Here is a 45,666-nt window from a genome sequence, read left to right as displayed (position 1 = left end):
GATTAAATCGATTAATTAACGCATTTTGTTTTTTTTTGAATTGTGTTTAATATTGGTTTACATTAAATATTGACTTAAGGGTTTTGTTTGTTTTTGCAGAGAATATGTTTGTGTTCTTATTTTATATAAAAACTTTCGACTTTAATTGCGTAATAAATATGTAACGACCTTATGATTACACGGCCTTTGGGGCTAAATCGAACTTTTGGCTGCAATCAGGATCAGATCACCACATCACTGACCCTGTAGTGGTTGGGCTTCAGACCACTCTATGGCCACTCCCATTTTTGCAACACCGATTGTGATGATAAGTTGGCTTGCTTGAATCTATCCGGCGTCTGAATGGAATTTTATTTCCGCGCCTCGAAGTGGACCTGGATTTATTCCGGAAAAAAGCAATGCTCCACACAATGACGTCGTATCCAGAATCGATTTCCAAGCGGCCCCCTTAATGATGGCGATATAATCATGCTCGGCGGGCTTGAGCAGCATGAACTGCTCTATCTCTTTCCGCGTGAATGTCCGCGTATTGTGATATGGCCTTTTTCAGAAACAACACCAGAAGACTGGCTGAGATGGAGCGGTGACTGTACAAAAAATGCTATCGCATTCATTGAACAATCCTGGGAGGAACGCTTTAATTCTGGTTCTGTTTATCGTTATGAATTACCTGTCAGTTCGTTTGAAGAAGTGGGCGAATTAGGTATGTGGGTTTCAAGAACCAGTGTTACGCCTCTTGGTGTTACTAGGCTTAGTAACTTGCCCGGTGAGCTTCAATCAAGAAATATTGGACTCAGGGTTATGGAGAGACTTGTACCGCTTAAAAATATCTGGATGTCATCTGTTCATGCAAGTGGTGTTCGCCTTCATAACGCTCAGGGGTGGGGGAAGCCTGGCTGGAATCATACTAAGCCAGGACGAAAGTTCTGAGTAGTTTGGATATAAATATCCCCTTTAACACGAGGTTGAATATGTTCCCTAAAGCCGTCTTTTTTGACTTAGATAATACGCTCACTCACAGAGCTTTGAGTATTGCTCGATATTCAGAAAGATTTCATTTCGCCTTTCGTGACCACCTTAAAGAAACAAATGCAGGTAATATTAACGCTATTATTATTCGTGAAGATAATGGCGGCTATCTTCCTAAAAACTCGCCATTTTCCTCAATCCGCGAAGCAGTGAGTCACACTTTAGCATTAGAGCTAAAGTGGATAAAACCCCAACTTGCCGAGACAGTCCTGGAGCATTGGGTGAATCACTTCCACTCAGCAGCTGTTCTTATGCCAGGAGCTAATGAACTGATAGAAGAACTTATGAGGCGTGATATTGCTATTGGCGTGATATCAAATGGCGCTGAATGGTCACGCCATCAAACCTTAGAAGCACTTTCTCTTTCAAAAAAGATACGGGTGATGATCTGTTCTGAAATGTTTGGCGATAGTAAGCCGTCGCCAAACATATTTCTCGCGGGTGCAAACCTGCTCAATTTACATCCTCAGCAATGTTGGTACGTAGGCGACCATCCAGTTAATGACTATCTCGGAGCTAAAAAAGCTGGAATGAAAGCCATTTGGCTTAGAGGATTTCATGAATGGCCTGGAAACTGTGTTAGTCCAGAATGTTCAGTAAGTTCTCTTAATGAGCTTACTACCCTGCTTACGCAACGATGAGTCGACCTGCCCTACATTGAATAACACTACAAGTCATTAAACGTCCTCTCCTGGCACACAGCAGACAAACACGTGACGCTGAAGGTCTGCTGTGTGCCAAGAGCGGAAGTTAACTACGGATAAAATTCAGCGCCTCACCTCCAGAGCCGCTGCATAATGGCAATAAGCTACACTTGTTCATTATTTCCAAAACAGGAAAGCCTTCCGCTGCTTCAACGGTGTGTGTTTGACATCGCGCAGTTGGGACATTTTGATCAACAACGAGCATGGCCAGCTAACGATGAAATTGATACTTGTTCGACACGCAGAAACAGAGTGGAATTTGGAAGGAATTATTCAGGGGCACAGCGATAGCCCCTTGACCTGTCGGGGTTTGCGTGAAACATCCGTCCTACTAGCAGCGTTTAGTGCAAGTGAGTATCAAATAGAGCGTGTTTACGCTTCTCCGCTTGGGCGTGCCTGGCAAATGGGGCAAAGCCTGGCTGAACACTTTCATTGTTCACTGACGGCTGAACCGGCCCTTAAAGAGCAGGCCTTTGGTCAGTTTGAAGGTATGCCGTTAGAACTACTCAGACAAAAACATCCAAACTATGCAAATGAGTTATTCAGGCTTGATGCAGAGTATTGTCCACCTGGGGGGGAGTCACTGGCGCATGCTTCTCAGCGAGTTATGCGTTTTTTACAAAACCTGGAAGATACCTCATCACATCAACAAACAATATGTATTGTGTCTCACGGGCATGTCAGTCAGGGCACTCTGGCAATTCTTAAAGAAGGGACTGTCAATAGTTTCCCTCGCTATGCTCACCCCAATGCAAGTTATTCTGTTATCGACCTGATTAATGGAAAATGTATCGGCCTAAAGTGGGGGATTGCTACACATTTACGTCACCTGAATTAGTGGCTACCTTTCAAGCATTGAAAACCCATCCTGCCAGAGTCATCATTATTTAAGCACAATGTCCGCTTCACGCCCTGAGACATTCGACAAGCTTTTTATGGCTTCAGTAAGGGCGAGTGTCGCTCATAACAGACCTAATCCGTTTCCGTGGATAGTTCTATATGAGAAGCGGTCTTCACACTTTCGATTCACGCTGGACAGTCTGGCTGACGATGCTATAAACGGCTTAACAATTTATCCGAACTGAAACTAGAAAAATGCCGTAACAGTACAGACTGATACGGCTATTTTTGTGGTTTATTTTGTCAGAGGGGTTATCCCATTGTGCAACTGATTTCCTTCCCACAAATATAAGGTGGGGCATACGCTTTCCGGCACATATCCAGATAATCCGACCACCATTGCATCATCGCTTTACGGGCATCGAGATATTCTGCTTTATGGATGTAAGCCGCTCGAACGCTGTTACGCTCCTGGTGACTCATCTGCCGTTCAACCGCATCCTGCGCCCATAGGCCAGACTCCATCAGGGCACTACATGCCATTGCCCGAAATCCGTGGCCGCAGATTTCATCTTTTGTGTCATAGCCCATCAGGCGTAGCGCCTTGTTGACCGTATTTTCACACATCGGTTTATACGGATTGTGATCGCCGGGGAATACCAATACCTGATGCCCGGATATTTCCCGTATCTGTTTCAGAATAGCGATGGACTGACGGGAGAGTGGAACGATATGTGGAGTGCGCATTTTTGCACCACGCCCGGAGTAGCGGACACCGGGGATGGCCTCGCGAGTGGCAGGAATGGTCCAGATTCTATTTTTGAAATCGATCTCAGACCAACGGGCGAAACGCAGTTCGCTGGAACGGATGAAAAGGTGCAGGGTGAGTGATACTGCCAAGCGGGTTAACTCCCGTCCTTGCTGGTAGTCCTCAATACGAATCAACAGCTCCGGCAGTCGCTCCAGCGGAAGGGCGGGGTAATGACGTTTAACTGGCGGGGCGATGATACCCTCCAAATTTGCCGCGGGATTGTGCTCTATCAACTCCTGATGCACAGCATGACGCATTATGTTGCACATATGCTGCCGGGTACGTGCTGCGACTTCCAGCAGACCTTTTTTCTCAATGCTTTTCAGCAGGTCGATAAAGTGACGAGGTTTCAGTTCAGCTACCGGCAAGTGTCCAATCACAGGGAATATATGATTGTTCATGCTGGCAAGCAGGCGGGATGCGTGGTTCTCAGACCATGTTCGGTTGCTGTTATGCCACTCCAGTGCCACATGTTTGAAGTTTTTTTCTGGTGTGGAAGTGGTTCTTTCAGCAGAGCGCTGTTGTGCTGGATTGATATTTTGCGCGAGGAGTTTACGGATACCATCACGCTGTTGACGAGCATCAGCCAAAGACACGTCAGGGTAGGCGCCTAAGCCAAGTCGAGATTCTTTTCTATTGATACGATATTTGAGATACCAGAGACGTGAACCGCCTGGATTAACCAACAGGTACAGACCATGGGAATCGGAAATTTTGAAGGGTTTAGCGGATGGTTTTAAGCTGCGGATTTTTGTGTCGTTAAGAGACATTTGGGGGTCACTCCGTCATCGAACCAACATGACCCCAAATCTGACCACCAAATTCTCCCGATGCGGAGGGAAAACTAAAAATGCACCGGGAAGATTTTTCGCGCTAACTTATTGAATCTAAATCACATAAGGATTCGCAAAGAGGCATGAAAACAAGAATTTGGCTCCTCTGACTGGACTCGAACCAGTGACATACGGATTAACAGTCCGCCGTTCTACCGACTGAACTACAGAGGAATCGTTGGAACGGGGCGAATAATAACGACTGCCCCGTGGCATGTCAAAGGGGAAACTGTATAAATGCGTGCGTTTGCTGGTACTTTAGCCAACTTGTTGAGAATAGAGTCAAAAAGGCCCGCTTTCATATTGAGTCAGGTCTTTTTCGGTCTTAACGCAATGCGCGACAAGCGCGGGTGATCCGCTCGCAGGCTTCCTGCAACCGGTTGTCATCAATGGCATAAGCAATACGCAGATAACCCGGCGCACCAAAAGCAGAACCCTGAAGCGTGGCAACGTGGCCTGATTGCAGCAAATAAGCGGCAAAATCTTCATCTGTCTTGAGAATATCACCTGAAGGTGTCGTTTTACCTGACATCCCCTGACAATTAGCGAAAACGTAAAATGCGCCCGGCGGCGCTTCGGCACTGAGGCCGTCAATGGCATTCACGCAGTTCATGATCAAGGCGCGGCGGTGCGTCAGGATGTCGATCCATTCTGCGATGAATTCATTGCCCTGTTCCAGAGCGGCAACAGTCGCGGCCTGAGAAATGGAGCTGGGGTTGGAAGTGCTTTGCGACTGCAAAATTTGCATGGCAGAAATCAGCCACGCGGGGCCGCCTGCATAACCCAAACGCCAGCCGGTCATTGAATAACCTTTAGAAACACCGTTTACGGTCAGGATACGTTCTTTCAGACGAGGCTCGACTTCGGCGAGTGTGGCGAAAATACCGGGCACAAAACAAATTTGTTCGTAGATGTCGTCTGCCATCACCAGCACCTGCGGGTGCTCCAGCAGAACGGCGGCCAGTGCGTGGAGTTCGGCAACTGAATAGACTGCACCGGTCGGATTGTTCGGGGAGTTGAGGATTACCCAACGTGTTTTCGGGGTGATTGCGGCGGCTAAAACCTCCGGCTGCAATTTCCAGCCATCACTTTCCAGACAATGAACAATCCGCGGTTCACCTTCCGACAGTGCCACCATATCCGGATAAGACACCCAGTAAGGGGCAGGAATAATCACCTGATCGCCAGACGAAACGGTGGCCAAAAGTGCGTTAAAAATGAGTTGCTTGGCGCCACTGCCCGCGATGACTTCGTCCGGGCGGTAACTGATCCTATTTTCACGCTTAAACTTAGCCATGATGGCTTGTTTAAGCGCGGCGGTACCGGCAACGGCAGTGTATTTTGTGTCACCTTGTACAATCGCGTCGATGCCGGCTTGCTTAATATGTGCGGGAGTATCGAAATCCAGCTCACCTTCGCCCAGGTTGATGACATCAGTACCCGCCGCGCTGAGCGCACGAACCTGGTCGGAAATCACCGCTGTCGGCGAAGGGCGAACACGACGCAAACGAGGTGCAAGAAATTCAGCAGACATTGTTTCCCCTGTATGAACAATAACAAAATTGTATTATATGAATCATTAAAGCCAATTTAAACTTACCATTCTTCTTTTTGCTTTGCTCATGATTTCTGCGTACTGAGCTGTATTTTACTGACGAAAACGGCAGGGCAGCGGGGTATTGCTGGCGATGAGCCTGCGGGCTGTCTGAACTTTTCATTTATATTTCAAGGTTGTCTTATGGCTTTTATTTTTGTTGCACATGACACACCTGAACCATCGCTGTACGGTGCGATGGCGGCAATACTGGCGGCACAAAAAGATTTACCGCTGGCACATCTGCCGGTGAGCTGGGATACCGCACACTATCCTGATGCCTGTCAGCACGTCGTGGGTGAAGGGCAACTGGTCACCAGCGGGTTGCTTTGGGCAGAACGGCTGATTTTGCAAAGTGCCGGTAAGGTGGTGAAGCTGGAGGAATTGCTGAAGACGTATGGCACCGGGGATATGGTGATCCCCCTCGGGCCAACGCAGATCATTCAGTTCACTCAAATGGCACGGCAGGTTCGCGAAAACGCGTTTGACTATGAATTGATTACGGTTGAACGCGAAAATCAGGGGTATGTGTTCAGACGGCACGGACTGACGGATGAAGCCGCCGGATACTGGTGGCGTGATCGTTATGGGCGCTGGATAAACCACGATACGCCGTCACAAACCCCCACTTCGCTGCGTATCGCGCTGGTCGGCGCGCAGTCCGAGCAGTGCACGACTTATCCGGCCACGCTCGCTGCGCTGGGTGATGCCGCGGATGCTTTATCCGTGTCGCTTGATATTGTATATGCCGCGCCCCAGGTGCTGGAAGATCATCTGCATGAGGTGATGGAAAACGTCGATGGCATTTTACTGCCAGGCGGCTCCGCGATGTGTAATGTGGCCGGACAGATTTGTGCCGCGCATTATGCCCTCAATCGCAATATTCCTGTTCTCGGGCTGTGCCTGGGCATGCAAACCATGACGACGGCCATCGTGCAGAACATGATGGGTTCTGCGAAAGCCAGTCTGGCGGAAGCGGATCCTGATGCTGATATTAAAACTTTTGTGCCGCTGACGGATATGCCAGCATTTCCGGTGCACCGCCTCGGGGATCATCGGATGCATTCCCGCCCCGGCAGCCGGTTGCATGATATTCTTGGCGATGAATTTATCGTGCGCTACAACCACCGTTTTCACCTTGCACCTGAACTGAAACCGGATCTGGAAAATCACGGATTACTGATCAGCGGGACCGATGCCACCGGCAAGATTGCTGACGGAATCGAATTCACACGCCATCCGTTTTACCTCGGCGTACAGGGCCACCCGGAGTTGTCATCACTGCCCGTGAAACCTCACCCGTTGCTGATAGCTTTTCTGCAAGCGGCGTCAGCACAGCACGGATAAATTAACGGCACCATGAGTAATCCCCGCCTTCAAAGACGGGGATTTTTGCTTAAAGTGGACTACTTCAGTGTGACGCCGGAACGCGGATCGGCGGCCAGACGGCGCAGTTCCTGCTCCACCAGCCCGATCACATCAGCTTGCAGATCACTCAGCGGGGCGCGGACATGGTGGCCATCAAAACCGCGCAGATTCATGGCCGCTTTCACCAGTTGAGGCTGACCGAAACGGCGGGCCAGCGCCCGGTACGGATACCACAGACGGTGCAGTTCGCGGGCTGTGCTGGCATCGCCGCTTTCCAGCGCACGATAGGTTGCCAGAATAATTTCCGGCAGTGCGCCGCTGTTTGTGGTACTGATGCCGTCAAAACCACACATCATCGGCCCTAAAAATGCCAGATCGGAGGCGCAGAACAGACGCAGACGCCCGCCAAGACGGCTGGCAATCTGATCGATGGCCGTCGGGTTCAGGTCACCTTGTTTGATACCCACCACGCCATTGATGTCTGCCAGTTGCTCCAGCACTACCGGCGGCAACGTAATGCCGATGCCCGGCGCGTTATACACCAGAATTCCGGTGCGTGATAACGGTGCTATCTGTTTAAAGAAGCTGATAATTTGCGCGTCAGTCACTTCAGAAACAAACGGCGGCGTGACCATCGGCAGGCCACCCAGATTGCCTGCCAGTTGTGTTAAATCGCGCACGACGCGGGCATCTGAACCTGCGCTGCACAACATCACCGGCACGCGGTCGCCCACCACTTCCATCACATGGCGGAATAGCGTGGCGCGTTCGTCTGCGGTCATCGCCGGGAATTCCCCGTACGTGCCGCCAATCAAAATGCCGTCATAACCGAGGCCGATTACCCGCTCAATGTTGCGGGATAACCCGGCGAAATCAAACTCACCGCCTGCCGTAAAAGGCGTCACGGTAATATTAAAAATACCTTTCAGGCGCGCCTGACTTTCACTGATGTCTTTCATTTATTCAATTCCCATCATCTGGTTAAAAGCAAAATCAAAGTAAGGTCAGCGGACGATCCACTGTGCCGAGGGCGCGATAGCCGGTTTCAGTCACAACAATGGTTTCGCTAACGCCAACGGTGAATTCGCCGTAAATGCGCAATGCGGGCGGAATGTGGAAGGTCATGCCTGGCTGTAATTCGGTGGTGATGCCGCTGTAAAGGCTGAGGATCGCGCCTTCGCCCCAGTCCGGTGCGAACGAAATACCAATCGAATAACCGGTGCGTTTTTTGAAGTTATCTGTGTAGCCAGCGCGGTCGATAACGGCCTGACAGGCCAGATGCGGCGCTTCGCATGTCGCGCCCGGGCGGATGGCATCGAGTGCAGCCTGCAACGCTTCCTGACACACTTTTTCCATTTCCAGCGCCACGGCTGGCGGTTTGCCGAGCCAGGCGGAGCGCATCAGGGCCGCGTGATAACGGTCGTGAGCGGCAGCCATTTCAAGGAAAATCGGGTCACCCTCGACGATTTTACGACGACGCCATGTACCGTGCGGCACACCGGTGCGCGGGCCACTGGAGACCAGCGGTTCCATGCCCATATATTCGGAACCGGCGGCAATCGCCGCGCCCATCATCGCAGAAACCAGATCGTTTTCTGTCGCACCGGCGGCAATCGCCGCGCGGCCTGCCAGCATGCCGGCGTCAACGTAACGGGCGGCGTGCGCCATTTTTTCCAGTTCTGCGGCTGATTTCACGGCACGCAGTTGTTCGATAACACCAGCCGCATCGTGGATCGTGCCGATTGCAGCCTGTAAGGCTTCGTATATTGCGATCGGCAGGAACCAGCCGCGTTTATCGATACCGATCCGGCTCTTCATCCAGCCACGCGCTTTCAGCACATCGAGCAGGAAATTCACCGGATTATCGCCATCGGTGTAAATCGCCGCATCGCGGATAAAGGTGTTGGAGATGAAGTTGAAATACTCCAGCTGGCGGATAACGAAAACCGGATCGCCTTCCACCGGCAGTACCAGCGTCTGGAAAGTGTAATAGCCCGGTGTTTGCTGGCCTGTCAGGTAAAAGATGTTTTCCGGCCCGGTGATCACCATCACGTCCAGACCGGCTTTCACCAGTAACTGACGCGCCTTCGCCATGCGCTGCCGATATTCTTCTTCGTGAAACGCAGATTCTGCGCCTGGTACGATGCGGCCCGTATCGGGTAATGATGTTGCTGTCATTGTTCAAACTCCTGAATGAATTCTGTACGGGAAGGGGTGAAGTGGATACCCAGCCCCGCGCCCGGCGGGCTGCTGAGTAATCCCTGATGATAGGAAAGGCCGTGAACCGGGTCGTTGCCCAGTCCGTCGGCACCGTAAAGTTCGGCGTAAGCAGGCTGGCAGGCTCGGGCGACGTGCAGTGCGGCGGCGGTAGCGGCACCGCCTTCGTTCATCTGACCAATCATGAATGGCACGCCCGCTGCCGTAAGACGTCGTGCGGCAGCCATTGTCGGCGCAATGCCACCCATTTTGACCAGTTTGAGATGTGCCATAATCTTACCGTTCAGCCGCAAAATGCGTTCTAAATCTGCCTCGCTGCTCATGCTTTCATCGAGCATCAGTGGCACCGGGCTGGCTTCGGCCAGCGCCGGATAATAGTGCGCATTCGCGTCAGAAACCGGCTGTTCGAGATAACTCATTTCAAACTTCGCCAGCGAGATTAAATGGCTGCGGGCCGCTTCCGGCTGCCATTGGCCGTTGGCATCTGCGGACAAACTGATTTCGTGCCCGAAACGTCGGCGCAGCGCACTGAGCCGTGCTTCATCTTCTTCGAACGAAGCCACGCCGACGCGCAGTTTAAGCTGTGTAAAACCGCGATCCACATACGCCGTCGCCTGTTGCAGCATCTGCGCCATCGGCGTCCAGAACAGCGTCTGGTTGGTGTGATAACTCACTGTTTCGCTATTATCTGCGCCGGCCAGTTGCGCCACGCTGATGCCTTCCTGACGCGCGATCAGATCATGCAGCGCGATATCCAGCAACATGCGTGTCGGTGCCAGAAAATCCGTCAGCCGTTGCGGCAGATTGAGCAAAATTGTGCTGGCAGGCTGACTGAGATCCAGTTGCTGCAACGCACGGATCGCATCACTCAACACCAGTTCGGCGCTGTAACCATTGAGATAAGCCATGTTGATGCGCACTTCGCCCAACCCGTTGAAGTTTTTGTCTTCAAGCAGCAGATACAAGGTGTCCAGCCCCGGCACACGGCCCGACGAGGCGGTATAAAGTTGCAGATGCGGATACCGCAGGTCGGCGCGATATAAGGTCGCTTTCACTGTTTTCCCCTCAGCGTTTGAGCATTTTTAAGGCGACATCGCAGTAAATTTTGCTGCCTGCCACGAATTCATCGATGGGGATAAATTCATCAGGTTTATGCGCGACGGCCAGCGAACCGGGGCCGATGATGATGCCTTTAGTGCCCAGACTGCGAAAATGCACCAGATCGCATCCCCCCTGAAAACCGAACGGTCCGGGTTCAGGATTGCCCTGCGCGGCGCAGGCTTCAACGCCCGCCCGCACAATCGGATCGTCAGAATCGGTTTCGGTCGCACCGCCGGTGGTCGGTTTGTAGGTGAGTATTTCGCTGCGCACACCGAATTTTTCCTGCGCCAGTTGCAGTAAATCCTGAATTTCCTGTTTCACGGCGTTCTCGTCTTCGCCCGGCACCATCCGTCGGTCGAGCAATAATTCGCAGGCGCCCGGCAGCACGTTATCGGCATGTCCGCCGCTAATGCGCGTGACCGTCAGGCTGGCGTTACCGACCAGCGGATGGCAGCGACAACGCACGGTATGTTCATGCGTTTCTTCCATCAGACCGAGCAGTTGCGCGGTACGGAAAATAGCGTTCTCCCCCAGCTCCGGTGTGCCGGAATGCGCGGTGACGCCATGAACGCGAACCAGCGGACGTAAACTGCCTTTGTGTGCCGAGTATGTGGTGTTGGAGGTCGGTTCGCCGATCACCACGTAATCGATATGCGCCGGAGCTTCACGCACATAAAACTTCGCGCCTTCGCTGGCGACTTCTTCGTCGGCGACAAAAATCGCCATCAATGTGCCGCTCCAGTCATTGCGGTTGGCCGCGAGCCATCGCATGGCTTCGATCATGGCGATCAGCGGGCCTTTAGCGTCGCAGGCTCCGCGGCCATACAACCGCCCGTCGCGTTCGGTGAGGGTAAACGGATCCTGCTGCCAGCCTTCACCGGCCGGTACGACGTCGAGGTGGGTGTTAAAGGCAAAGCACGGGCCGTTGCCGTTTGCCAGCCTGCCGATCACGTTGGTGCGTCCCGGTGCGTACTCGCTGAGCGTCATGTCGAAGCCGATGTCGCTCAGCATGGCGCTGATAAGCTCTGCTGCCTCGCGTTCACGTCCCGGCGGGTTTTCGGTATTGATCGCCACCAGTGCGGCAAGATCGCGTTTCATTCTGCTGATATCGGGCGATGAAAGACTCATCGGTGTCTCCTGAAAAACAGTTTTGTGGCAAAAGTCAGATCCCTGGTGAGGGCGCAATAAATGTTTTGGGGGTGCTGAAAAGGATCAATGCAAGATTTGATCTAAGAAACGTTGTGCCCGCAGGCTGACATCGCCGCCGAAGAATTTTTTGCCGGTCGCGTTTTCGATGATTTCGCCGTTTTCCATAAAGACGATGTGATTGGCTGCACGTTTCGCGAAGCCCATTTCATGCGTGACCACAATGCTGGTCATGCCTTCGGCGCTGAGATCGGCCATCACGTCGAGCACTTCGCGGATCATTTCCGGGTCAAGCGCAGAGGTGGGTTCATCAAACAGCATCAGTTTGGGTTTCATTGCCAGAGCACGGGCAATGGCAACACGTTGCTGCTGGCCGCCGGAAAGTTCATCAGGGAACGAATCGGCTTTATCAGGAATTCGTACTTTGCCGAGCAGTTCCAGGGCCTGTGCCCCGGCTTCACTGCGGCTGACGCCCAGCACGGTCATCGGCGCGAGCATGATGTTTTCGGCCGCCGTCAGATGGGAAAACAGTTCGTAGTTCTGGAACACCATGCCGATGTCACGGCGTAATTTATGCGGCTCGATACTGGCGTGGGTGATGTCCTGATTGCGAAAGAAAATCGAACCCCCCTGGATCGGCTCCAGCAAATTGATGCAGCGCAGCAGGGTAGATTTGCCTGAACCTGACGGACCAATCAGCACCACGGTTTCGCCCTGAACCACATTCAGGGAACAGTTTTTAAGAACGTGTTGTGCGCCAAAATGTTTATCGACGCCGATGATTTCCAGAACCGGTTTGGATTGACTCACGGACTTCTCCTCAGTTTGGCGTGCTGCTGCGCAGCAGGCGTTCAGTCAGTGACAGCGCGGGTTTTTTGCGTTTTTTCGGATCAAGCGAACGTTCCAGCCAGGCCTGTCCCACCATGAAAACGGAAGTCAGCACCAGGTAGTAAATACCTGCGGCGCAGAGTGCTTCGAAATATCGGAAGCTGGCGCTGGCGGTCTGATTGGCGATGAGCAGCAGTTCCTGTACGGCAATCACCGACACCAGTGCGCTCGACTTCAGCATGCTGATCATCTGATTGCCCATCGGCGGCAGCACGATGCGCGCGGCCTGTGGCAACACAATCTTGCGCATGATCTGGCCCTGAGTCATGCCGAGCGCCATCCCCGCCGTTCGCTGCCCGCTGCGCACGGCCTGTAAGCCGGAGCGTAAAATCTCCGCCATATACGCCCCTTCATTTAAGGACAGCGCCATCACCGCACAGGTGAAAGCGGAGAAGCGCAGGCCGAAGGTTGGCAGAACGTTGTAAACGAAAATAATCTGGAACAGCACCGGTGTGCCGCGAAACAACCAGAGATAGAAGAAGGCCAGAACGGATCCCGCCCTGAAGCGGGATTCCTGCAGCAGGGCCAGCACCAGCCCCGCAATAATGCCAAAGAACAGCGAGCACACCGTTAATAACAAGGTCATTAATGCGCCCTGAAAGAACGCCGGTGAGAACAGGTATTGCCAAACAAGATCAAGTGACATGAACTTTCCTCAATGTCAGGGCAACGCTTTACTTAACATCACGGTTTCAGAAAATGGACACCGAAGCCGGGAACTGCCATTTGCTGATGATTTTTTGATAAGTTCCGTCTTTCACCACGTCCTGAAGGCCTTTTTCCAGCAGCGATTTCATTTCGGTATCGCCTTTACGCACGGCAAAACCGATGTGCGTGTCTGCTTCAAACTCAGCACCGACGGCTTCGAAGGTATCGCCTTTTTCGCTCAGCAGTGCCACAGCACCCGGCGTTGACAGGAATTCTGCATCAGCACGTTTTTGTGCCACTGCGACGGCAGAATCCGTGGCTGCCGGGAAGGTCAGCACGGTCAGCGCCGGTTTTTTAGCATCCAGGCATTTCTGGTTGTCTGCACGCGCCTGACTTTCTTCAATGCCGCCCAGCGTCACGGCGATGTTTTTGCCGCACAGGGACAAATCACGACCGGTGATTTTTTCCGGATTGCCTTTCGCCACAATGACGCGGCTGCCGATTTTCAGGTACGGCACAAAATCCACCTGCTCAGAACGGGTCGGGTTGATGTACATCGCTGAGTTGATGATATCGAGACGTTTACCCTGCAACGCGGGGATCAGTCCTTTGAACTCCATCGACATCGGTTCCGGTGTCAGCGCCAGTTTTTCCGACAGGGCGGTGATGAGATCGATATCAAAACCGGTCAGCTTGCCGTCTTTCGTAAATTCAAACGGCATGAACGTGGCGGCGGTGCCATACGTCAGATGACCTTTACTGACCAGCGCCGGCGCAGCAGCCTGGCTGAACAACGGGGCACTCAGGCAAATAGCGGCCAGAGAGACGGCGGCATATCGACGCAAAAAAGCTTTTTTTGACATGACAGACTCCAGTTTCCCATGAGCAGGATTGCTCTTTGTGTCTCATTAAATACAATTAAATTTGTGAGTCAAGGCTCTTTTTTGGTGCATTAATTGCACGATTTGGGGGATTTATAACCAGACTTCACCATCCTCAAGGCTTGTGATATTGTACAAACCTAAACAACAAATACTTTCAGGTGTTGCTATTCCATGACCCAATCTACGACAGCCAGCGGAAGGCGTCTGGCAAACCAAATCCTTGACCTGATACGTGAAGCAAAATTTGAGCCAGGTCATCATCTCAGGGAGCAACAACTGGCTGATATGCTCGGTGTTTCACGTACGCCGGTGCGTACTGCCCTGAAATTACTGTGTGAGTTAGGAATTATCGAAGCGCGACGCAATCAGGGTTTTTTCCTGCTGAAAGCCTTCGACGAACTTCAGCGCATCAGCATTGATATCCCTGCCAGTAATGATCAGGATTTATACGAGCAACTGGTCAAAGACCGTATCGCCGGAAAGTTGCCGGATTCCCTGACGCAGACGGAAATCGCCCAGCGCTATGAGGTTGATCGTGGTGTGCTGGCGCGCACGTTGCTGCGTCTGGCGGAAGACGGGTTGATCGCCCGCAACAAGGGGCATGGCTGGTCATTCTTACCGACCCTGAATACCGATGTAGCGCTGAGTAACGGCTACGGATTCCGTCTGATGATTGAGCCAGGCGCGCTAATGGCGGCAGGTTATCACGCCGATAAAAGCGCGCTGCGCCGCTTGCGGATGCAGCATATTTATCTGATTACTCATCCGGATATTCTGGCCGTTGATGGCCGTCAGATTTTCGAAACGGACGCCACCTTCCATGAAATGCTGGCGGAGTTCAGCGGCAATATTTTTGTTTTACAGGCTATTCAGCAGCAAAACCGGCTGCGCCGCCTGCTGGAGTTCGGCAGTTACACCAATAAACAGCGTGTGCGCGAATGGTGCGAGGAGCATGTCGCGATCATCGACGCCGTGCTGGAAGGGCGGATGGAAGCGGCGGCGGACATGATGCGCAGCCACCTGCAATCGGCTTATCAGATGGTGCTTAACAAAGTCGGTAAAGTGGGGTGAGCCGCTGTTTTTGTCTTACATAAACAAGAGGAAAAAGTGATGGATTTGGGTATCCAGGGCCGCATGGCGCTGTGGCGGCGTTTCTTGCCAGTCAGCAGACGTCATATATGACCGGTTCGGTGATCCGCGTCGATGGCGGCATGATCCCGTCAATATAAACGCTACGTCAGGAAGTGATGCTGCGAATCTGTTTCGTGGCATCGCTGTTATTAAACCTGCTAATTTTTAAAGATAACCTATAAGTCTGCATGATATTGGTGCAGGTCTCTTTTGCAGCCGTATGTCATGATCCTCCGTTTTATCCCCGCCCTCTGTCGCCTATTTTTCCCGTGTAATAGTTTTCTCTTATATTTTCGTGGATTAGCACCAGTAATGGGGATTTTTAATTCACGTGCCGGAGATTGGCGTAAATCTTGCTTTTATTAGTCACACTTATTATTCACATCAACAACGACCGCCCAGGGTTATCCCTTTCGCGTAAGATGGAGACAGAGATGAATCTCAGACGTCTGAAGTACTTTGTGAAAATCGTCGATATTGGCAGCCTGACGCAGGCTGCTGATGTTCTGCACATCGCCCAACCGGCATTAAGCCAGCAACTGGCGACGCTGGAAGGGGAATTGCAGCAACAATTGCTGATTCGCACTAAGCGCGGCGTCACTCCCACCGAAGCCGGTAATATTCTTTATTCGCATGCGCAGGCCATTTTGCGTCAGTGTGATCAAATCCACAGTGCCGTAAACAACGCCGGACAATCGCTTAGCGGACAGGTTTCCGTCGGTCTTGCGCCGGGCACTGCTGCCTCCGGGCTGGCGCTGCCGCTGTTGCAGGCAGTTCGCAAACAACATCCGGGGATTCTGTTGTATCTCAACGAGAATTTCGGCACTGCCCTGGGGGATCTGGTGATTAACGGGCGTATGGATATGGCGGTTTTTTACGGTTCCGGCATCGCTTCCGGGCTGAGCAGTCAGCCACTGATGAAAGAAGATTTGTATCTCGTCGGGGCACACTCCGTGCCGAATCCGGGGAAATATGTCGAACTGAGTGATGTGGCAAAGCTAAACCTGTTTATGCCGCGCTCACATAATATTACCCGCCGTCTGGTGGATGATGCGATGGCGGTACGCCGTTTAAGTGCCAATATCATTGGTGAAATTGAATCTTCAGCCACACTGACCGCCGCCGTCGCCAGCGGACTGGGTGCCACTATTTTGCCTGAATCTGCGGCCCGTGCCATGACCGGCCCGGCCAAAGCCTGGATGTCATGTATCAGCGGCCCGGCAATTCAGGTTCCGCTGTCGCTCTGCGTTTGTGAAACGCTGGCATTATCGCAGGAAGCCATGGCGGTGAAAAAAATCCTGTTGTCTCTGGTCTTTGAGCAGACCGCGCCGGTGATGGAACCGATGTTAGTGGCGAGCTGATAGTTTACGACGACCTCCCCTGAAAAGGGGAGGCGTAAAGCCAGAAAACCACATCCGGACGTCTGCTCCTGAGAAAGAAAATCGCCATTTAAGCTGAGGCGTTCAACTCACTATCAGCACGGGCATTTACCCATCTTCCCCCCTTCGCTCGGGAACCGCGCCTCCAGACATCGCCGGTGGAATTCACGTTCAGTCATCGGTGTCATTTCCGGATGTCTGACGGCCATGTGGCGGACATAATTCTGATAATCCTGCACGCCGACCATCAGGCGAAAACTCTGTGCGGTACGTTTTATCGCCAGCCTCAGCCAGCCGGCCACATTGTGTGGTTTTGGCTGCACCGTGAATAACGGCTGACAGCGGATAACCTGTAACACCGCAGGCCGCGGTGTTTTGAATAATGCTCTTGAATCAGACATGGCGGGCCTCACGACGTTGTACAACAGCGGTTTCATGCACTGTCGGCGTGTCTGATTGCAGCGCACGGCGGATCACGAAGCAGGCTGAAATCAACATGGTGACCGCTACCAGCATGAAGAATCCACACAGAAGGGCATTGATCTGATTGTTCAGTACGATGGTGTGCATGTCCGCCAGCGTTTTGGCGGGTTTAATGATTTCGCCGCTGTCGATACCGGCACCGAATTTCTTCGCCTGCGCCAGGAAACCAATCGATGGTTTTTCGTGGAAAATCTTCTGCCAGCCTGCGGTCATCGAGGTGATAAACAGCCAGATAGTGGGCAAAATGGTGACCCATGCATAGCGCTGCTTCTTCATTTTAAACAACACCACCGTGCCCAGAATCAACGCCATCGAAGCCAGCATCTGGTTGCCGATACCAAACAATGGCCACAAGGTATTAATGCCGCCTAGCGGGTCGACGACGCCCTGATAAACGAAGAAGCCCCAGCCTGCAACCGCGACGGTAGTTCCGGCGAAGGTACCAATCCACGAGCGGTTATTGGCTAAAGAAGGCACCGCGACACCCACCAGATCCTGCACCATAAAGCGGCAGGCGCGGGTACCGGCATCCACGGCGGTAAGAATAAATAAGGCTTCGAACAGGATAGCGAAGTGATACCAGAAGGCCATCATCGCACGACTGTTGAACACATCGGTGATGATGTGAGCCATCCCGACGGCGAAGGTAGGCGCGCCACCTGCGCGGGAAAGGATTGACTGCTCGCCGACATCTCTGGCGATTTGCGTCAAAATTTCCGGCGTGATCACAAAGCCCCAGCCGTTAATCACCTGCGAGGCGCTTTCTACCGTGGTCCCGATCAGGGCCGCCGGAGAGTTCATGGCAAAATACACACCCGGGTCGATAACGGATGCACAAATCAGCGCCATGATCGCCACGAAGGATTCCATCAGCATCGCACCGTAGCCGATAAAGCGGATATGACTTTCGCGCTCAATCAGTTTCGGTGTGGTGCCGCTGGAGACCAGCGCATGGAAACCTGAAATCGAACCGCAGGCGATAGTGATAAACAGGAACGGGAACAGGCTGCCGGAAAACACCGGACCGCTGCCGTCGATAAAGCGCGATACTGCAGGCATTTTCATCTCCGGCATGGCAAAAACAATGCCTACGGCCAGCCCGGCAATAACCCCGATTTTCAGGAATGTGGAGAGGTAATCGCGCGGTGCCAGCAGCAGCCAGACCGGCAATACCGAGGCGATAAATCCATAGATCACCAGCACCCAGGTCAGGGTGGTGCCGTGCAGGGTAAAGAACGGTCCCCAGAACGGATCTGCGGCAACATTGCCGCCGTAAATGATGGCGAGCATCATCAGCACAAAACCAATCACCGACACTTCAGCGATTTTCCCCGGACGCAGAAAACGCATGTAGATGCCCATGAACAGGGCAATCGGAATGGTTGCGGCGATGGTAAACAGTCCCCACGGACTGTCGGCCAGTGCTTTGACCACCACTAACGCCAGTGCGGAAAGGATGATGATCATCACGCCCAGCGCGCCGAGCATAGTGATAACGCCCGCGAAGTTCCCCAGTTCCTGTTTGGCCATTTCCCCCAGAGAGCGGCCATCGCGGCGGGTAGAAATGAACAGTATCAGGAAGTCTTGTACCGCACCGGCCAGCATCACGCCGACCAGGATCCAGATCGTGCCCGGCAGAAAACCCATTTGTGCGGCGAGGATCGGGCCGACCAGCGGACCGGCTCCGGCGATGGCCGCGAAATGGTGGCCGAACAAGACCCATTTATTGGTCGGTACGTAATCCAGCCCGTCATTGTGACGCTCGGCCGGAGTCATGCGTTTGTCGTTGAGTTCAAAAACTTTTTCAGCAATAAACAGGCTGTAGAAGCGGTAAGCAATGCTGTAACAGGCAATAGCGGCGACCACCAGCCAGAGAGCATTAACATGTTCGCCACGGCTGAGGGCCAGCATCCCAAAGGCAAAAGCCCCGATTAACGCCACCACCAGCCAGGTTATCCCGGACTTGACGCTTTTCATGATGTACAACTCCTTATGAGGGGTCCGGTGAGAGCCCGCCACTTTTTATGTCGAGAGTGTGATGTGCAGAGGTAGGGGTCGCCTGGTTATATTTGGTTGCGACCTTGTTAAATTATTGTTCAAAAATAATGTTTTTAAACAGAAAAGTATGAAGTTAAAGATGAAAATGTGATGCGGCTGACGCTTTGCGCAAACCAGACGGGGCGGATAACAGCAAAGTTGTGGCGGGGAAGTAAAAAAGCAAAAAAAAACCGGCCACGATGGGCCGGTTATTCTGTCAGGTTAAGGATTATTCAGCGGTTGCTGACTTTTCCTGGCCTGGTTTGTGGTCACGCATGTGCTCCATTTTGGCGGCGCGTTGCTGATAGTTTTCATTGAACTGTTTTTTCTGCTCTGGTGTCAGCAGGTTATACATTTTGTTCTCAGCACGGGCACGGTCAAGCATGCGGTCAGACTGCGCTTTAGTGATGGTATCAATTTGCGCTTTTACCTTAGCTTCATCGAAGCTGTCGGTCGCCACCAGGTTGTGCATCTGATCCATCTGGGCTTTCATGGCTGCACGGTCAGGGCGCGCTCCGCTGTCTTTCATGATTTCTTTCATCTGTGTTTTCTGCTGTTCAGTCAGGTTCAGGCCCGCAAACGGATTCATATGCTGCGGTCCTTTATGATGCAGCATTTTGCCTTGCGTGGCGGTCGTGGCGTCAGTGGCCGGTGTCGCGGTGGTTTCAGCAGCAAATGCGAAAGAAGCGGAGCTCAGAGCCAGAGTTGAAGCCACAATCATTGCGGTAAGTTTACGCATAATTAAATTCCTCATTGGAGATTCAGGCAATTCGCCCGTTTTGTTTCGACGAAAACAAGTCTACTCAATCCAATGAATAGTAATGCGGTGTGGATGTAAAAGAGTGAAAGGCGGAGTGTTACTTTTCCAGCGATCGTGGAGAAAGTGTTTAGAAAGCGTAAGGTTGCGCGAACAGGTGTGAAAGGAAGCTCAGATAAATCTGAGTAATGCGGTGAATTCACACATTATCATGGTGAATGTTTCGCCGCCATAACTCTCTGTTAAATGTTCGTCGCTGTTGATGAGCAGTTTACGTCAGAGGGAAAGCGCAAAATCAGGTATAATAGTTATCTTTTGATTAACACTTTCTATAACAGTGCTGATGGATAATGACTCAATCCCGTTATGAAACGCTGGCGCGTACCTTGCGCAGACAAATTGATACGCAGGTCTGGTTACCGGGCGAACGGCTGCCTTCATTGCGTGATACCTGTAAACAGTCTGGCCTGAGTCTGATGACTGTGTTGCAGGCCTATCAGCTGCTGGAAAGTCAGGGTGTGATTGTCGCACGTCCGCAGTCCGGCTATTTCGTGGCGGCGGGGGGGCAGCGACCGGTGCGTCCTTCTCCCGACGGGCGTTTACATGCCGCAGAGCAGGTGGACGTCAATGACGCTATTTTCGATATTCTTAAAGCCGGGCAAGATCCCGCCGTGGTGCCGCTTGGTTCCGCGTTTCCTGATCCGACACTTTTCCCGCAACCACGTCTGGCTCGCTCCCTGGCGAGCGCCGTCCGCCGGATGTCGCCACACAGCGCCACTGCAAATCTGCCGCCGGGTAATGAAGAACTGCGTCGCAGCATTGCGCAGCGGTATGCGCAAAACGGCATTGAAGTGGCACCCGATGAAATTGTCATTACGTCAGGTGCGATGGAGTCGCTCGGGTTAAGTTTGCAGGTTGTGACCGAGCCGGGGGATTGGGTGGCTATCGAATCGCCGGCTTTTTACGGGGTATTGCAGGCGATTGAGCGGCGTAAATTAAAAGCCGTCGCCATTCCGACTGACGTACGTAGCGGCATGGATCCCGAGGCACTGGAACAGGCGCTGGAAATTTATCCCATCAAAGCCTGCTGGCTGATGTCCAGCTTTCAGAACCCGCTCGGATGCAGTTTGCCGCCGGAGAGAAAAACACGGCTGGTGAGTATTCTTCAGGCGCATAAAGTGGCGCTGATAGAGGACGATGTCTACAGCGAACTGTACTTTGACAGTGAACGGACGGTGCCGCTGAAAGCCTCGTCATACCGCAGCGAAATTCTGCATTGTTCGTCTTTTTCGAAATCTCTCGCGCCGGGCTTTCGCGTAGGCTGGGTGGCGGCGGGGGCTTATGCCGAACGTATTCAACGCCTGCAACTGATGAGTACATTATCGGCCAGTGTGCCGGTTCAGCTGGCATTAGCCGATTATATGCAAAAAGGTGCGCAGCAGGGCGGCTACGATACCCATCTGCGGCGGTTGCGCCGTGTGCTTGAACAACGCCAGATGGCGATGCGTCACGCTATCCTGGCTGAGTTTCCGGCGCAGGTGACAGTGACGCAACCCGCCGGCGGGTATTTTTTATGGCTGGATTTGGGCGATAACGTGGACGCGGCACGGGTCTATCAGCGCGCTCTGGCAAAAGGCGTCAGCGTCGCGCCCGGCACCATGTTCTCCGCCGACGCGCGTTTCAGCCATTGTATGCGCATTAATACCTCTTTCGAATGGGGACCGCACACCGCGCGTGCCGTCTCCATTCTGGCAGCGCTGGTGGCGGATGAAATTAAAAGGTGAGAATGGTTTCACACATCCTGTTCGCGCAGGATTTTACCGACATTTCCGCCCGGATGGACTTTCAGCAGCCGCTGCTGATCAAAGCCGTTGCGCAGCATGATATTGCCACACAACGCATCGAACACCGCCAGCACCAGTATGATGGACGTGGTAGCCAGCATATTGAGCGGGTCGATTTCCTGCTCAATATGTGTTTTCACCACCAGCGTGGCGGCACGGGCGATCGCCGAATCCGTATTCTCCGTCACACTGATGATCGCCACGCCCCTGGCTTTCAGCGCCGGTAACAAACGCGTCAGTTCTTCAGAGTTTCCGCCCCGGGAAATTAAAATCATCAGGTCATCGCTGCGCATAAAGCCTAAATCACCATGGGCGGCATCAGTGGCGCTAAGATATACCGCCGGTTGTTCGACGCATGCCAGCATATGGGCGATTTTCCGCGCCGCAATGCCCGACGTCCCGACGCCGCTGACGGCAATTTTGCCCTTACAGCCGGTGATCAGGGTCAGTAACTGCTGCCAGATATCGGCATCGAGATTGTGCCGTAATGCCAGCAATTCCTGGCTGTAGGTTTGCCAGCCCTGGCACGCCAGGGCAAATTCATCCTCTGCATTCATTGGGTTTCCCCCTGCATCAGGCGGCGGTATTTCATGCTGTCGTGGTACATCTCATGAAACACACGGTATTTGCGATCGTAATACTCTTTGATTTTATTGGTTTGCGGTGTGACCGTTTTGCCGATGCGGCTCATGGCCGCCATCGCTTCCGGCAACGAGTCGTATGCGCCGGCCGCAACGGTGCCCATCATGGCACTGCCGAGTAACATCGCTTCGCTTTCTTCCGGTAACAACATTGCACAGCCTGTGGCGTTGGAGTGCTCCTGTACAAACACCGGATTTTTGGTGCCACCACCGCTTGCCATCATGGTATCAATGCGATATCCACTCTGGTTCATGGTCTCGATGATATGGCGGGTGCCCAGCGCCAGCGCCTGAATGGTGGCCAGATAATGCAGTGCCATGTCTTCCGGCGTACGCGAGAGTTTCAGACCGGTCAGCGTACCGGTCAGCGTCGGGTTGGCGCGCGGTGAACGGTTGCCGTGGAAGTAGGGCAGCATATGAATATCTTTGGTCAGGAAGGCGATATTCTCCGGTTCACCGGCCATTTTTCGCAAAATGTTGTTGAGTACTTCGTAAATAGTTTTGCCGCTGTCTTTACCCTGTTTCAGTAAATCGTGATAACACGGATGCGACTGAATCATATGGTCAATCAGTGCGCCGGTGGTGGATTGCCCCCCTTCGTTCAGCCAGTAATCTGGCAAAATAGCCGAGTAGTAAGGCCCCCAGATGCCGCCGATATAACGTGCGCTGCGGGACATCGCCATGTGCGCCGTGGAAGTACCGCCAATCAGCGCGATGCGGTTATCGAAGTCGGCCGATTCACCGGATGCGCCGCTGGCACCGAGAATACCGAGGCTGCCTGCATGGGCATCAATGATAGAAACGCTGACGGCGGTGCCTGCCATCAGCCCCATCTCTGCGGCGGCGCGCTGTGTCAGACCATGCCCGAGCGGCTCGCCCATGGTTTTTACTTCACTGCCGATTTTCGCCGCGTTGTTTTCCAGCAAATCTTCCAGCCCGATCTGGCGGAAATAGCTTGGATCCCAGCGGTCTTCATGGCCGATATACGTCCATTTACAGACAGTGGAACACAGCGAGCGCGTGGTGTCCTGTGTGGCGCGCCAGGTCAGAAAATCCGGCAGGTCGAACAGGTGACCGACGTTGTTCCAGGTGGTCGGCATATGCTGTTTCAGCCAGAGCAATTTCGGCGTTTGCATTTCCGGTGAAATAATCCCGCCAACGAATTCCAGCACGCGGTGACCGGTGGCATTGATGCGCTCGGCCTGGGTAATGGCACGGTGATCCATCCAGACAATAATGTTTTGCTCGCTGCGCCCGGACGGGCTGACGGTCAGCGGCTTACCTTCTTTATCCAGCACCACCAGCGAACAGGTGGCGTCGAAGCCGATACCTTTCACCTGGATCGGGTTGATGTCAGCCTGATTAACCGCATCTTTCACGGCGTTACAGACAGATTGCCAGATCTCATCGGACGATTGCTCGACGAAATCGGCTTTCGGGCGGTATAACGTAATCTCACGGCTGGCCTGGCCAACCATGCGGCCGGTCATGTCGAAGACACCCGCGCGGGCGCTGCCGGTACCTACGTCGACTCCAATAAAATAACTCGCCATGTTCTTTCCCTTCGGTAAAAAGCTTTCGCTTAAGATTTTCTGTTTTGCAGAGCGATAAACAGGATCAGAACGCCGCCCCACAGAGCCATTGTCAGATAACTGCTTACCCCCATCAGGTTCAGGCCACTTTCCAGCATTTGCAGGACGATCAGTGCCAGTACCAGCCCGATGACCCGGCCGAAACCGCCGTCGGGATTAATCCCGCCGAGTACGGAGGCCAGAATGGTCACCAGCAAATAGGAGTCGCCGTAACCTGCTTTTGCCGAGTTAAATTTGGACATCATCAGCAATGCCGCACCCCAGCCGAGCAGGGCGGAAAGCACATACACCGCGATAGTAACTTTATGGGTATTGACGCCGCTGAACCGCGTGGCCTGTTCGTTGGAACCCATCAGATATAAGCTGCGGCCAAGTGTGGTGTGTTCGAGTAATACCCATAACAACAGCGCCACCAGCAGGAATAACAGCAGTGCGACCGGAATGCCCAAAAGACTGCCGTTGCTGAGATACTGGATTGCCGCCGGGAAGCCGGAAATCACCGCGCCGTTGGTCAGCAGAATATTCAGCCCGGCAATCAGCGTCATGGTGCCGAGCGTTGCCAGAATCGGTGAAACTCCGATATACGCAATCAGCGCGCCATTGAGTACGCCAGTCACCACCGCAACGGCCAGACCGGCGAGCATCGCCAGCGCGAAATATTCCGGCTGACCCGGATGCGCCACCAGAATGGCTGCCATTGCCAGAGAACAGGCATTTGCCCCGGCAATCACCGAGAGGTTGATACCACCGGTGAGCATGGTGATGCCCATCCCCAGAGCCAGCATGCCCAGAATCGGCAATTGCGAGGAGATCGACTGGAAATTGCCGATGCTGTAAAAACTGCCGCCCAGCGTAAATGAGAACAATACGGCAACAACAACGATAATCAGCAACTGCAAGCGGATGATGCGGTCGCCGGGGAAGAATCGGGTTAAAGTCGTCATGTCACATCCCCTTTGCCAGTTTGCGTTTTTCATTCCACGCGGTGCTGCTGATGCTGACCAGAATGATCACGCCGCTAAATACCTGATGCCAGTAAGATGAAATGCTCAGCAGCGTCAGGCCGTTTTGCAAAAAGGCCAGCAACATGACACCGAGGACGGTGCCGGTCAGCGAGCCGCGACCGCCGGTCATACTGGTACCGCCTAAGACCACCGCCGCCAGTACGGTCAGTTCATAACCGAGTAACGAGTTGGGTGCCACGGACTGAGTGATCTGTGCCTGTACCACGGCGGCGATACCTGCCAGCAATCCCATAAAGCCATACACATAAAAATGCAGACGCAGGATGTTCAGGCCCAGGCGCGACGCGGCATCACGGTTGCTGCCCATGGCGTAAATCTGCCGGCCCACACGGGTGCGGTTCATCAGCACGCCGGTGGCAATAATGACGCCCAGCAGGCTGAGCAGCGGCAGCGTCAGGCCATAGTCGTAACCGTCGGCGGCAGTAAAGGAGAACCAGTTGATGCCGTTCATGAACCAGTCGGGGAAGCCGTAAAGCCAGGTGCCATTGGTCAGATACACCAGCAAACCGTAGAAAAGGTTTAATGTGGCAATCGTGATAATAATGGCCGGCACGCGCAGCCAGTAGACCAGGAAGCCGTTGACCAGCCCGAGCAGTAAACCGATGCCCATCGACATGGCAAACGCCAGAGGAAAGCTGCCGCCATGATGAATGATGTAACTCGCCATCACGTACTGACCGATAGAGGTCACTGCCGGGAAAGAAATATCGATACCACCGGCAATCAGTACCACAAACAGGCCGCAGGCCAGAATACCGAGAATGGCGTAGCTGGTGGCAACGTCGGTCAGGTTGCCGATCGTCATAAATTCACGGGTGCTGACACTCAGGCCAATCACCAGCAGCAGTACCAGTAATCCCAGCCAGAATTCGTGCAGGGAAAACAGTTTCGTAAGAGATTTGTTATTCATTGATCGCCTCCGCAATTTGCGCTTCGCTGCTCTGATGCGGCGCAAATTCCGCCACCAGCTGGCCTTTACGCATCACCAGCACGCGGTGGCTGTTGTAATACGCTTCCGGGATTTCATCGCAAATCATCAGCACTGCCATGCCCGATTCCGCCAGATCGCGCGCGATGCGGTAAATCCCTTCTTTATTGGCGATATCGACACCGACTGTCGGCGAATCGAGGATCAGGATATGTGGCTGCGTCGCCACCCATTTGGCGATGGCGATGCGTTGTGCATTACCGCCGGAAAGGGTTTTCACCGGCAGGCTGCTGTCCGACACTTTAATGTTCAGATCACGGATCAGGTCTTTCACCACGGAGGCGGCTTTGCGGTGATCCATCAGCCCGGTGCCGGTGCGCAACTTGTCAAAAATTGACACCAGCGTGTTGTCATAAATGGATTGTTCCATGATCAGCCCCTGCGTCAGGCGATCTTCCGACACATACGCAATGCCGTGACGGATAGCGTCGCGGTTGCTGTGAAGTTTCACCGCCTTACCGTTGACACGGATTTCCCCGCTGTCCGGTTGACTCATGCCAAACAGGCTCAGGCAGAGCTCGGTACGCCCTGAACCGAGCAGGCCGATAATCGAGGTGATTTCACCCTGACGCAGCGACAGCGAAATATCCTGATACTGACCTTTGCGGCTCAGATGGCTGACTTCCAGCAGCGGCGTGACGTTGACCGGCGCGCGTTGCGGCAGATGGCTGTAGGTAAAACGCTGTCCGGTCATCAGGAAGGCCAGTTCATTACTGTCAAGTTCACTGGCCGGATAGGTACCGACCAGTTTGCCATCGCGCATCACACTGATACGGTCAGCGACTTCCATGACTTCATCGAGGCGATGGCTGACAAATACCACGCAAATACCGGCAGCTTTGAGCTCATTCACCACCCGCAGCAAACCGTTCACTTCGGTGCGGGTCAGCGACGCGGTGGGTTCATCCATAATAACCAGACTGGCGTCAGCCGCGATTGCCCGGCATATTGCCACTAACTGGCGGTCAGCAATCGACAGCTTTTCGACTTTACGATCCGGATCCAGTGAGACGCCAACCCGTTGCATCGCCGCGATGGCTTTTTTGCGCATTGCCTCACGATGTACCCAGAAATCGCCGCCCGGTAAATAACGGTGGATAGCAATATTTTCAGCCACCGATAAATTGGGGAATAAAGACAAGTCCTGATAAATAACCTGAATGCCATAATAAGACGAAAGCTGTGGCGTCAGGGCGTGAAAAAGTTTTCCGTCAAGCGTAATCGCTGCGCCTTTCTCCGGCTGGTAGACACCGGAAATAACTTTAATGATGGTACTCTTGCCACAGCCATTCTGACCGGCGAGACAATGCACTTCACCTTTATTAAGCGTCAGGCTGACATTATCCAGCGCTAATACGCCGGGGAATTTTTTACTGATTTTTTCGAGGCTGATAAAGGCCTCAGCAGGGGCAGGGGACGTGCTGAGAGTATTCATCGCAATCCTTACAACATGCCCTTCATTCTTCACGCTGCGGGTGCGTTGGCTTCACTTGCTCACCCGAATCACTTACTTATGTAAGCTCATCGGGCTTTACTCATTTGCCGCCTTCTCACAACGCGAATTATTTAGGGTATAAGTTTTCAATGTCTGATTAGAAATTCAGATACGGCACAACATACAACGCCGTATCTGTTTCTATTTGCCTGGTGTGGCGCTGGAGATAAATTATCTCCGGTAAATAAAAGTATTAAAAAGCTAAATCAGAATCCGAGTGATTTCGCATTTTCTGGTGTGACTTCCAGGATTTTATTAAAACGGATCACGTGTTTATCCATATCCACATCAGCTTTGCCTAATCCGTCGATGCTCAGATCTTTATTCACTTCTTTACCCTGCAACATCTGGTCGGCGACCGTCACTAACGCGTAACCGGCATCTTTCGGATCCCACAGCAGCACTTTCTTAATATCACCGCGCATCAGGTATGGCGCAGCCTGAGCTGGCATGGCAATACCCACAACGGCGATTTTATTTTTTGCACGTTTTTGCTGAACGGCCTGACCGGCACCAATCGGGCCGAGTGAACCGAAACCAATAATCCCTTTCAGATCAGGGTAGGTTTTCATTAAATCGAGCGTTGTGGAGTAAGACTTATCAATATTTTCCGCGACCGGCAGGCGTGACGTGACTTCATGCATATCCGGGTATTTTTCTTTCTGATATTTAATCGCGGCATCGGCCCATGCGTTATGCAATGGCACGGTCAGCGAGCCGACATAAATCGCATAACCGCCTTTGCCGCCCATGTCTTTCGCCAGCTCGTCCATATTGGCTTCGGCGTATTTCTGGCTGTCGATGGTTTCGATATCCCACTGACCAATCTGCTGATCCGGCGATTCGTGCGTTAACACCACAATGCCCTGATCACGGGCTTTCTTAAGCACCGGTTCCAGCACTTTGGCGTCGTTTGGCACCACGATAATGGCGTCGACTTTTTTGGCGATCAAATCTTCAATCACTTTGACCTGCTGAGCGGGATCCGGCGTGGATGCGCCCACCTGATAGGCATTAACATCCAGTTTCTGTGCGGCTTCTTTTACGCCGACTTCCATACGTGTGAACCATGGAATACCGGTGACTTTGGCAACGACGGCTATGTCGTAAGGTTTGGCGGCAAATGACGGTGTTGTGAATAACATGCATGCTGAAACCACACATGCACTGACTAATGCGAGGTTAAATTTCATGTCTGTACCTTTTCTTATGATGTTCTGTTCTGGTGTAGGGAGCGGCTGGTGGTTATTTATTCCACATTCAGAGATTAACTTAAGGGGAAAGCTTTTTTCGCGCAGCCGTAAACAGAATGTGATCAGTGCCCTAAAAAGTTAAATTTAATAACTTTTAATGTTAAATTAAAGTTAATAAAAACCATCAAGTTCACACCACAGAGAAATCGTGGGAGTGTTACCGATAATAATTTAACAAAATGAAATCTAAAATTTAACAAAATGAATACAACTCGCGGCAGAAATCGGGGGTTATCAGCAAGAAAAACCGTGAGATTTTTTTTATTTGCGCAGAGTGTGAAGAGGGTCACGGGGTTTTCATGCCCCAACATTGTGCATCGTTGCACCTTGATCAGGCATGGCGCTGCGCCTGAGCGCGGGCTTCACGCGCCGGATCACAATTCTGTATAAAACATCCCGCCGGAAATAAAAATATTTCCCTGCATACTCATTCTTCTGACCGCATTGCTGCACAAGGGGATTTTTTCTTTTATTCATTTTTTATGCAATAAAAGTGAATAATGGCAGGTATTAAGTGGTTGTTTTTTCTAGCTCTCACTTTTTTTATTCACTTTTTTCCTTTGCTGGCATGAAGAGTGCAATCTATGATGAGACTGAGTGAGATTATTTATTAACTTTTAAATAACAAATTAATAACTGTCATTTCTCGCCAGCGTGATTGCCCGCTAAATGTGCAAAAACATCGGAACCCGGTGCATTTCCCGTCTGTATGGGGGACGGGCGCGTGCACCCTGAAATCAGCTTATAAGAGGTTTATATGGAACACCAACAGCAGCCGCAAAACGTCAGCCGCCAGAACTTTGATGACTGGATGGTACCGGTTTATGCGCCGGCGGCATTTATTCCTGTGCGCGGCGAAGGATCCTGGCTGTGGGATCAGGCGGGCAAAGATTATGTCGATTTCGCCGGCGGCATTGCGGTGAATGCACTCGGACATGCGCACCCTGAAATTCGTAAAACCCTGCATGAGCAGGCGGATAAAGTCTGGCACCTGGGCAACGGTTACACCAATGAACCGGTGCTGCGGCTGGCAAAGCAACTGATCGACGCCACTTTTGCGGACAAAGTATTTTTCTGTAACTCCGGCGCAGAAGCCAACGAAGCGGCGCTGAAACTGGCCAGGCTTTACGGCAATAAAACCGGCGGTGAAAAAAACGAAATTATCGCCTTCAAAAACGCATTCCATGGCCGCACGCTCTTTACCGTCACCACCGGCGGTCAGCCGAAATATTCTGAAGATTTTGCCCCCTTGCCAGAGGCCATTACCCATCTGCCGTTTAACGATCTGGCAGCGGTGGCCAGCCAGATCTCTTCCCGCACCTGTGCGGTGATCGTTGAACCGATCCAGGGGGAAGGTGGCGTGGTGCCGGCAGAGGCGGAATTTCTGCAAGGCCTGCGTGAGTTGTGTGACAAACATCAGGCAGTGCTGATTTTCGATGAAGTGCAGACCGGCGTCGGGCGCACCGGCGAATTGTATGCCTATCAGCATTATGGTGTCGTGCCGGATATTCTGACCAGTGCCAAAGCGCTGGGTGGCGGTTTCCCGATTGGTGCGATGCTGACCACTGACCGTTATGCCGCGTTATTCCAGCCGGGTACGCACGGCACCACTTACGGCGGTAACCCGCTGGCAACGGCGGTGGCGGGAAAAGTCTTAGCGCTGATTAACACGCCGGAGGTGTTGTCAGGTGTGCAAAAGCGTCATCAGTGGTTTGCCGATGGCCTTAAGCGCATCAACGATCGTTATCGGGTGTTCAGTGAGGTGCGCGGGCAGGGGCTGCTGTTAGGTGCGGTGATGAGCGAACGGTATAAAGATCAGGCCAAACAGCTCAATACGCTGGCGGCCGAAGAAGGACTGATCGCCCTGATTGCCGGGCCTAACGTACTGCGTTTTGCGCCATCACTGATTATTCCGGGTGCGGATATTGAAGAAGGGCTGAACCGGCTTGAGCGTGCCGTTGCGCGCCTGTGCGTGTGATTGTTTGGGATAAATGAGGTAAAGCATCATGATGTTGATTCGACCTGTGCGGCCCGGCGATCTCGCCGACATCCTGCAGTTGTCAGGCAAAACCGGCATCGGTTTAACGTCTTTGCCCAAGGATGAAGCGCATTTACGCGGGCGCATTGAGCGCTCAGTGGCGACCTGGGAAGGTCGCCTGGATAAAGCCGAGCAAGGTTATCTGTTCGTACTCGAAGACACTGAACAGAAAAAAGTGGTGGGCGTCAGTGCCATCGAAGTGGCGGTCGGGCTCAGTGAACCGTGGTACAACTTTCGCCTTGGCACGCTGGTGCATGCCTCCAAAAGCCTGAACATTTATAAACCGGTGCCGACGCTTTTTCTCAGTAATGATCACACCGGTTATACCGAACTTTGTACGTTGTTTCTCGACCCGGACTACCGCCACGGCAAAAACGGACAATTGTTATCGAAAGTCCGTTTTCTGTTCCTGGCGGCATTTCGTGAGCACTTCTCCCGCAAGGTGATTGCGGAGATGCGCGGTATGTCTGACGACAACGGTCATTCACCGTTCTGGGACAGCGTCGGACGGCATTTTTTTGGTATGGAATTCGCCGAAGCCGACCGTCTGACCGGTATGGGACAAAAATCCTTTATTGCCGAACTGATGCCAAAGCATCCTTTATATACCGAGTTGCTCAGTCACGAGGCGCGTGAGGTGATCGGCGAAGTGCATCCGCAAACCGCCCCGGCGCGTGCTGTGCTTGAAGGTGAAGGGCTTCGTTACGAAGGGTATGTGGATATTTTTGATGCCGGCCCGACGCTCGAAGGTGAAATCGATCAGTTACGCGCGGTAAAGGAAAGTTGTCTGCTGCCTGTCCGGCTGGCGGAACATCGCAGCGGGCGGGACGAGCCGCTGTATCTGGTCGCCAATGAGCAATATCAGAATTTCCGTGCCTTACTGGTGCCGGGCGGCGACTCGCCGCATTCTCTGACGCTTAATGGCCGCGAAGCTGACCTGCTCAGTCTGCGCGAGGGCGATACCCTGCGTGCCGTGGCGCTTTTCCCGGGTGATACCCCGGCTCCTGCAACCCAGTTTCTCAAAAAGGAAAGTCTCGCATGATGCAACCTGCACTTTTTATTCAGGGCCAGTGGCGCAGCGGACAAGGCGCGCAACTGAACAAAACTAATCCGGCCGATAATACATTGCTGTGGTCGGCGCTGAGCGCCAGTGCTGAAGATGTCGGGGCCGCCTGTACAGCCGCACGCACGGCATTCCCTGCATGGGCACGTAAAACCGTGACCCAACGTGCTGAGGTGATTAAGCGTTTCGCGGATTTACTGACGGAACACAAAACCCGGCTGGCGGAAATCATCAGTCAGGAAACCAGCAAACCGCGCTGGGAAACGCTGACAGAGATTCAGGCCATGATCGGCAAGGTCGCTATTTCACTGGAAGCCTGTCAGCAACGCACTGGCGAAAAACACACCGCAATGCCCGACGGTGAAGCCGTGCTGCGCCACCGTCCCCATGGCGTGCTGGCCGTTTTTGGGCCGTACAATTTCCCCGGCCATCTGCCGAACGGCCATATCGTTCCGGCTTTGCTGGCGGGGAATACGCTGGTGTTTAAACCGAGCGAACTGACGCCCAAAACCGCCGAAGAAACGGTGAAATTGTGGGAGCAAGCCGGATTGCCGGAAGGCGTTCTGAATCTGGTACAAGGCGGTCGCAGCACCGGTGAGGCGCTGGCAGCCTGCGATAATATCGACGGCCTGCTGTTTACCGGCAGCGCAGGTACCGGCTATCAGTTACACCGTCAGCTCGCCGGTCAGCCTGAAAAAATTCTGGCACTGGAAATGGGCGGCAATAATGCGCTGATTGTCGAGCCGGTAGAGGATATTGATGCAGCGGTTAATCTGACTATTCAGTCAGCATTTATTTCTGCCGGACAGCGTTGTACCTGTGCCCGCCGTCTGCTGGTGAAAGAGGGAGCGGCGGGTGATGCATTTATTGCGCGTTTGCTTGATGTCACCATGCAACTGCGGGTCGGGGGATGGGATGACACGCCGCAGCCGTTTATGGGGGGTGTGATTTCTGACGTTGCAGCACGCAATATGCTGAAAGCGCAGGACGGGCTGCTGGCGCTGGGCGGAAAGCCGCTGCTGTTGCTGACACGCCCGGACCCGCTGAATACGGTCCTGACGCCGGGCATTATCGATCTGACCGGCGTGGCCGGTATTCCTGATGAAGAATATTTCGGCCCGTTGCTGAGCATTTACCGTTACAGCGATTTTGATAATGCCATCGCCCTCGCCAACCGGACGCGTTTCGGGCTCGCCACCGGGCTTATCTCTGCTGATCGTGATCAGTTTGAGCAGCTATTGTTAGAAGCCAGGGCGGGCATTGTGAACTGGAATAAACCGCTGACCGGTGCATCAAGCAATGCGCCTTTTGGGGGGATCGGCGCTTCGGGTAACCATCGTCCCAGCGCGTATTATGCGGCGGATTATTGTGCCTGGCCGATGGCCTCGCTGGAAACGGACAAACTGGAACTCCCTGCGACGCTGTCGCCAGGTATTGATTTCCGTACAATCTGAGGAGACAGGAATGTCTGGATGTGAAGCAAATTTTGACGGATTAGTTGGCCCGACGCACCATTACGCCGGGTTGTCGTTTGGCAATGAAGCCTCGACTAAAAACCAGGATACGGTGGCGAATCCGCGTCTGGCGGCAAAACAGGGCTTGCTGAAAATGAAAGCGCTGGCTGACCTGGGTTTTGCGCAGGGCATTTTGCCACCCCACGAACGTCCGCATCTGAGCACGTTGCGCAAAATGGGCTTTGGTGGCAGCGATCGGGAGGTGCTGGCCAAAGCGCAGGCTTATTCGCCGCGTTTGCTGTCGTCACTGAGTTCGGCGTCTTCCATGTGGGTAGCCAATGCGGCCACGGTGTCGCCTTCAGCCGACAGCGCGGACGGGCGTGTGCATTTCACGGTCGCCAACCTGAACAATAAATTCCACCGGGCCATTGAGGCAGAAACCACGTCTGCCATTTTGCGCGCGACCTTTCATGCCGATAAATATTTTGCTCATCATGATGCGCTGCCGCAGGTGGCTGCGCTGGGGGATGAGGGCGCGGCGAATCACAACCGGTTATGTGGTGCGTACGATAAACCCGGGGTGCAGGTGTTTGTTTACGGACGTGACGGGCTGGCGACCGGCGGGAACGAACCGGTGCGTTATCCGGCACGCCAGACCCGTTTAGCCAGTGACGCCGTGGCGCGTTTACATCAGCTTGATGAAAAACGCACGGTGTTTATTCAGCAAAATCCGCAAGCCATCGACAGCGGCGTTTTCCATAATGACGTCATTTCTGTCAGTAACGGTAACGTGCTTTTCCATCACGAGCAGGCGTTTGTCAATTCAGGCAAAGCGCTGGAGGAAATCCGCCGCAAAATGGCGGCGCTTGAGCTGGATTTCTGCCCGGTTGAAGTGCCGCAGTCGAAAGTATCTCTCGACGATGCGGTCGCGACCTATCTGTTTAACAGCCAGTTACTGACCAAATCCGACGGCAAAATGCTGCTGGTGGTGCCGGAAGAATCCCGCCAGCACACCGGCGTCTGGGCGTATCTTTCTGCACTGAAAGACAGCGGTGGTCCGGTCGATCAGCTTGAAGTGTTTGATCTGCGCGAAAGCATGCGCAACGGCGGTGGTCCGGCGTGTCTGCGTCTGCGTGTGGCGCTCAACCGCAACGAACTTAATGCCATCAATGTGGCTTCGCTGATGAACGACAACCAGTTCACGCGGCTTAATACCTGGGTGGATACGCATTATCGTGACCGGATGCAGGCTAAAGATCTGGCTGATCCGCAGCTTCTGACCGAAGTGCGCACTGCGCTCGACGAGCTGACGACTATTCTCGGGCTGGGTGCGATTTATCCGTTCCAGCGCTGAGCGATCACAGGAGTGAAGGTATGTTTGATTTACTGGCGACGACGCTGTCCGGCGACGCGGTGACTGAACCTGCAGGACAAACCGAAACGCTGGACTGGCAATGGCGCGGCGAAGGCATTCTTGAGCTTTCACCGCGTCAGCCCTGTCAGGCGGCGGTGGTGATTTCTGCCGGTATTCACGGTAATGAAACTGCGCCTGTTGAACTGCTTAATCAACTGGTCAGCGAACTGCTGTCAGGTGAAAGGTTGTTGCGGGTCCGGTTGCTGGTATTACTGGGCAATCCGCCGTCAATGCGTATCAATAAGCGGTTTACCGGCGCCGATATGAACCGCATGTTTGGCGGACGTCACGCGCGTTATACACCTGATAATGAAACCCGCCGGGCGCAGGAACTTGAACAGGTGATGGCATTGTTTTATCGCAGCGCCACCGCCGCAGGGACAACTGAGCGATTCCACTATGATTTGCACACGGCGATCCGTGGTTCAAAGCATGTGCGTTTCGGGTTATTGCCGTTACAGACGCGAGCGAAAAGCGCAGCGATGCTTGCGTGGCTCGACGCCGCCGGGCTGGATGCGCTGGTGCATCATCGTTCGCCCGGAGGAACATTCACGCACTTTAGCAGCGAGGTTTTTCAGGCCGACAGTTGCACGCTGGAACTGGGCAAAGCGCTGCCGTTTGGCAGTAACGACCACACGCAGTTCACCGGTATCCGCCGTGCGCTGGAAGCGCTGGTCAGCGGCCAACCGTTGCCCGCACGCGAAGCTGCCGCGCCGCTGGTGCATTACCGCGTGGTGCAGGATGTGATCCGCTCACAGGACGATTTTCAGCTGTTTATCCCGGCTGATGCGTTGAATTTTACGGCGTTCAGGCAGGGTTTTGTGATCGCAAAAGAAAGCGGCAAAACTTACAGGGTGGAAGCAGAGGAAGAAGTCGTGCTATTCCCGAACCCGAACGTTGCGCTGGGGTTAAGGGCAGGGCTGATGCTGGTGAAAATGTGATGAGTAAAAGCAATGTAGTTGCCATTAAAACCCCACCCCAACCCTTCGCAGGGTAGGGAGCCGCTCGAGTTTTTTTCCAGCGACGAAGAAATGGAACAGGTTTTCTTGCTTGTCCCATGCTAAATCTCGGGTGGGTTTTCTTGCTCCTTCCCCTGCGAAGGGGGAGGCGGGGAGGGGGTATTCATGGCGGCACGAGAAGCTGAGGTGTGTGCAGGGAATGATGTTGCCTGCCAGCAAAACCGTCCCGGCATGAACCACCCCAAAAGAAAAAGGGTTCTGATTTTCATCAGAACCCTTTTTCTTTAATTTGGCGGTGAGAGAGGGGTTCGAACCCTCGATACGATTTCTCGTATACACACTTTCCAGGCGTGCTCCTTCAGCCACTCAGACACCTCACCGTGTTCGTTACAGCGCGAGCGTTGCAACGGGGCGCTACTATAGGGAGACAGCCGCGAAGGGTCAAGAAAATTTTCAGCGTTTTGTGTCAGGTGCTCAGAGTCTGTTCAGCGAAAATAATGCCGTGGTCGCCGGGTTTTTGAAGCGCCCGAAACAAAAAAGGCTCTGATTTTCATCAGAACCTTTTTTGTTTAATGTGGTGGAGAGAGAGGGGTTCGAACCCTCGATACGATTGCTCATATACACACTTTCCAGGCGTGCTCCTTCAGCCACTCAGACACCTCTCCAGTCGCCAGCTGCACCGCAGTGCTGCTGACCGGCGCTAATGTAGGGAAAAGTAGTCTCACCGTCAACTCTCTTTTACCGGTTCGATGCCATTTAAACAAACTTAGAACAATCTGATGATTTAAAGAACAAAAAATGCCTTAAGGATGTACAGCCGGGATCTGATGACGCACGGCGATTAAAATGACTTATCAAAATGCATAAATAAGTAGCGCTTCTGCATAGAAGCACAATTATCCCGCAAACACTTTTTGTTACCGCTAAATAGCAAGATATGTTGTGGTAATCATCTCCGGTAGCGGTATAACAATGCACTCTGAAAAAATGCTTCGCATAAGAACTGTACAGGTCACCATTTGAAGCAGCGTTTATTTATCACATAAAGACAGGGGGCATTCTTGAGTCAGCCAAATAACACGGTCGGATCGCAGCACCGGACCGCCATACCTGCCGGTGCGGGCACATTATTTTTTGTTCAGACGTTCGCAACGCTCGGCTTTGCTGTGCTGTATTCCACACTGGTACTTTATGCCACCAAAAAACTCGGCTTCAGTGAAGATAATGCCAACGCCATCATGGGCGTGTTCGGTGCCTTCAACTACGGGCTGCATATGTTCGGTGGCTACCTCGGCGGACGTTATCTTAGTAACCGCAATCTTTTCGTACTCGGCATGGTGTTGCAGGTCTTTGGCTGTGCGCTGATTGCGCTGGAAGGCGTGACCGGGTTGTACTGGGGATTAGCCATGTTCCTGACCGGCAGCGGACTGAATGTGACCTGCCTGAACATGATGCTGACCCAGCGGTTTGCGCCGGACGATGACCGCCGTGAATCGGCCTTCCTGTGGAATTATGCCGGGATGAACCTCGGCTTCTTTATTGGTTTTGCGGTCGCCGGTTATTTCCAGCTCAGCGAAAATTACCGCGCACTGTTTTTGTTCGCCACGTTAGGTAATGTCGCGGCAGTTGTGGTGACACTCTCCCGCTGGTCGATTCTGGCCGACCTCAGCACGCCGCTGAAAGAAGCCAGCCGCAGCCAGTTGTTGCGCCGGATGGCGATCGGTATAGCCATTCTGATTGTGCTGGTTCCGGTTATCCGCATGTTGCTGACGCACGCAGAATTCAGCAGTTATTTTGTGGTCGCACTGGGTATGGTGATTTTCGCGCTGATGACGCTGGTGACATTCCGCCATCGTGATGCCGGTGAACGTCGCCGCATGAAGGCATATCTGCTGCTGGCGCTCGGTTCGCTGGTTTTCTGGACCCTGTATCAGCTGGCTCCGATGGGGCTGATGCTGTTCTCTGAAAATAATATTAACCTGAATGTATACGGTATCCGCGTGGCACCGCAGTGGATCCAGAACATTAATACTGTGGTTATCGTGATCGGCGGTCCGCTGATGGCACTGTGGTTCAACCGCCTGCGTCAGCGCGGCTGGAACATTGATATTCCTGCGCAATTCTCTGCCTCATTATTTTGCATGGGACTTGGGATGCTGGTGTTACCGCTGGGGATCCATCTGGCGGGCGGCGACGGTCTGGTGGCGTTTAAATGGATTGCGATCAGCTATCTGCTGCAAAGTATCGGTGAGTTACTGATTTCCCCGATCGGTTACGCAATGATTGGCAAACTGGCTCCGCCGCGTTATCAGGGCGTCATGATGGGTTGCTGGATGATGGTGACCGGTGTGGCGTCTGTGCTGGCGAGTTACATTTCCGGGCTGATGCCGCAAAACGCAGGCAGTACACCGGTACTGACCAATCCGGGCTACAGCCAGGTGTTTAACGTGCTGGGTTGGGGGTCTGTTATCACAGGTGTGGTACTGCTGGTACTTATCCCGCTGCTGCGCCGGATGATCCACCGCGAGCCGGCGGGCGCCTGATTTATTCGCAGTATCCGACAGTCGCTTCACAAGCCCCGAATTCCGGGGCTTGTTCTTTTTTACGTCACAGGGTTGCATCACGATGATATTCAGGGAAATCTATCTGCTCACAGGAGGCTTCCCCGATGAACATTATTTTTTACCACCCTACATCTGATGCAAAACCCTGGATTGACGGCATAACAAAAAGATTACCGCAGGCCAGTATCCGCGTGTGGAATGCTGATGATCATGACCCGGCGGATTACGCGCTGGTCTGGCGGCCGCCGAGCGCTATGCTTGCGTCCCGCACTATGCTGAAAGGCATTTTCGCACTGGGGGCTGGCGTTGATGCTATCCTCACGCAGGAACAGCGCCATCCGGGCACACTGCCAGCCGGTGTGCCATTGCTGCGCCTTGAAGATACCGGCATGTCTTTGCAGATGCAGGAATATGCGCTGGCGACGGTATTACGTTATTTTCGCCGGATGGATGAATATCAGCTGTTCCAGCAACAAAAGCAGTGGCACCCGCTTGCCCCGCATTCACGCAGTGAATTCACCATTGGTGTTCTCGGTGCCGGCGTGCTCGGCAGCAGCGTGGCGAAGGCACTCGTGGACATGCAGTTTACGGTGCGCAGCTGGAGCCGCAGCGCCAAGTCACTGGAAGGTGTGGCGAGTTTCTATGGGGACGATCAACTGGCGGGGTTTGCCCGTGGCTGCAAAGTGCTGATCAATCTGTTGCCCAATACCCCGCATACCGCCGGTGTTCTCAATCATCAACTGTTCACAAATCTTTCGCATAATGCGTACCTGATTAACCTTGGCCGTGGCGGACATCTGGTGGAAGGTGATGTGTTACGCGCCCTCGACAGCGGCCAGATTGCGGCTGCCACGCTGGATGTCTTCATCGAAGAGCCGTTACCGGCCATGCACCCGTTCTGGTCGCATCCGCGTGTCAGCATTACGCCACACGTCGGTGCTGACACCTTGCCGGAGCAGGCGATGGACAGCATCGTGAGTAATATTCTGGCGATAGAAGCGGGGCGCGAGCCGACAGGCCGCGTCGATCCCGGTCGGGGTTACTGATATTCATCTGCTAACATGATAAATGCTGCGGTTATTTTTGCCGCAGCGGAAGATTTTCAAGGAGAGCACATGCCGTACCCGGTTGACTTACACATGCACACGGTTGCCAGCACACACGCCTACAGTACATTGCATGATTACATCGATGAAGCAGTACAAAAGGGCATCAGGCTGTTTGCCATCACCGATCATGGCCCTGATATGGCTGATGCGCCGCATTACTGGCATTTTATGAATATGCGGGTGTGGCCGCGTCTGGTGAATGGCATCGGCATTCTGCGCGGTATTGAATCGAACATTAAGAATATTCATGGCGATATCGATTGCACCGGCCCGATGCTCAAAGAAATTGACGTGATTATCGCCGGTTTCCATGAGCCGGTGATGCAGCCTGTCGATAAAGAAACCCATACCGCGGCGGTGATTGCGGCAATGGCGGGAGGTGAAGTGCATATTATTTCGCATCCGGGCAACCCGAAATACCCGATTGATATTCCGGCGGTGGCAGCCGCTGCCGCAAAATATAATGTGGCCCTGGAGCTGAATAATTCGTCGTTCATCCATTCGCGTGTGGGCAGTGAACCCAATTGCCGCGCCATTGCGCTGGCCGTAAAAGAAGCCGGTGGCTGGCTGGCGCTGGGGTCGGATTCGCATATCGCCTATTCGCTCGGTGGCTTTGAACATTGTGAACGTATTCTGCGCGAAATTGATTTTCCGCAAGACCGTATTCTTAACGTCAGCCCGCGTCGTTTCCTCGATTTTCTTGAGGCCCGTGGCCGTGCGCCCATTGCTGAATTAAGCGAACTGTGACATTGTCGCGGCCAACGTGCGGGTGATAAACCCTTTTCATTGTCTGATCAGGTTACTGTTATGAATGAATTTTCGATTGTCTGCCGCGTGCTGGGCACCTTATTTTATCGCCAGCCGCAGGATCCGTTACTGGTTCCACTGTTTGGTCTGATTCAGGATGGGAAGCTGCGTGAACACTGGCCGCTGGAACAGGATGCGTTGCTGATCCGCTTACAGGAAAGTGCCACTCCGGAAGCACTGGCCGCTGAATTTAACCGTCTGTTTGTCGGTTCAGAATGCGCAGTTTCGCCATTCCGCAGTGATTACGTTGAGGGCGCAAATGAAATGGATGTGCGCACATTCCTGCAACAGCGCGGAATGCCTTTAGGTGAAACACCTGCCGATCATTTTGGTGGCATGTTACTGGCCGCGTCCTGGCTGGAAGATCAGTCGCAGGAGGATGAAGTGGGTGCGCAAATCGCGCTGTTCGATGAATTGCTTTTCCCGTGGTGCGGTAAATTCCTCGGTAAAGTGGAAGCGCATGCGACCAGCGGTTTTTATCGTACCTTGTCTGAAATCAGCCGCGAAGCCTTGCAGGTCATGCGTGATGAATTGCAGGAACAGTTGCCACCCGATCTGGATGACGCTGAAGAAGACGATCAGTAACCCCTGGCGAAGAACATAAAAAACCCGGCGGTGGGTCATCACGCCGGGTTTTTTATGGTGACTCTTTAGCTGAAATTAATCAGTGAAGGGGATGACGAGTTGCCCCGGTTTCACTTCTATCCCTTTCGCCAGTTTCTTCGCCATCGCCTCGCCTTTACTGTGATCGCCATTAAGCACATAAGCCGGACGCTGGTTGAAATAGGTGTTCAGTGAATTGTTCAGGTATGGCATCAGGCCTTTCATCACGTTATCCATTTTTTCAGGCTTGATGGTGTAATCCGTCACCTGCATATCCCGCAGGAAAATAGCGCCTTTTTCGCGGTCATAAGAAGGATTCGCTTTCAGGGTCAGGTGCATATCGGCTTTTTGCGGCCCGAACAGTGAGGAGATATCGACATGTGCATCCCCGGTCAGCGTCACGACGCCGGGTTCAGCGCGGCCGATCTGGCTGCTGAGATTGGTCAGCACCAGTTTGGCATCCACCAGGCCAGGAACACCCAACTGTTTTTCAAATTTATTGTTTTTTTGCAGGTAATCATTCACCTGCTGCTCACTGATGGTGTACTGCGTCAGCTGATTACAGCCTGCCAGCAGGCTGGCGCAAATCAGTGCGGCGGCTCCTATAAATCGCTTTGTCATTCTTCCCTCATTACGTAAAAACTATTTTCTCAGCATGACCGCAATGCGGTATCGCGCCAATCAGACAACGCTGATTAGCCTAAGTGCTGAACGAGGGGAAGAAAAGGAAAAATAGCCGGAAGCGCACTTCCGGCTGCAAAGGCTTAACTTGCTAAGCGTGTTAATAAGTTAACCTGGGTCTGCTTGGCCATATTATCGCGATAGGCCTGAACCCGCGAAGGCCAGTCAATACCCTGAACGATCGACAGTGAACGCAGCAACGGCCACAGATTAATATCATCCTCGGAAAGCTCACCGTTCACGGCGTTAGGCTCAACGATCAGTTTGTCGAGTGCGCGCAGATCCTGACTGATTTTTTTCACCAGCCCCTCAGAATGCTGCAGATGCTCCTCAAAACTGCCGCTGGCGGCCTGCTTTTTATCAGAGAAATATTTACGTGCTGCCGGCGTGGAGAATTCTTCCAGCGGCGCGGCGGCAAAGCGTGGCAGTAGCAGACGGCCGGTATAGTCGGACACCTGCCGCAGCCAGGCGGCAATTGACGCATTCAGCGGCCCGGTCAGCAGGGGTTTACCGTCACTTTTGTCGATGTAGTGCACGATGTCCATACTCTCAGGCATGAAGCCGCCATCCTCTTTTTGCAGGATGGGCACCATTTTTTTACCGACCATTGATACGGGTGTTTTTTCATCATCATTGAGCAGCACCTTGATCTCAACGGGGATGTTCTTCAAACCGAAAATCATGCGGGCTTTCACGCAGAAAGGGCAATGTTCGTAAATGTAAAGTCTCATAGTACTTAGCTCCTGTTATCGCCGGCGGTGACCTGTAGGGTGCATGAAAACTGCCGGATGTAGGTTCAGATTCTTCCCGATTTCCCGATAGAGTAAAGCCAGTATGGTTACAGATGTCAGTGAGATCAAACCGCGCTGGCGAAAGCGCGGTGTGAATGACAGGGATCAGTTGCCGCTGAGCATGGCGGGTTCGATGCGGCGCAGGTTGAACTGCCAGTACAAACCGGTGAGGGTGATAAAGCCGACAACGCCGAGTAATAACCACGGCAGTTCGGGCAATGCGAGCGCACGGCCGGTGTCGTACATCCAGCCGCCACCGGTATAACCGATCACGCCGCCGAGAGCCAGCCCGAGACGGCTGAAGCCCATGTAGCTGCCACGCGCGCGGGCATCGGCCAGAGAGGCACCGAGGGTTTCACGGGCCGGTTCAGCAATGATGGAGCCGATGTAGAAAAAGCCAATCAGCAACAATAGCGGGTTGATTGAGGTGACCAGCCCGACCGGCAGCAGGCTCAGTGTCATGATCAGCAGACCGAACATCAGGCGCTGCTCAAGACGGAAACGTTTTTCACTCCAGCGGGCAACCGGATATAACAGCGTCAGCGACAGCACGGCTTCGATGGCGTACATCCATTTCACCGCTGACGGACTGCCTGCGACATCATTGACCGCAATCGGCAGCATCAGCATCACCTGAACAGTCAGCATGTAATAACCGGTGAGCGTGAGGACGTAGGCCAGAAAACGGCGGTCACGCAATACGCGCATCATGCCTTCGCGCATCGGCGTACGCAGGGTGGAAATGCGGTAAGCCGGTAACAGCCAGGCGTTGCAGGCAGCGGCCAGACAGAAGATTGCGGCTCCGGTCCAGCAAACGTAATGGAAATCATATTGCAGCAGCCAGCTGCCGATCAGGGCGCCAATAACGGCGCCTGCGCTGTCCTGCATCATCATCAGAGAAAAGAAACGGCTGCGTTCATGCGGACGGGTCAGTTTGATCACCAGCGCGGTGCGTGGTGGATCAAATAACGTGCCGCCAAGGCCGGAAAGAATACAGGAGCAGACCAGGATCCACGGTTGATCGGCCATCGCCATCGCGGCAAATCCTGCAGCACGCAATAACATGCCGCTGATAATCATGGGTTTCGCCCCGAACCGGTCAGCAATCGCCCCGCCAAAAATGCCTAATCCCTGTTGCGTAAGCTGACGAACGCCGAGCGCCAGACCAACGGCCATTGCTGCCCAGCCAAGCTGATCGACAAATCGGATCGAGATCAACGGAAAAACCACGAAAAAGCCTAAAATCACCAGCGCGTTGTCTAATAACAGAAAATACTTACCCAAGCTCCGAGCTTGTGATACCAGAGACATGCTTCACCATGAGCGATTATATGTATCCTGTCCGGCAGATACAGAAAGGAGAAAAGACCGTTCCAGTCTGAACCGGAAACAGGCATTTAGATAGGGCGCTATTGATAATATTTTTTTATCGTCAAGCCGCGTTCTGACTGGCAGAATTAGCGATGATCTGTCGTTTCCTATAAATTCTATTTATCGACCCATGCGGAATGTGGAGGGAAGGGATGTTTGGCTACAAATCTGCCGTGCCAAAGGTACGGCTTACCACTGACCGGATGGTCCTGCGCCTGGTTCATGATCGTGATGCACACCGGCTGGCTGAATACTACGCTGAGAACCGCGCGTTTCTGAAACCGTGGGAACCGGTCAGGGATGAAAGCCATTGTTATCCCTCAGGCTGGCAGGCGCGTCTGGGGCTGATTACCGAGATGCAAAAACAGGGCAGTGCATATTATTTTATTTTGCTCGACCCTGATGAAAATCGCGTCATGGGAGTGGCGAACTTCAGCAACGTGCTGCGCGGTTCTTTCCATGCCTGTTTCCTCGGGTATTCTCTTGGACAGGAATGGCAAGGCAAAGGCCTGATGCAGGAAGCGTTGCAGTCCCTGATCCGCTATATGCAACGCCAGCAAAAAATGCACCGCATCATGGCCAATTACATGCCGCACAATAAACGCAGTGGTCAGCTGCTCGAACGTCTCGGTTTTGAACGCGAAGGTTATGCCAAAGACTATCTGCTGATTGACGGCAAATGGCAGGATCACGTGCTGACAGCATTAACCTGGCACGAATGGACACCCCCGTCCCGATAAGGAGAGCACGATGAAACACGAACTCAGCGCCCGCGAGGCCCGTGTCGTGGGCTGTTTGCTGGAAAAACAACTCACTACGCCAGAACAGTATCCGATGACACTTAACGGCCTGACGACGGCCTGCAATCAGAAAACCAACCGCGAGCCGGTAATGGAACTGAGTGAAAGTGACGTTCAGCAAACGCTGGATTTACTGCTGCGTAAACATATTATCCGTACCCTGAGCGGCTCACGTACCATGAAGTATGAGCACCGCTTTTGTAATTCCGAATTCGGTAATCTTAAATTTTCTCCGCAGGAAGTGGCGGTTGTCACCACGCTGTTATTGCGTGGCGCGCAGACACCGGGCGAGCTGCGAACCCGCACTAACCGTCTGCATGATTTCTCAGACGTCGCTGAAGTTGAGCAAACGCTGACTGAACTGACAAACCGTGAAGACGGCCCGTTCTGCGTGCGTCTGGCGCGTGAACCGGGTAAGCGTGAAAGCCGTTATATGCATCTGTTCAGCGGAGAAGTCAGCAACGTGGCCAGCAGCGCCGAAGAACCGCCGTTCAGCGCTGCGCCGGAAAGCGCTGATCTCGCCGCGCGCGTGGAAACGCTGGAAGCCGACGTTGCGGAGCTGAAACAGCGTCTGGAAAATTTGTTGCAGCATCTGGCCGATTAATGAAAAGGAGCGTGCGGTGAGTAAATTACGTATCGGAGTGATCGGGCTGGGCGGTATCGCGCAAAAAGCATATCTGCCGGTGCTCAGTCATGCCCAAAACTGGACGCTGGTGGGCGGTTTTTCGCCTAATCAGCAAAAAGCACAGGCCGTTTGCGACAGTTACCGCATGGCGAATTTTTCGCGCATGGATGAACTGGCGGGGCAGTGTGATGCCGTTTTTGTGCACAGCAGTACCGCCAGCCACTTTGAGGTGGTCAGTCAACTGCTGGCGCAGGGTGTGCATGTGTATGTGGATAAACCGCTGGCCGCTGAACTTAAGCAGGCCGAGCAGCTGGTTGAACAGGCTGACAAAGTGGGCAAAACGCTGATGGTCGGCTTCAACCGCCGCTTTGCGCCGCTGTACCGCCAGTTAAAACAACAGATGCAAAATCCGGCGTCCGTGCGCATGGACAAACACCGGACCGACAGCGTCGGGCCAAATGACCTGCGTTTCACCTTGCTGGACGATTATCTGCACGTGGTGGATACCGCGCTGTGGCTTGCGGGTGGCAATGCCAGCCTGGAAAGCGGTCTGATTCAGATTAACGAAGCCAATCAGATGTTGTACGGCGAACATCATTTCCTCTGTGGCGAGACGCTGGTGACGACATCAATGCACCGCCGGGCAGGGACTTTCCGTGAGAGCGTGCAGGCAGTGGCTGACGGCGCAGTCTATCAGCT

The 45,666-nt window shown here is 53.3% G+C and carries 40 protein-coding genes, 3 tRNA genes and 1 pseudogene (1 of these 44 cut by a window edge); 20 read left to right on the top strand and 24 right to left on the bottom strand.

Annotated features, from left to right (window positions below):
• Positions 1 to 468 precede the first annotated feature (468 nt).
• The 3 genes from J1781_RS09715 to J1781_RS09705 all read left to right on the top strand — a co-directional run bounded on the left by J1781_RS09715 (position 469) and on the right by J1781_RS09705 (position 2,571).
• Positions 469 to 930 (top strand): DUF6886 family protein, encoded by a 462-nt coding sequence (locus J1781_RS09715; RefSeq protein WP_217157162.1) that lies wholly within the window; start codon positions 469 to 471, stop codon positions 928 to 930.
• Between the two features lie 41 nt (positions 931 to 971).
• Positions 972 to 1,670, top strand: coding sequence for an HAD family hydrolase (locus tag J1781_RS09710; protein ID WP_217147022.1), 699 nt, complete (start codon positions 972 to 974; stop codon positions 1,668 to 1,670).
• A 280-nt stretch (positions 1,671 to 1,950) separates the two neighbouring features.
• Positions 1,951 to 2,571, top strand: a complete 621-nt coding sequence (locus J1781_RS09705) for a histidine phosphatase family protein (protein WP_015697053.1) — start codon at positions 1,951 to 1,953, stop codon at positions 2,569 to 2,571.
• 314 nt (positions 2,572 to 2,885) lie between these two features.
• On the opposite strand, the gene J1781_RS09700 is transcribed toward J1781_RS09705, so the two are convergent.
• The 3 genes from J1781_RS09700 to J1781_RS09690 form a co-directional block, all read right to left on the bottom strand.
• On the bottom strand, positions 2,886 to 4,154 hold the full coding sequence (locus J1781_RS09700; protein ID WP_217138360.1) for a tyrosine-type recombinase/integrase: 1,269 nt from the start codon (positions 4,152 to 4,154) through the stop codon (positions 2,886 to 2,888).
• Positions 4,155 to 4,315: 161 nt separating this feature from the next.
• Positions 4,316 to 4,391 (bottom strand) — tRNA-Asn (locus J1781_RS09695).
• Between the two features lie 151 nt (positions 4,392 to 4,542).
• Entirely contained in the window at positions 4,543 to 5,751 is a 1,209-nt protein-coding gene (locus J1781_RS09690; protein ID WP_217233485.1) for an aminotransferase class I/II-fold pyridoxal phosphate-dependent enzyme, read from the bottom strand.
• 204 nt (positions 5,752 to 5,955) lie between these two features.
• Between J1781_RS09690 and J1781_RS09685 the strand changes: the two genes are divergently transcribed.
• Entirely contained in the window at positions 5,956 to 7,158 is a 1,203-nt protein-coding gene (locus tag J1781_RS09685) for a glutamine amidotransferase-related protein (RefSeq protein WP_217233484.1), read from the top strand.
• Between the two features lie 59 nt (positions 7,159 to 7,217).
• On the opposite strand, the gene J1781_RS09680 is transcribed toward J1781_RS09685, so the two are convergent.
• The 7 genes from J1781_RS09680 to J1781_RS09650 form a co-directional block, all read right to left on the bottom strand.
• Positions 7,218 to 8,138, bottom strand: a complete 921-nt coding sequence (locus J1781_RS09680) for a dihydrodipicolinate synthase family protein (RefSeq protein ID WP_217219477.1) — start codon at positions 8,136 to 8,138, stop codon at positions 7,218 to 7,220.
• Positions 8,139 to 8,172: 34 nt separating this feature from the next.
• Positions 8,173 to 9,357, bottom strand: a complete 1,185-nt coding sequence (locus tag J1781_RS09675; RefSeq protein ID WP_129991909.1) for a M24 family metallopeptidase — start codon at positions 9,355 to 9,357, stop codon at positions 8,173 to 8,175.
• Positions 9,354 to 10,451 (bottom strand): mandelate racemase/muconate lactonizing enzyme family protein, encoded by a 1,098-nt coding sequence (locus tag J1781_RS09670; protein ID WP_217233483.1) that lies wholly within the window; start codon positions 10,449 to 10,451, stop codon positions 9,354 to 9,356. Before J1781_RS09670 ends, J1781_RS09675 begins: the two co-directional genes overlap by 4 nt.
• 10 nt (positions 10,452 to 10,461) lie before the next feature.
• Positions 10,462 to 11,625: a M20 family metallopeptidase gene (locus tag J1781_RS09665; RefSeq protein WP_217233482.1), complete on the bottom strand. Its 1,164-nt coding sequence runs from the start codon at positions 11,623 to 11,625 to the stop codon at positions 10,462 to 10,464.
• Positions 11,626 to 11,709: 84 nt separating this feature from the next.
• Positions 11,710 to 12,453 (bottom strand): amino acid ABC transporter ATP-binding protein, encoded by a 744-nt coding sequence (locus J1781_RS09660; protein WP_331252976.1) that lies wholly within the window; start codon positions 12,451 to 12,453, stop codon positions 11,710 to 11,712.
• Between the two features lie 10 nt (positions 12,454 to 12,463).
• Positions 12,464 to 13,177, bottom strand: a complete 714-nt coding sequence (locus tag J1781_RS09655; protein WP_129952610.1) for an amino acid ABC transporter permease — start codon at positions 13,175 to 13,177, stop codon at positions 12,464 to 12,466.
• A 46-nt stretch (positions 13,178 to 13,223) separates the two neighbouring features.
• Positions 13,224 to 14,042: an ABC transporter substrate-binding protein gene (locus tag J1781_RS09650; protein ID WP_129991905.1), complete on the bottom strand. Its 819-nt coding sequence runs from the start codon at positions 14,040 to 14,042 to the stop codon at positions 13,224 to 13,226.
• Positions 14,043 to 14,234: 192 nt separating this feature from the next.
• On the opposite strand from J1781_RS09650, the gene J1781_RS09645 reads away from it, so the two are divergent.
• The 3 genes and pseudogenes from J1781_RS09645 (at position 14,235) to nac (ending at position 16,555) form a co-directional block, all read left to right on the top strand.
• Positions 14,235 to 15,134, top strand: coding sequence for a GntR family transcriptional regulator (locus J1781_RS09645; RefSeq protein ID WP_217233481.1), 900 nt, complete (start codon positions 14,235 to 14,237; stop codon positions 15,132 to 15,134).
• 53 nt (positions 15,135 to 15,187) lie between these two features.
• A pseudogene (locus J1781_RS09640) lies at positions 15,188 to 15,292 on the top strand (SDR family oxidoreductase); the annotation flags it as partial.
• 336 nt (positions 15,293 to 15,628) lie between these two features.
• Positions 15,629 to 16,555, top strand: a complete 927-nt coding sequence (gene nac, locus J1781_RS09635) for a nitrogen assimilation transcriptional regulator NAC (protein ID WP_129991904.1) — start codon at positions 15,629 to 15,631, stop codon at positions 16,553 to 16,555.
• A 113-nt stretch (positions 16,556 to 16,668) separates the two neighbouring features.
• Here the strand turns inward: nac and J1781_RS09630 are convergent, their stop codons facing one another.
• The 3 genes from J1781_RS09630 to spy all read right to left on the bottom strand — a co-directional run bounded on the left by J1781_RS09630 (position 16,669) and on the right by spy (position 19,832).
• The gene (locus J1781_RS09630; protein WP_129952614.1) at positions 16,669 to 16,974 is read right to left on the bottom strand and encodes a YbdD/YjiX family protein; all 306 of its coding nucleotides are present in this window, start codon (positions 16,972 to 16,974) and stop codon (positions 16,669 to 16,671) included.
• Positions 16,967 to 19,033 carry a carbon starvation CstA family protein gene (locus J1781_RS09625; protein WP_129952615.1) on the bottom strand — a complete coding sequence of 689 codons (2,067 nt, stop codon included), beginning with the start codon at positions 19,031 to 19,033 and terminating at the stop codon, positions 16,967 to 16,969. Before J1781_RS09625 ends, J1781_RS09630 begins: the two co-directional genes overlap by 8 nt.
• 289 nt (positions 19,034 to 19,322) lie before the next feature.
• Positions 19,323 to 19,832, bottom strand: a complete 510-nt coding sequence (gene spy, locus J1781_RS09620; RefSeq protein WP_129952616.1) for an ATP-independent periplasmic protein-refolding chaperone Spy — start codon at positions 19,830 to 19,832, stop codon at positions 19,323 to 19,325.
• Between the two features lie 368 nt (positions 19,833 to 20,200).
• Between spy and J1781_RS09615 the strand changes: the two genes are divergently transcribed.
• The gene (locus tag J1781_RS09615) at positions 20,201 to 21,634 is read left to right on the top strand and encodes an aminotransferase-like domain-containing protein (protein ID WP_217137427.1); all 1,434 of its coding nucleotides are present in this window, start codon (positions 20,201 to 20,203) and stop codon (positions 21,632 to 21,634) included.
• Positions 21,635 to 21,642: 8 nt separating this feature from the next.
• Here the strand turns inward: J1781_RS09615 and J1781_RS09610 are convergent, their stop codons facing one another.
• From J1781_RS09610 to J1781_RS09585, 6 genes are all read right to left on the bottom strand, one after another.
• Complete coding sequence (locus J1781_RS09610; RefSeq protein ID WP_129952618.1) at positions 21,643 to 22,251, bottom strand: KpsF/GutQ family sugar-phosphate isomerase; 609 nt, start codon at positions 22,249 to 22,251, stop codon at positions 21,643 to 21,645.
• On the bottom strand, positions 22,248 to 23,888 hold the full coding sequence (locus J1781_RS09605; protein ID WP_129991901.1) for an FGGY-family carbohydrate kinase: 1,641 nt from the start codon (positions 23,886 to 23,888) through the stop codon (positions 22,248 to 22,250). The genes J1781_RS09610 and J1781_RS09605 overlap by 4 nt, the downstream gene beginning before the upstream one ends.
• 29 nt (positions 23,889 to 23,917) lie before the next feature.
• A complete protein-coding gene (locus J1781_RS09600) occupies positions 23,918 to 24,871 on the bottom strand; it encodes an ABC transporter permease (RefSeq protein ID WP_129952620.1) in 954 nt (317 codons plus the stop codon).
• A gap of 1 nt (position 24,872) precedes the next feature.
• Positions 24,873 to 25,862, bottom strand: a complete 990-nt coding sequence (locus J1781_RS09595; RefSeq protein WP_217233480.1) for an ABC transporter permease — start codon at positions 25,860 to 25,862, stop codon at positions 24,873 to 24,875.
• Positions 25,855 to 27,375: a sugar ABC transporter ATP-binding protein gene (locus J1781_RS09590; protein ID WP_129952622.1), complete on the bottom strand. Its 1,521-nt coding sequence runs from the start codon at positions 27,373 to 27,375 to the stop codon at positions 25,855 to 25,857. Before J1781_RS09590 ends, J1781_RS09595 begins: the two co-directional genes overlap by 8 nt.
• A gap of 266 nt (positions 27,376 to 27,641) precedes the next feature.
• Entirely contained in the window at positions 27,642 to 28,628 is a 987-nt protein-coding gene (locus J1781_RS09585) for an autoinducer 2 ABC transporter substrate-binding protein (RefSeq protein ID WP_129952623.1), read from the bottom strand.
• Between the two features lie 817 nt (positions 28,629 to 29,445).
• Here J1781_RS09585 and J1781_RS09580 point away from each other — a divergent pair.
• Genes J1781_RS09580 through astE form a run of 5 tightly spaced genes read left to right on the top strand, consistent with a single transcriptional unit; the run spans position 29,446 to position 35,598 of the window.
• Positions 29,446 to 30,666, top strand: a complete 1,221-nt coding sequence (locus J1781_RS09580; RefSeq protein WP_129952624.1) for an aspartate aminotransferase family protein — start codon at positions 29,446 to 29,448, stop codon at positions 30,664 to 30,666.
• 28 nt (positions 30,667 to 30,694) lie between these two features.
• Positions 30,695 to 31,768 carry an arginine N-succinyltransferase gene (astA, locus tag J1781_RS09575; protein WP_129991898.1) on the top strand — a complete coding sequence of 358 codons (1,074 nt, stop codon included), beginning with the start codon at positions 30,695 to 30,697 and terminating at the stop codon, positions 31,766 to 31,768.
• A complete protein-coding gene (gene astD / locus J1781_RS09570) occupies positions 31,765 to 33,243 on the top strand; it encodes a succinylglutamate-semialdehyde dehydrogenase (protein ID WP_129952626.1) in 1,479 nt (492 codons plus the stop codon). Before astA ends, astD begins: the two co-directional genes overlap by 4 nt.
• A 10-nt stretch (positions 33,244 to 33,253) precedes the next feature.
• On the top strand, positions 33,254 to 34,597 hold the full coding sequence (astB, locus tag J1781_RS09565; protein ID WP_217218910.1) for an N-succinylarginine dihydrolase: 1,344 nt from the start codon (positions 33,254 to 33,256) through the stop codon (positions 34,595 to 34,597).
• A 20-nt stretch (positions 34,598 to 34,617) separates the two neighbouring features.
• The gene (astE, locus tag J1781_RS09560; protein ID WP_217233479.1) at positions 34,618 to 35,598 is read left to right on the top strand and encodes a succinylglutamate desuccinylase; all 981 of its coding nucleotides are present in this window, start codon (positions 34,618 to 34,620) and stop codon (positions 35,596 to 35,598) included.
• Positions 35,599 to 35,906: 308 nt separating this feature from the next.
• Here the strand turns inward: astE and J1781_RS09555 are convergent.
• Positions 35,907 to 35,996 (bottom strand) — tRNA-Ser (locus J1781_RS09555).
• Between the two features lie 195 nt (positions 35,997 to 36,191).
• A tRNA-Ser gene (locus J1781_RS09550) sits at positions 36,192 to 36,281 on the bottom strand.
• Between the two features lie 396 nt (positions 36,282 to 36,677).
• On the opposite strand from J1781_RS09550, the gene J1781_RS09545 reads away from it, so the two are divergent.
• The 4 genes from J1781_RS09545 (at position 36,678) to J1781_RS09530 (ending at position 40,681) form a co-directional block, all read left to right on the top strand.
• Positions 36,678 to 38,159: a peptide MFS transporter gene (locus J1781_RS09545; protein WP_129991895.1), complete on the top strand. Its 1,482-nt coding sequence runs from the start codon at positions 36,678 to 36,680 to the stop codon at positions 38,157 to 38,159.
• Between the two features lie 125 nt (positions 38,160 to 38,284).
• Positions 38,285 to 39,226, top strand: a complete 942-nt coding sequence (ghrA, locus tag J1781_RS09540) for a glyoxylate/hydroxypyruvate reductase GhrA (RefSeq protein WP_129952630.1) — start codon at positions 38,285 to 38,287, stop codon at positions 39,224 to 39,226.
• A gap of 69 nt (positions 39,227 to 39,295) precedes the next feature.
• Entirely contained in the window at positions 39,296 to 40,036 is a 741-nt protein-coding gene (locus J1781_RS09535) for a phosphatase (protein ID WP_129952631.1), read from the top strand.
• Positions 40,037 to 40,096: 60 nt separating this feature from the next.
• A complete protein-coding gene (locus J1781_RS09530; RefSeq protein ID WP_217233478.1) occupies positions 40,097 to 40,681 on the top strand; it encodes a TorD/DmsD family molecular chaperone in 585 nt (194 codons plus the stop codon).
• Between the two features lie 75 nt (positions 40,682 to 40,756).
• Here the strand turns inward: J1781_RS09530 and J1781_RS09525 are convergent, their stop codons facing one another.
• The 3 genes from J1781_RS09525 to mdtH all read right to left on the bottom strand — a co-directional run bounded on the left by J1781_RS09525 (position 40,757) and on the right by mdtH (position 43,482).
• On the bottom strand, positions 40,757 to 41,320 hold the full coding sequence (locus tag J1781_RS09525; protein ID WP_129952633.1) for a lipoprotein: 564 nt from the start codon (positions 41,318 to 41,320) through the stop codon (positions 40,757 to 40,759).
• Between the two features lie 143 nt (positions 41,321 to 41,463).
• On the bottom strand, positions 41,464 to 42,111 hold the full coding sequence (gene grxB, locus J1781_RS09520; protein ID WP_129952634.1) for a glutaredoxin 2: 648 nt from the start codon (positions 42,109 to 42,111) through the stop codon (positions 41,464 to 41,466).
• Between the two features lie 165 nt (positions 42,112 to 42,276).
• Entirely contained in the window at positions 42,277 to 43,482 is a 1,206-nt protein-coding gene (gene mdtH, locus J1781_RS09515) for a multidrug efflux MFS transporter MdtH (RefSeq protein WP_217233477.1), read from the bottom strand.
• Between the two features lie 212 nt (positions 43,483 to 43,694).
• Between mdtH and rimJ the strand changes: the two genes are divergently transcribed.
• The 3 genes in view from rimJ to J1781_RS09500 are tightly spaced (at most 16 nt apart) and all read left to right on the top strand, a layout consistent with a single transcriptional unit that may run on beyond the window.
• Positions 43,695 to 44,282 carry a ribosomal protein S5-alanine N-acetyltransferase gene (gene rimJ / locus J1781_RS09510; RefSeq protein WP_129952636.1) on the top strand — a complete coding sequence of 196 codons (588 nt, stop codon included), beginning with the start codon at positions 43,695 to 43,697 and terminating at the stop codon, positions 44,280 to 44,282.
• Between the two features lie 10 nt (positions 44,283 to 44,292).
• Complete coding sequence (locus J1781_RS09505; RefSeq protein ID WP_129952637.1) at positions 44,293 to 44,946, top strand: YceH family protein; 654 nt, start codon at positions 44,293 to 44,295, stop codon at positions 44,944 to 44,946.
• A 16-nt stretch (positions 44,947 to 44,962) separates the two neighbouring features.
• A protein-coding gene (locus J1781_RS09500; protein ID WP_217220453.1) for a Gfo/Idh/MocA family protein crosses the window boundary here: on the top strand, positions 44,963 to 45,666 show its 5' portion. 208 nt of this gene lie beyond the right edge of the window; the window shows 704 of its 912 coding nt (coding positions 1–704); it begins with the start codon at positions 44,963 to 44,965; its stop codon lies off the right edge, out of view.

The sequence above is a fragment of the Rahnella perminowiae genome, from assembly GCF_019049695.1.
Classification (GTDB): Bacteria; Pseudomonadota; Gammaproteobacteria; order Enterobacterales; family Enterobacteriaceae; genus Rahnella; species Rahnella perminowiae.
This window is presented reverse-complemented; position numbering and strand designations above follow the sequence as displayed.

Bases quoted from the DNA above. Each gene is read 5' to 3' on its own strand.
- ghrA (WP_129952630.1), top strand. From the start codon at position 38,285: ATGAACATTATTTTTTACCACCCTACATCTGATGCAAAACCCTGGATT.
- J1781_RS09600 (WP_129952620.1), bottom strand. From the start codon at position 24,871: ATGACGACTTTAACCCGATTCTTCCCCGGCGACCGCATCATCCGCTTG.
- J1781_RS09650 (WP_129991905.1), bottom strand. From the start codon at position 14,042: ATGTCAAAAAAAGCTTTTTTGCGTCGATATGCCGCCGTCTCTCTGGCC.
- nac (WP_129991904.1), top strand. From the start codon at position 15,629: ATGAATCTCAGACGTCTGAAGTACTTTGTGAAAATCGTCGATATTGGC.
- J1781_RS09705 (WP_015697053.1), top strand. From the start codon at position 1,951: ATGAAATTGATACTTGTTCGACACGCAGAAACAGAGTGGAATTTGGAA.
- astE (WP_217233479.1), top strand. From the start codon at position 34,618: ATGTTTGATTTACTGGCGACGACGCTGTCCGGCGACGCGGTGACTGAA.
- J1781_RS09625 (WP_129952615.1), bottom strand. From the start codon at position 19,033: ATGAAAAGCGTCAAGTCCGGGATAACCTGGCTGGTGGTGGCGTTAATC.
- J1781_RS09690 (WP_217233485.1), bottom strand. From the start codon at position 5,751: ATGTCTGCTGAATTTCTTGCACCTCGTTTGCGTCGTGTTCGCCCTTCG.
- mdtH (WP_217233477.1), bottom strand. From the start codon at position 43,482: ATGTCTCTGGTATCACAAGCTCGGAGCTTGGGTAAGTATTTTCTGTTA.
- J1781_RS09665 (WP_217233482.1), bottom strand. From the start codon at position 11,625: ATGAGTCTTTCATCGCCCGATATCAGCAGAATGAAACGCGATCTTGCC.
- astA (WP_129991898.1), top strand. From the start codon at position 30,695: ATGATGTTGATTCGACCTGTGCGGCCCGGCGATCTCGCCGACATCCTG.
- astD (WP_129952626.1), top strand. From the start codon at position 31,765: ATGATGCAACCTGCACTTTTTATTCAGGGCCAGTGGCGCAGCGGACAA.
- J1781_RS09680 (WP_217219477.1), bottom strand. From the start codon at position 8,138: ATGAAAGACATCAGTGAAAGTCAGGCGCGCCTGAAAGGTATTTTTAAT.
- J1781_RS09595 (WP_217233480.1), bottom strand. From the start codon at position 25,862: ATGAATAACAAATCTCTTACGAAACTGTTTTCCCTGCACGAATTCTGG.
- J1781_RS09615 (WP_217137427.1), top strand. From the start codon at position 20,201: ATGACTCAATCCCGTTATGAAACGCTGGCGCGTACCTTGCGCAGACAA.
- grxB (WP_129952634.1), bottom strand. From the start codon at position 42,111: ATGAGACTTTACATTTACGAACATTGCCCTTTCTGCGTGAAAGCCCGC.
- J1781_RS09715 (WP_217157162.1), top strand. From the start codon at position 469: ATGCTCGGCGGGCTTGAGCAGCATGAACTGCTCTATCTCTTTCCGCGT.
- J1781_RS09525 (WP_129952633.1), bottom strand. From the start codon at position 41,320: ATGACAAAGCGATTTATAGGAGCCGCCGCACTGATTTGCGCCAGCCTG.
- J1781_RS09710 (WP_217147022.1), top strand. From the start codon at position 972: ATGTTCCCTAAAGCCGTCTTTTTTGACTTAGATAATACGCTCACTCAC.
- J1781_RS09535 (WP_129952631.1), top strand. From the start codon at position 39,296: ATGCCGTACCCGGTTGACTTACACATGCACACGGTTGCCAGCACACAC.
- J1781_RS09685 (WP_217233484.1), top strand. From the start codon at position 5,956: ATGGCTTTTATTTTTGTTGCACATGACACACCTGAACCATCGCTGTAC.
- J1781_RS09655 (WP_129952610.1), bottom strand. From the start codon at position 13,177: ATGTCACTTGATCTTGTTTGGCAATACCTGTTCTCACCGGCGTTCTTT.
- astB (WP_217218910.1), top strand. From the start codon at position 33,254: ATGTCTGGATGTGAAGCAAATTTTGACGGATTAGTTGGCCCGACGCAC.
- J1781_RS09605 (WP_129991901.1), bottom strand. From the start codon at position 23,888: ATGGCGAGTTATTTTATTGGAGTCGACGTAGGTACCGGCAGCGCCCGC.
- J1781_RS09610 (WP_129952618.1), bottom strand. From the start codon at position 22,251: ATGAATGCAGAGGATGAATTTGCCCTGGCGTGCCAGGGCTGGCAAACC.
- J1781_RS09590 (WP_129952622.1), bottom strand. From the start codon at position 27,375: ATGAATACTCTCAGCACGTCCCCTGCCCCTGCTGAGGCCTTTATCAGC.
- J1781_RS09505 (WP_129952637.1), top strand. From the start codon at position 44,293: ATGAAACACGAACTCAGCGCCCGCGAGGCCCGTGTCGTGGGCTGTTTG.
- J1781_RS09580 (WP_129952624.1), top strand. From the start codon at position 29,446: ATGGAACACCAACAGCAGCCGCAAAACGTCAGCCGCCAGAACTTTGAT.
- J1781_RS09700 (WP_217138360.1), bottom strand. From the start codon at position 4,154: ATGTCTCTTAACGACACAAAAATCCGCAGCTTAAAACCATCCGCTAAA.
- J1781_RS09645 (WP_217233481.1), top strand. From the start codon at position 14,235: ATGACCCAATCTACGACAGCCAGCGGAAGGCGTCTGGCAAACCAAATC.
- spy (WP_129952616.1), bottom strand. From the start codon at position 19,832: ATGCGTAAACTTACCGCAATGATTGTGGCTTCAACTCTGGCTCTGAGC.
- J1781_RS09630 (WP_129952614.1), bottom strand. From the start codon at position 16,974: ATGTCTGATTCAAGAGCATTATTCAAAACACCGCGGCCTGCGGTGTTA.
- rimJ (WP_129952636.1), top strand. From the start codon at position 43,695: ATGTTTGGCTACAAATCTGCCGTGCCAAAGGTACGGCTTACCACTGAC.
- J1781_RS09675 (WP_129991909.1), bottom strand. From the start codon at position 9,357: ATGACAGCAACATCATTACCCGATACGGGCCGCATCGTACCAGGCGCA.
- J1781_RS09585 (WP_129952623.1), bottom strand. From the start codon at position 28,628: ATGAAATTTAACCTCGCATTAGTCAGTGCATGTGTGGTTTCAGCATGC.
- J1781_RS09530 (WP_217233478.1), top strand. From the start codon at position 40,097: ATGAATGAATTTTCGATTGTCTGCCGCGTGCTGGGCACCTTATTTTAT.